This is a genomic window from Streptomyces sp. NPDC005962 (genome assembly GCF_040629205.1).
Classification (GTDB): Bacteria; Actinomycetota; Actinomycetes; order Streptomycetales; family Streptomycetaceae; genus Streptomyces.
On sequence record NZ_JBEXVE010000008.1, the window covers coordinates 228529 to 286199 of the forward strand.

Annotated in this window: 43 protein-coding genes, 1 pseudogene and 1 riboswitch (2 of these 45 only partly in view); of the genes and pseudogenes, 10 read left to right on the plus strand and 34 right to left on the minus strand. The window is 71.9% G+C overall.

Annotated features, from left to right (window positions below; all coding sequences use genetic code 11):
* From ABZ370_RS16390 to ABZ370_RS16400, 3 genes are all read right to left on the minus strand, one after another.
* Positions 1 to 92: the start of a M23 family metallopeptidase gene (locus ABZ370_RS16390; protein WP_358620730.1), read on the minus strand. The gene continues 703 nt to the left of window position 1, outside the view; the window shows 92 of its 795 coding nt (coding positions 1-92); its start codon is at positions 90 to 92; its stop codon lies beyond the left edge, outside the window.
* Between the two features lie 13 nt (positions 93 to 105).
* A riboswitch (cyclic di-AMP (ydaO/yuaA leader) is annotated at positions 106 to 268 on the minus strand.
* Positions 269 to 461: 193 nt separating this feature from the next.
* Positions 462 to 1871, minus strand: coding sequence for a pitrilysin family protein (locus ABZ370_RS16395; RefSeq protein ID WP_358620732.1), 1410 nt, complete (start codon positions 1869 to 1871; stop codon positions 462 to 464).
* Positions 1868 to 3250 carry a pitrilysin family protein gene (locus ABZ370_RS16400; RefSeq protein WP_358620735.1) on the minus strand — a complete coding sequence of 461 codons (1383 nt, stop codon included), beginning with the start codon at positions 3248 to 3250 and terminating at the stop codon, positions 1868 to 1870. Before ABZ370_RS16400 ends, ABZ370_RS16395 begins: the two co-directional genes overlap by 4 nt.
* Before the next feature lie 281 nt (positions 3251 to 3531).
* Between ABZ370_RS16400 and ABZ370_RS16405 the strand changes: the two genes are divergently transcribed.
* Entirely contained in the window at positions 3532 to 5979 is a 2448-nt protein-coding gene (locus ABZ370_RS16405; protein ID WP_358620737.1) for a DNA topoisomerase IV subunit A, read from the plus strand.
* Between the two features lie 95 nt (positions 5980 to 6074).
* On the opposite strand, the gene ABZ370_RS16410 is transcribed toward ABZ370_RS16405, so the two are convergent.
* Positions 6075 to 6479 carry a sel1 repeat family protein gene (locus ABZ370_RS16410; protein ID WP_358620739.1) on the minus strand — a complete coding sequence of 135 codons (405 nt, stop codon included), beginning with the start codon at positions 6477 to 6479 and terminating at the stop codon, positions 6075 to 6077.
* A gap of 158 nt (positions 6480 to 6637) precedes the next feature.
* On the opposite strand from ABZ370_RS16410, the gene ABZ370_RS16415 reads away from it, so the two are divergent.
* The 3 genes from ABZ370_RS16415 (at position 6638) to ABZ370_RS16425 (ending at position 10115) form a co-directional block, all read left to right on the plus strand.
* Positions 6638 to 7630, plus strand: coding sequence for a sucrase ferredoxin (locus ABZ370_RS16415; protein ID WP_358620741.1), 993 nt, complete (start codon positions 6638 to 6640; stop codon positions 7628 to 7630).
* Between the two features lie 92 nt (positions 7631 to 7722).
* The gene (locus tag ABZ370_RS16420) at positions 7723 to 9417 is read left to right on the plus strand and encodes a sensor histidine kinase (RefSeq protein WP_358620744.1); all 1695 of its coding nucleotides are present in this window, start codon (positions 7723 to 7725) and stop codon (positions 9415 to 9417) included.
* A complete protein-coding gene (locus ABZ370_RS16425; protein ID WP_358620746.1) occupies positions 9414 to 10115 on the plus strand; it encodes a response regulator in 702 nt (233 codons plus the stop codon). The genes ABZ370_RS16420 and ABZ370_RS16425 overlap by 4 nt, the downstream gene beginning before the upstream one ends.
* Before the next feature lie 26 nt (positions 10116 to 10141).
* On the opposite strand, the gene ABZ370_RS16430 is transcribed toward ABZ370_RS16425, so the two are convergent.
* The 6 genes from ABZ370_RS16430 to ABZ370_RS16455 form a co-directional block, all read right to left on the minus strand.
* Positions 10142 to 11752, minus strand: a complete 1611-nt coding sequence (locus ABZ370_RS16430; RefSeq protein ID WP_358620749.1) for a cation acetate symporter — start codon at positions 11750 to 11752, stop codon at positions 10142 to 10144.
* A complete protein-coding gene (locus tag ABZ370_RS16435) occupies positions 11749 to 12207 on the minus strand; it encodes a DUF485 domain-containing protein (RefSeq protein WP_358620752.1) in 459 nt (152 codons plus the stop codon). The genes ABZ370_RS16430 and ABZ370_RS16435 overlap by 4 nt, the downstream gene beginning before the upstream one ends.
* Positions 12208 to 12308: 101 nt before the next feature.
* Entirely contained in the window at positions 12309 to 12998 is a 690-nt protein-coding gene (locus tag ABZ370_RS16440; protein ID WP_358620755.1) for a response regulator transcription factor, read from the minus strand.
* Positions 12995 to 14149 (minus strand): histidine kinase, encoded by a 1155-nt coding sequence (locus tag ABZ370_RS16445; RefSeq protein ID WP_358620758.1) that lies wholly within the window; start codon positions 14147 to 14149, stop codon positions 12995 to 12997. Before ABZ370_RS16445 ends, ABZ370_RS16440 begins: the two co-directional genes overlap by 4 nt.
* Before the next feature lie 19 nt (positions 14150 to 14168).
* Positions 14169 to 14672, minus strand: coding sequence for a DUF1453 domain-containing protein (locus ABZ370_RS16450; protein WP_358620760.1), 504 nt, complete (start codon positions 14670 to 14672; stop codon positions 14169 to 14171).
* A 165-nt stretch (positions 14673 to 14837) separates the two neighbouring features.
* Positions 14838 to 16961 carry a DNA topoisomerase IV subunit B gene (locus ABZ370_RS16455; RefSeq protein ID WP_358620763.1) on the minus strand — a complete coding sequence of 708 codons (2124 nt, stop codon included), beginning with the start codon at positions 16959 to 16961 and terminating at the stop codon, positions 14838 to 14840.
* 442 nt (positions 16962 to 17403) lie between these two features.
* Here ABZ370_RS16455 and ABZ370_RS16460 point away from each other — a divergent pair, with 442 nt between their 5' ends.
* Positions 17404 to 17628, plus strand: coding sequence for a hypothetical protein (locus ABZ370_RS16460; protein ID WP_358620766.1), 225 nt, complete (start codon positions 17404 to 17406; stop codon positions 17626 to 17628).
* Between the two features lie 277 nt (positions 17629 to 17905).
* On the opposite strand, the gene ABZ370_RS16465 is transcribed toward ABZ370_RS16460, so the two are convergent.
* From ABZ370_RS16465 to ABZ370_RS16490, 6 genes are all read right to left on the minus strand, one after another.
* A complete protein-coding gene (locus ABZ370_RS16465) occupies positions 17906 to 18748 on the minus strand; it encodes a serine protease (protein ID WP_358620768.1) in 843 nt (280 codons plus the stop codon).
* A gap of 217 nt (positions 18749 to 18965) precedes the next feature.
* Positions 18966 to 20528, minus strand: a complete 1563-nt coding sequence (locus tag ABZ370_RS16470) for an RNA polymerase sigma factor (protein WP_358620771.1) — start codon at positions 20526 to 20528, stop codon at positions 18966 to 18968.
* Between the two features lie 482 nt (positions 20529 to 21010).
* On the minus strand, positions 21011 to 21961 hold the full coding sequence (locus tag ABZ370_RS16475; protein ID WP_358620774.1) for a FadR/GntR family transcriptional regulator: 951 nt from the start codon (positions 21959 to 21961) through the stop codon (positions 21011 to 21013).
* 187 nt (positions 21962 to 22148) lie between these two features.
* Positions 22149 to 24215, minus strand: a complete 2067-nt coding sequence (locus tag ABZ370_RS16480; protein ID WP_358620777.1) for an ABC transporter ATP-binding protein — start codon at positions 24213 to 24215, stop codon at positions 22149 to 22151.
* Between the two features lie 130 nt (positions 24216 to 24345).
* On the minus strand, positions 24346 to 25107 hold the full coding sequence (locus ABZ370_RS16485) for an NUDIX domain-containing protein (protein WP_358620779.1): 762 nt from the start codon (positions 25105 to 25107) through the stop codon (positions 24346 to 24348).
* A 168-nt stretch (positions 25108 to 25275) separates the two neighbouring features.
* Positions 25276 to 26661: a DUF4192 domain-containing protein gene (locus ABZ370_RS16490; RefSeq protein WP_358620781.1), complete on the minus strand. Its 1386-nt coding sequence runs from the start codon at positions 26659 to 26661 to the stop codon at positions 25276 to 25278.
* Between the two features lie 110 nt (positions 26662 to 26771).
* Between ABZ370_RS16490 and ABZ370_RS16495 the strand changes: the two genes are divergently transcribed.
* Together ABZ370_RS16495 and ABZ370_RS16500 are read left to right on the plus strand one after the other, a co-directional pair.
* Entirely contained in the window at positions 26772 to 28961 is a 2190-nt protein-coding gene (locus ABZ370_RS16495) for a DEAD/DEAH box helicase (RefSeq protein ID WP_358620784.1), read from the plus strand.
* 275 nt (positions 28962 to 29236) lie between these two features.
* On the plus strand, positions 29237 to 29800 hold the full coding sequence (locus tag ABZ370_RS16500; protein ID WP_358620936.1) for a hypothetical protein: 564 nt from the start codon (positions 29237 to 29239) through the stop codon (positions 29798 to 29800).
* A gap of 80 nt (positions 29801 to 29880) precedes the next feature.
* Here ABZ370_RS16500 and ABZ370_RS16505 read toward each other — a convergent pair whose 3' ends face one another.
* The 4 genes from ABZ370_RS16505 to ABZ370_RS16520 all read right to left on the minus strand — a co-directional run bounded on the left by ABZ370_RS16505 (position 29881) and on the right by ABZ370_RS16520 (position 33060).
* On the minus strand, positions 29881 to 30537 hold the full coding sequence (locus ABZ370_RS16505; RefSeq protein ID WP_358620786.1) for a hypothetical protein: 657 nt from the start codon (positions 30535 to 30537) through the stop codon (positions 29881 to 29883).
* A gap of 68 nt (positions 30538 to 30605) precedes the next feature.
* Complete coding sequence (locus ABZ370_RS16510) at positions 30606 to 31307, minus strand: ribonuclease HII (protein WP_358620788.1); 702 nt, start codon at positions 31305 to 31307, stop codon at positions 30606 to 30608.
* Between the two features lie 191 nt (positions 31308 to 31498).
* Positions 31499 to 32389, minus strand: coding sequence for an ADP-ribosylglycohydrolase family protein (locus ABZ370_RS16515; RefSeq protein WP_358620790.1), 891 nt, complete (start codon positions 32387 to 32389; stop codon positions 31499 to 31501).
* An 11-nt stretch (positions 32390 to 32400) separates the two neighbouring features.
* Positions 32401 to 33060: a histidine phosphatase family protein gene (locus ABZ370_RS16520; protein ID WP_358620793.1), complete on the minus strand. Its 660-nt coding sequence runs from the start codon at positions 33058 to 33060 to the stop codon at positions 32401 to 32403.
* Between the two features lie 162 nt (positions 33061 to 33222).
* On the opposite strand from ABZ370_RS16520, the gene ABZ370_RS16525 reads away from it, so the two are divergent.
* Positions 33223 to 33843: a TetR/AcrR family transcriptional regulator gene (locus ABZ370_RS16525; RefSeq protein ID WP_358620796.1), complete on the plus strand. Its 621-nt coding sequence runs from the start codon at positions 33223 to 33225 to the stop codon at positions 33841 to 33843.
* Positions 33844 to 33889: 46 nt separating this feature from the next.
* On the opposite strand, the gene ABZ370_RS16530 is transcribed toward ABZ370_RS16525, so the two are convergent.
* The 4 genes and pseudogenes from ABZ370_RS16530 to nrdR form a co-directional block, all read right to left on the minus strand.
* Positions 33890 to 34495: a YdbC family protein gene (locus ABZ370_RS16530; protein ID WP_358620798.1), complete on the minus strand. Its 606-nt coding sequence runs from the start codon at positions 34493 to 34495 to the stop codon at positions 33890 to 33892.
* Between the two features lie 275 nt (positions 34496 to 34770).
* Positions 34771 to 35835: pseudogene (locus ABZ370_RS16535) on the minus strand (histidinol-phosphate transaminase); the annotation flags it as partial.
* Between the two features lie 305 nt (positions 35836 to 36140).
* Positions 36141 to 39017, minus strand: coding sequence for a vitamin B12-dependent ribonucleotide reductase (locus ABZ370_RS16540; RefSeq protein ID WP_358620800.1), 2877 nt, complete (start codon positions 39015 to 39017; stop codon positions 36141 to 36143).
* A 115-nt stretch (positions 39018 to 39132) separates the two neighbouring features.
* Positions 39133 to 39651, minus strand: a complete 519-nt coding sequence (gene nrdR, locus ABZ370_RS16545) for a transcriptional regulator NrdR (protein ID WP_358620803.1) — start codon at positions 39649 to 39651, stop codon at positions 39133 to 39135.
* A 463-nt stretch (positions 39652 to 40114) separates the two neighbouring features.
* Between nrdR and lexA the strand changes: the two genes are divergently transcribed.
* On the plus strand, positions 40115 to 40918 hold the full coding sequence (lexA, locus tag ABZ370_RS16550) for a transcriptional repressor LexA (protein ID WP_358620805.1): 804 nt from the start codon (positions 40115 to 40117) through the stop codon (positions 40916 to 40918).
* 98 nt (positions 40919 to 41016) lie between these two features.
* On the opposite strand, the gene ABZ370_RS16555 is transcribed toward lexA, so the two are convergent.
* From ABZ370_RS16555 to ABZ370_RS16570, 4 genes are all read right to left on the minus strand, one after another.
* Positions 41017 to 43026, minus strand: coding sequence for an ATP-dependent DNA helicase (locus ABZ370_RS16555; protein WP_358620807.1), 2010 nt, complete (start codon positions 43024 to 43026; stop codon positions 41017 to 41019).
* A gap of 167 nt (positions 43027 to 43193) precedes the next feature.
* Positions 43194 to 43880 (minus strand): GNAT family N-acetyltransferase, encoded by a 687-nt coding sequence (locus ABZ370_RS16560; RefSeq protein ID WP_358620810.1) that lies wholly within the window; start codon positions 43878 to 43880, stop codon positions 43194 to 43196.
* Between the two features lie 68 nt (positions 43881 to 43948).
* The gene (locus tag ABZ370_RS16565; RefSeq protein WP_358620813.1) at positions 43949 to 45805 is read right to left on the minus strand and encodes an IucA/IucC family protein; all 1857 of its coding nucleotides are present in this window, start codon (positions 45803 to 45805) and stop codon (positions 43949 to 43951) included.
* A 592-nt stretch (positions 45806 to 46397) separates the two neighbouring features.
* Positions 46398 to 47960 (minus strand): diaminobutyrate--2-oxoglutarate transaminase family protein, encoded by a 1563-nt coding sequence (locus ABZ370_RS16570; protein WP_358620816.1) that lies wholly within the window; start codon positions 47958 to 47960, stop codon positions 46398 to 46400.
* A gap of 250 nt (positions 47961 to 48210) precedes the next feature.
* On the opposite strand from ABZ370_RS16570, the gene ABZ370_RS16575 reads away from it, so the two are divergent.
* Complete coding sequence (locus ABZ370_RS16575) at positions 48211 to 49386, plus strand: hypothetical protein (protein ID WP_358620818.1); 1176 nt, start codon at positions 48211 to 48213, stop codon at positions 49384 to 49386.
* 96 nt (positions 49387 to 49482) lie between these two features.
* Here the strand turns inward: ABZ370_RS16575 and hflX are convergent, their stop codons facing one another.
* The 6 genes from hflX to miaA form a co-directional block, all read right to left on the minus strand.
* Entirely contained in the window at positions 49483 to 50985 is a 1503-nt protein-coding gene (gene hflX / locus ABZ370_RS16580; RefSeq protein WP_358620820.1) for a GTPase HflX, read from the minus strand.
* 116 nt (positions 50986 to 51101) lie between these two features.
* Positions 51102 to 52769, minus strand: a complete 1668-nt coding sequence (locus ABZ370_RS16585) for a M1 family metallopeptidase (RefSeq protein WP_358620823.1) — start codon at positions 52767 to 52769, stop codon at positions 51102 to 51104.
* Positions 52770 to 52835: 66 nt separating this feature from the next.
* Positions 52836 to 55085, minus strand: a complete 2250-nt coding sequence (locus ABZ370_RS16590; protein ID WP_358620825.1) for an HD domain-containing protein — start codon at positions 55083 to 55085, stop codon at positions 52836 to 52838.
* Between the two features lie 136 nt (positions 55086 to 55221).
* Complete coding sequence (dapF, locus tag ABZ370_RS16595) at positions 55222 to 56148, minus strand: diaminopimelate epimerase (RefSeq protein ID WP_358620828.1); 927 nt, start codon at positions 56146 to 56148, stop codon at positions 55222 to 55224.
* A gap of 61 nt (positions 56149 to 56209) precedes the next feature.
* Positions 56210 to 56710, minus strand: coding sequence for a hypothetical protein (locus ABZ370_RS16600; protein ID WP_358620939.1), 501 nt, complete (start codon positions 56708 to 56710; stop codon positions 56210 to 56212).
* A gap of 106 nt (positions 56711 to 56816) precedes the next feature.
* Positions 56817 to 57671 carry the 3' portion of a tRNA (adenosine(37)-N6)-dimethylallyltransferase MiaA gene (gene miaA / locus ABZ370_RS16605; RefSeq protein WP_358620830.1) on the minus strand. Its footprint extends 84 nt past the window's final position, so only the last 855 of its 939 coding nucleotides appear in the window; its start codon lies off the right edge, out of view; its stop codon occupies positions 56817 to 56819.

The window sequence follows — 57671 nt, forward strand, 5'->3', positions numbered from 1 at the left end:
GCGACCGTGGTGATGCCGGCGATGTTCGCGCCGGTACGGACGGCGGTCTGGCTGGGACGTCGGTGCTTCCCGGCGGCACGGGTGAACGCCATGCTGTGGCGCACTCCTTTCCTTCCCTCTCGCCTACCGGGTTAGCTGACGGGTTCGGAGCAGGAAGGTCTCCTACGGGCCCCTCCCCCGGCCGGGGAAGGCGTCCGATTCACCCCAGGGACGTTTGGGTCCCCGGCTCCCCTGGCACTCGCACCATGGGACTCGGCGATGGCTGTCCGTGCCGCGGATGCGGCGGATATCCGGCGAACAGCCGCACTGACGCTAGACGGGCCGCGTTTCGATCACCAAACAGTTACGGGTTTTTGTTGTTCTCGCCACAAACCAAACAGCCCGCAAATCGGTCATACGGGAAGGACCCCGGCGTCTCACACGACGCCAGGGTCCTTTTTCGGGTGGTGCGTTGAGCGGCTTCAGCCGGTGATGACGCTCACCTCTCCGATGCCGAGCGCCTTGACCGGCTCCGCGATCCGGGCGGCGTCACCCACGAGCACCGTCACCAGCCGGTCGGCCGGGAAGGCGCTCACGACCGCCGCGGTCGCCTCCACCGTCCCCGCATCGGCGAGCCGGGCGTACAGCTGCGCCTGGAAGTCGTCCGGCAGGTGCTGCTCGACCTGGTCGGCGAGGGTGCCCGCGACGGCTGCGGCCGTCTCGTACTTGAGCGGGGCGACGCCGACGAGGTTCTGCACGGCGACATCGCGCTCGGCGTCCGTCAGCCCCTCCTCCTTCAGCGTCCGCAGCACCGTCCACAGGTCCTCCAGCGCCGGGCCGGTGACCTCGGTGGCCACCGAGCCGCTGATCGCCAGCAGCGAGGCGCCCGCCGAGCCGCCGCCGGCCGGCGAGGGCGGCGTCGAACGCAGCACCTGGCCGAAGGAGCGCACCCCGTAGGTGTAGCCCTTCTCCTCGCGCAGCACCCGGTCCAGGCGGGAGGTGAGGGTGCCGCCCAGGCAGTAGGTGCCCAGCACCTGGGCGGGCCAGACGCGGTCGTGCCGGTCGGCGCCGATGCGCCCGATGAGCAGCTGGGTCTGGACCGCGCCGGGCCGGTCGACGATCACCACACGGCCGGTGTCGTCGCCGACGATCGGCGGGACCGTCCGCTGCGGCGGCGGGCCGCCGGTCCAGGCGCCCAGGGTGTCGGCGAGTGCCTGGTCGAGGTCGACACCGGCCAGGTCGCCGACGATGACCGCGGTCGCGGTGGACGGCCGGATGTGCGCCTCGTAGAAGGCCCGCACCGCCGCCGCGTCGATGCCCTCGATGGTCTCCTCGGTGCCCTGGCGCGGCCGGGACATCCGCGACTCGGCCGGGAACAGCTCCTTGGCCAGGGTCACCGAGGCGCGGCGGGCCGGGTTGGCCAGCTCGTGCGGGATCTCGTCCAGCCGGTTGGCAACCAGCCGCTCGATCTCCCCGTCGGGGAAGGCGGGGGCGCGCAGGGCGTCGGCGAGCAGGCCGAGCCCCTTGGGCAGCCGGGAGACCGGCACCTCCAGGGAGACCCGGAGGCCGGGGTGGTCCGCGTGGGCGTCCAGGGTGGCGCCGCAGCGCTCCAGCTCGGCGGCGAACTCCTCGGCGGTGTGCTTGTCGGTGCCCTCGGACAGGGCGCGCGCCATGATCGTGGCGACGCCCTCCAGACCGGCCGGCTCGGTGTCCAGCGGGGCGTCCAGGTTGATCTCCACGGCGATGACCTTCTGGCCGGGGCGGTGGCAGCGCAGCACGGTGAGCCCGTTGGACAGCTCACCGCGCTCCGGCGCCGGGAAGGCCCACGGCTTGGGGGCGCCACCCTGCGGCTGCGGGTGGAAGGTCATGGTGGCGGTGACGGCGTCGCTCACTGGGCCGCCTCCCCTTCTGCGTCGGTGTCGGCGGCTTCGGCCTGGTCTGTGTCATCGGCGTCGGCGGCGTCGGCGCCCTGGACGGGCTCGTAGACCAGCACGGCGCGGTTGTCGGGGCGCAGCCGCGCCGCGGCCACGGCCCGCACCTCCTCCGCGGTGATGTCCAGGACCCGGTTCACGGCGGTCAGGGCCAGCTGCGGGTCGCCGAAGAGCACCGAGAACCGGCACAGCTCGTCGGCGCGGCCGCCGACGGTGGCCAGCCGGTCCAGCCACTCGCGCTCGATCTGCGCCTGGGCGCGCTCCATCTCCTGCGGCGTCGGGCCCTCCGCGGCGAAGCGGGCCAGCTCCTCGTCGACGGCGGCCTCGATGCCGGGCACCTCGACCCCGCCGGAGGTCTTCACGTCCAGCCAGCCCAGCGACGGCGCGCCCGCCAGCCGCAGCAGGCCGAACCCGGCGGCGACGGCCGTACGGTCGCGGCGCACCAGGCGGTTGTGCAGCCGGGAGGACTCGCCGCCACCGAGGACGGTCAGCGCCAGGTCGGCGGCGTCGGCCTCACGGGTGCCGTCGTGCGGCAGCCGGTAGGCGGCCATCAGGGCGCGGGCCGGGACCTCCTCCTCCACGACCTCGCGCAGCTGCCCGCCGATGACGTCGGGGAGCGTGCCGTCGCGGGGCGGCCGCTTGCCCTCGTGGGAGGGGATGGTGCCGAAGTACTTCTCGATCCAGGCGAGCGTCTGCTCGGGGTCGATGTCACCGACGATGGACAGCACCGCGTTGTTCGGCGCGTAGTACGTGCGGAAGAACTCCCGGGCGTCCTCCAGGGAGGCGGCGTCCAGGTCGGCCATCGAGCCGATCGGGGTGTGGTGGTACGGATGGCCCTCGGGGTAGGCCATGGCGATGAGCTTCTCGAAGGCCGTGCCGTACGGCACGTTGTCGTAGCGCTGGCGGCGCTCGTTCTTGACGACGTCCCGCTGGTTCTCCAGGCTCTCCTCGTCCAGCGCGGTCAGGAGGGACCCCATCCGGTCCGCCTCCAGCCACAGCGCCAGCTCGACCTGGTGGGCGGGCATCGTCTCGAAGTAGTTGGTGCGCTCGAAGCTGGTCGTGCCGTTGAGCGAGCCGCCGGCGCCCTGGACCAGTTCGAAGTGGCCGTTCCCCGTCACCTGGGACGAGCCCTGGAACATCAGGTGCTCGAAGAGGTGGGCGAGGCCGGTACGCCCCTTGACTTCGTGGCGTGAACCGACGTCGTACCAGAGGCAGAGCGCGGCGACCGGGGTCAGGTGATCCTCGGAGAGCACCACCCGCAGGCCGTTGGCCAGACGGTGCTCGGTCGCTTTCAGGCCGCCGGAGCCGGCCTGTTGCGTGGCCGTGTGACCCATGGGCATGTACGTCCCTTCGATCGCGTGATGGAGCGCGTGTGAACCACGTGATGAGCGCTTCTGTCACTGTATGCAACCGCACGGACATCTGGCGAAGTTCCCGTCACGCAAAGGTCGGGCCAAGGTCATCTCAAGCTCTCCCGGGCCGACCGGAACGGGGCCCGAGGGGGCCGTGCGGGGCCGCTCACGGGGTCGCTACGGGACGGCCCGTTCCACAGTTGTCGGTGGACGGGGCCACAATGGTCCGCGTCAGATCCAGCTCTGCCGTTGAAGGAGCCGCAAGCGCGATGGCCCGCCGCAGCACGAAGAGTCCGCCGCCGGACGACTTCGAGGAGCGCATCCTCGACATCGACGTCGTCGACGAGATGCAGGGCTCCTACCTCGAGTACGCCTACTCGGTCATCTATTCGCGCGCGCTGCCCGACGCCCGCGACGGGCTCAAGCCCGTGCACCGCCGCATCCTCTATCAAATGAACGAGATGGGGCTGCGCCCCGAGCGCGGCTTCGTCAAGTGCGCCCGCGTCGTCGGCGAGGTGATGGGTAAGCTCCACCCGCACGGCGACTCGTCGATCTACGACGCACTGGTACGCATGGCGCAGCCGTTCTCGATGCGCCTCCCGATGGTCGACGGCCACGGGAACTTCGGCTCGCTGGGCAATGACGACCCGCCCGCCGCGATGCGGTACACCGAGTGCCGGATGGCCTCGGCGACCTCGCTGATGACCGAGTCCATCGACGAGGACACGGTCGATTTCTCGCCGAACTACGACGGCAGCGAGCAGGAGCCCGTCACGCTCCCCGCCGCCTATCCCAACCTGCTGGTCAACGGCACGTCGGGGATCGCGGTCGGCATGGCGACGAATATGCCGCCGCACAACCTGGGCGAGGTCGTCGCCGCGGCCCGCCACCTGATCAGGCATCCGAACGCGGATCTTGAGACGCTGATGCGGCATGTCCCGGGCCCCGACCTGCCGACCGGCGGCCAGATCGTCGGGCTCGCCGGCGTGCGGGACGCGTACGAGACGGGGCGCGGCACCTTCAAGATCCGCGCCACGGTGGCCGTGGAGGACGTGACGCCCCGCCGCAAGGGCCTCGTCGTCACAGAGCTTCCCTTCACCGTCGGCCCCGAGAAGGTCATCTCCAAGATCAAGGACCTGGTCGGCGCGAAGAAGCTCCAGGGCATCGCGGACGTCAAGGACCTCACCGACCGTGCGCACGGCCTGCGCCTGGTGATCGAGATCAAGAACGGCTTCAACCCGGAGGCCGTGCTGGAGCAGCTCTACAAGCTCACGCCGATGGAGGAGTCCTTCGGCGTCAACAACGTGGCGCTGGTGGACGGCCAGCCGCTCACGCTCGGGCTCAAGGAACTGCTGGAGGTCTACCTCGACCACCGCTTCGACGTGGTGCGGCGGCGCAGCGAGTTCCGCCGGACCAAGCGGCGCAACCGGCTGCACCTGGTCGAGGGGCTGCTGGTGGCCCTGCTCGACATCGACGAGGTCATCCGGCTCATCCGGTCCAGCGATAACTCGGCGCAGGCCAAGGAAACGCTGATGAACCGCTTCAATCTGTCGGATGTCCAGACGCAGTACATTCTGGACACTCCGCTGCGCCGGCTGACCAAGTTCGACCGGATCGAGCTGGAGTCGGAGCGCGACAGGCTCAACGCGGAGATCGAGGAGCTGACCCGCATCCTCGACTCGGACACCGAGCTGCGCAAGCTGGTCTCCTCCGAACTGGCCACGGTGGGCAAGAAGTTCGGCACCCCGCGGCGCACGGTGCTGCTGGAGTCCGCCGACTCCCCGGTGAGCGCGGTGCCACTGGAGGTCGCGGACGACCCGTGCCGGGTGCTGCTGTCCTCCACCGGGCTGCTGGCCCGTACGGCGAACGGGGAACCGTTCGCGGGCGAGGGGCAGACCAAGCGCAGCAAGCACGACGTGATCGTCTCGGCGGTCCCGGCGACGGCCCGCGCGGAGATCGGGGCGGTTACCTCGACCGGGCGGCTGCTGCGGCTCCAGGTGATCGACCTGCCACAGCTACCGGAGGCCACCCCCAATCTGGCGGGCGGTGCGCCGATCGCCGAGTTCCTGTCGCTGGAGGACGGCGAGGAGCTGATCTGCCTCACCACCCTGGACGAGTCCTCTCCGGGGCTCGCGATCGGCACGGAGCAGGGCGTCGTCAAACGCGTGGTCCCGGACTATCCGGCCCACAAGGACGAGCTTGAGGTCATCGGCCTCAAGGAGGGCGACCGGATCGTGGGCGCGGTCGAGCTGCGCACGGGTGAGGAGGACCTGGTCTTCATCACCGACAACGCACATCTGCTGCGCTATCCGGCCGGCCAGGTGCGGCCGCAGGGGCGTGCCGCGGGCGGCATGGCGGGCGTCAAGCTCGCACCCGACGCGAAGGTGATCTCTTTCACCGCGATCGATCCGGCGGCCGACGCGGTGGTGTTCACCGTCTCGGGTGCGCACGGCACGCTCGACGACTCCGCACAGCAGACGGCCAAGCTCACCCCCTTCGACCAGTACCCGCGCAAGGGGCGGGCCACGGGCGGGGTGCGCTGTCAGCGGTTCCTCAAGGGCGAGGACTGTCTGGTGCTGGCCTGGGCGGGCGCGACCCCGGCCCGCGCGGCGTCGAGCGGTGGCGTCCCGGCGCCCCTGCCGGAGCCCGATCCGCGCCGGGACGGCTCGGGAATGCCGCTCGCCAAGCCGGTGACGGTGGTCGCCGGGCCGGTATAGGCCCGGCTGGGACGGACGGTCAGGGGCGCGGCACCGGATGGGTGCCGCGCCCCCGCGCATGCGGGCCGCCGGATGGGATGACTGCGGCGCGAGGCTCAGTGCCCGGCTCCGTTGCGCCGGGCGCGCAGTTGCCGCAGTGCGACCCGGGCGCCGGGGTGGCCGCGGTCGGCCGCCTTCCGGAAGTGCCGCTCCGCCTCGGCCGGATCGCCGAGGTCCAGGTGCAGGGTGCCGAGCACCACCAGCGCGGTGAGGTCCCCGGCGGCGACCGCCTCGCCGAGCCAGTGCAGGGCTTCCGGGTACGCACCGCGCCTGCCGAGCCCGATCCCGTAGACCGTCATGCCCTCCCGGTCACCGGCGAGCGCCGCCTGCCGGGCGAGTGCCTCGGGGATCGGCCGCCCCTCGTTGTACGCCGCCCGCACCCTCGCCCGCAGCGCCGCGTCCAGCCGCCGCGCCCCGCGCTTCCCCCGGCGCCCTCGCCACCGCGCCCACAGCCCGCGCATCGGAACCCCCTCCGCCCCCGGAGCGTCATTCTCCCGCCGTCCCCGCCCCCGCGGAACAGGGTGCGCTCTGAGGGAACCGGACCGTCTCGCTCCCCTCTCCTCACCCGGATTCCCCGGCCCGTGCGCGAAGTTGATCGACAGAGGTTAGGCTTACCTTCGTGAGCACGTGCACGACCGCTTCCCGGAATCTGTCCGAGCCGCTCGCCGGGACGGCGGCCACCGCCCCCACCTGGCTTCTTCTCGAACAACCGGGCCCCTGGGGTACCGAGGCCCTCACGGCCAGTCGTCTGGACCCGGCCGTGGGGCGCGCCCTGGAGCGCGCCGCCGAGGGCACCGGCGTGCGGGTCGCGCTGATCCGCCGGCCCGGCCGCCACGCCGACCTGCACGCGGGCAGCCGTCACCGGGTGTTCGTGGCGCACACCCGGCCCGGCCGCACCTGGATACGCACGACCGCCCTCGCCGACCCGGCGCGGCTGCTCGGCCTGGACTTCGCCGCGCTGGGCGCGGGCGACCCGGGCGGGCTGGCCGGTGCGGCCGATGGCGCTCCCGACGACCTGGCCGGGGAGTGGGACGAGTACACCGGCGACCCCCTGGTGCTGGTGTGCACCAACGGCAAGCGCGACCGCTGCTGCGCGCTGCTCGGCCGCCCGCTGGCCGCCGAGCTGACCGCCGCCGGGGTGGAGGGCACCTGGGAGATCACCCACATCGGCGGCCACCGCTTCTCGCCGACGCTGGTCGTCCTGCCGCACGGCTACGCCTACGGCCGGGTCACCGCCCAGGACGTCAAGGACACCCTCGCGGCGCTGCGCGAGAACCGGGTGGCCACCGAGGGCTGCCGCGGCCGCTCCGCCTGGGAGCGCCCCGGACAGGCGGCCGAACTGGCGGTCCGCGCGCTGACCGGTGAGGACGGGGCCGACGCGCTGACCGTCGTACGGACGTGGACCGAGAGCGCCGCCCCCGCCTGGTCGGTGACCGTGGCGCACACCGACGGACGGGCGTGGCGGGTGAGCGTGGCGCAGGTGGCCGCCGCCCCGCCGCGCGAGCAGAGCTGCGGTTCGCCGCTGGGCTCCCCGGCCCGTATGGACGTGGTCGGCATCCGGGCGGTGCGGCCCGCGCACCACGGACGGACGGTCACCGTCGGCGGACGCTGAGAGACCGCGCCCTCGGGCCTCCCCCGCACGCCGGGAGCCGCGGGGGTCCTGGCGGCGTCCCCGCGCCCCGCCCTTCGTTACCCTTCGTTGCCATGAGCGCCGCGATACCCCCGGGGCCGCCCCCCACGGCCACAAGGTGGCGCATCGGCTGGCCCCGACGAGTCTTCTCCCAGGTGCTGCTGATGCAGCTGGCCATCGCCACGGGCGTCACCGTGCTCGCGACCGGCCTCTTCCTGCGTCCACTGGGCTCCCAGCTCGACGACCAGGCCATGCGCCGGGCGCTGGCCATCGCCCAGACCACGGCCACCGAACCACGGCTCGTCACGGCGCTGCAGCACACCCGCCCCACCGCGGACGGCCCGGTCCAGGCCGCGGCGGAGCGCATCCGCCGGTCGACCGGCGCCGAATACGTCGTGATCATGGACCGGCGCGGGGTCCGCTGGTCGCACACCTCCCCGGACGAGATCGGCAAGCACGTCTCCACCAGCCCCGACGACGCCCTCGCGGGCCACGAGGTCATGCAGATCGACAACGGCACGCTCGGCCGCTCGGCCCGCGGCAAGGTGCCGCTGCGCGACGAGGGCGGCCACATCGTGGGCGCGGTGTCGGTCGGCATCGCGTACGAGACCGTGCGCGGCCGGCTGCTCGGCGCGCTGCCGGGGATGCTCGCGTACGCGGGCGGCGCGCTCGCCGTCGGCGCCCTGGCGGCCTATCTGGTGTCCCGCAGACTCCAACGGCGCACCCACGACCTCGCCTTCTCCGACATCTCCGCGCTGCTCGCCGAGCGCGAGGCCATGCTGCACGGCATCCGCGAGGGTGTCGTCGCGCTCGACGCGCGCGGCCGCATCCGGCTGATGAACGACGAGGCGCAGCGGCTGCTGGACCTGCGCGCCGAGGACACCGGACAGCCGCTGGAGGCGGTGCTGCCGCCCGGCCGTACGACCGATGTGCTCGCCGGGCGGGTCACCGGCGCCGATCTGCTGACCGTCAGCGGCGGCCGGGTGCTGGTCGCCAACCGGATGCCCACGGACGACGGCGGCGCGGTGGCCACCCTGCGCGACCGCACCGAACTGGAGCGGCTCGGCCGCGAACTGGACGGCACCCGCGGACTGATCGACGCGCTGCGCGCCCAGGACCATGAGCACGCCAACCGGATGCACACTCTCCTCGGTCTGCTCGAACTCGAACTCCACGAGGAGGCGGTCGAGTTCATCACCGAAGCGGTCGGTGTCCACCGCGCCACCGCCGAGCAGGTCACCGAGCGGGTGCACGATCCGCTGCTGGCGGCCCTGCTGGTCGGCAAGGCCACGGTCGCCACCGAGCGCGGGGTGTCCTTGCGCATCGCCGAGGGCACTCTGCTGCCGGACCGGCTGGTGGACCCGCCGGGCCTGGTGACGATCGTCGGCAACCTGATCGACAACGCGCTGGACGCGGCGGTCGGCTCGGCCGGGCCGCGGGTCGAGGTGGAGCTGTGCGCGGACGACCGTACGGTGCTGCTGCGGGTCTCGGACACCGGGCCCGGCGTCCCCGCCGACCGGCGCGATCTGGTCTTCACCGAGGGCTGGTCCACCAAGAAGCCGCCCGCGCACGGACAGCGCGGCATCGGGCTGGCGCTGGTGCGCCGCCTCGCCGAGCGCCAGGGCGGCAGGGCACGGGTGGGTGACCGCGACGGCGGCGGCGCCGAGTTCACCGTCGTCCTCCCCGAGGCGCTGACCGAGCAACCCGCCGGGGAAACAGCCGGGGAACCGGCCGAGGCGCCACTGACCGCGACAGGAGAGCCGCGATGAGATCGGATACCGGGCCGGGCGGCCTCATCGAGGTCCTGGTCGTGGACGACGATGTGCGGGTCGCCCGCGTCAACGCGGCGTACGTCGGGAAGGTGCCGGGCTTCCGGGTCGCCGGGCAGACGCACACGGCCGCCGACGCGCTGGCCTTCCTGGAGCGCGGCCACGCCGATCTCGTCCTGCTCGACCACTATCTGCCCGACGAGACGGGGCTCGCGCTGGTGGGGCGGCTGCGGCAGCGGGGCCACCACACCGACATCATCATGGTGACCGCCGCCCGCGACATCGGCACCGTCCAGGCCGCGATGCGCCACGGCGCGCTGCAGTACCTGGTCAAGCCGTTCACCTTCGCCGGGCTGCGCGCCAAGCTGGAGGGCTACGCGGCGCTGCGCCGCGCCCTGGCGGGCGGCGGCGAGGCCGGGCAGGACCAGGTGGACCGGATCTTCGGCGCCCTGGGCGGCGCCTCGGCGGGTCCCGTCGAGCTGCCCAAGGGCCATTCCGCGCTCACCGCCGACCTCGTACGGGAGGTGCTGCGCGGCGCGGAGGGCCCGCTGTCGGCCCAGGAGGTCGCCGAGCGCGCCTCGCTCAGCAGACAGACCGCCCAGCGCTATCTGAAGCTCCTGGAGCGCACGGGCCGGGTACGGCTCAGCCTCAAATACGGCGAGACCGGCCGCCCGGAACACCGCTACGACTGGGTCTGAGCCCTGGAGACCGGTCGGGGGCATGCTCAGGCCGCGCCCGCCCCGGTGAGGGCCCGTACCTCCGTCTCCGCGTGCCTGGCCGCATGCCCCCGGGCATCCTCCGCACCCTCACTGGAGAGGACGGTGCCGAGCCAGCCCGCGAGGAAGCCCAGGGGGACCGAGACCAGCCCCGGGTTCTGCAGCGGGAAGACATGGAAGTCCACCCCGGAGAAGATCGCCTCGGGGCCGCCGGAGACCACCGGGGACAGCACCACCAGCACCACCGCCGGGACCAGCCCGCCGTAGACCGACCACACCGCTCCCCGCGTGGTGAACCGCCGCCAGAACAGCGAATACAGCAGGACGGGCAGGTTCGCGGACGCGGCGGCCGCGAAGGCGAGCCCCACCAGGAAGGCCACATTGAGGTCGTCGGCGAGCAGCCCGAGGCCGATCGCCGCCGCCCCGATCCCCACCGCCGCGACCCGCGCGACCGCGACCTCGCTGCGCGGCGAGCGGTCCTTGCGGCTGCTCAGCGAGGCGTACAGGTCGTGGGCGACGGAGGCCGAGGAGGCGAGGGTGATCCCGGCGACGACGGCGAGGATGGTGGCGAACGCGACGGCGGCGACGATCGCGAACAGCACCGTCCCGCCTGTCGACCCGGCGCCCCCGCCGAGGTCGAGCGCGAGCAGCGGCACCGCCGTGTTGCCCGCCGCGTTGGAGCTGCGTACGGCGTCGCTGCCCAGCACGGCCGCCGCGCCGAAGCCCAGCACGATGGTCATCAGGTAGAAGCCGCCGATCAGCCCGATCGACCAGATGACGGACCGCCGGGCGGCCGGGGCGGTCGGCACGGTGTAGAAGCGCGAGAGGATGTGCGGCAGCCCGGCGGTGCCCAGTACGAGGGCGATCCCCAGACTCACGAAGTCCAGCCGGGCGGTCCAGCCGTCGCCGTACTTGAGGCCCGGGGCGAGGAAGTCGGCGCCCTGCCCGCTGTGGAGCGCAGCGGTGCTCAGCAGGCTGTCGATGTCGCCGTGGAAGCGGACCAGGACGAGCACGGTGAGCGCCATCGCGCCGCCCATCAGCAGGACGGCCTTCACGATCTGAATCCAGGTCGTGGCCCGCATGCCGCCCAGCGCGACGAAGACCACCATGAGGGTGCCGACGCCGATGACCGTCCAGGACCGGGCCCGGGACCCCGTCTCGTCCAGCAGCAGGGCGACCAGACTGCCCGCGCCGACCATCTGGGCGACCAGGTAGAGCACGCAGACGGTGACCGAGGAGACGCCCGCGGCGATACGGACCGGGCGCTCACTCATCCGCACGGCCAGTACGTCGGCGAGGGTGAACCGGCCGCAGTTGCGGACGAGTTCGGCGACCAGCAGCAGCACCACCAGCCAGGCCACCAGGAAGCCCACGCAGTAGAGCACCCCGTCGTAGCCGAAGAGCGCGATGAGGCCGGAGATACCGAGGAAGGAGGCGGCCGACATGTAGTCGCCCGCGATGGCGAAGCCGTTCTCCATCGGCGAGAACAGCCGCCCGCCCGCGTAGAACTCCTCCGGGGAGCCCTGCCGCCGGCGGCTCGCCCAGGTGGTGATCGCGAGGGTGGCGGCCACGAAGACGCCGAAGAGCAGGAGCGCGAGGCTCTGCTGATTACCGGTCACCGCCCGTGCCCCCGCATCATTTCCTGCGTCACCCAGCGCAGCTCCAGCGCGACCCGGTCCCTGCGCAGCCGTGCGTGGCGGGCGTACGCCCAGGTCAGCAGGAAGGTGGTGGCGAACTGGGCGAGGCCCGCGACCATCGCGACGTTGAGCGCGCCCGCCACCGGGCGGGCCATCATGCCGGGCGCGGTGGTCGCCGCGACCACGTACGCGAAATACCAGAGCAGAAAGGCGGCGGCCGCGGGGAAGACGAAGCGCCGGTAGCGTCTGCGCACCTCCTGGAAGGCGGCGCTGCCGTGCACCTCCGTGTACACCTCCTCGGCGGCGGGCGGGCGGGCGCGCCGGGGCGGCGGTGGGGCGGCCGTCTCGTCCGTCCCGCCCCAGCCGGAGGCGAGCGCGTCGTACCAGGGATCGTCCAGCCGGGCCGCCCCGGCATCGCGCGCGTTGTGCATGTCCACCCGAAAACTCCTTGTTCACTGCCGCGTTGGCGTGCCCAAGGATGGACAGAGGGAGAAGATCCCGGATACTCCAATACCGGACGTTCACCCCATCAGGTGACTCACGTGATGAACAACCCGGAATCGGCGTCGGGTGGAGCGGCGATGCCGTGGCGGTAGGCGTAGCGCACCGCCTGGGCCCGGTCGCGGACCGCGGTCTTGGCGAACAGGTTGTTGATGTGCGTCTTCACGGTGGCGGGCGCGATCCGCAGCCGACGCGCGATCTCCGGGTTGGACAGCCCCTCGGCGACCAGCGCCAGGACCTCCGCCTCGCGGCGGGTGAGCCCGTCCGGCAGCGGCCCGGCGGCGTCCGCCTCCACCGGCTCCTGCCGTGCGTCGAGCCGCTCCAGCAGCCGCCGCTGCACCTTGGGCGACAGCCCGGCGTCCCCCGACATCACGTCCTCCACGGCCCGGACGATCTCGTCGGCGTCGGCGTCCTTGGTCAGATAGCCGCGGGCACCGGCGCGCAGCGCGGGGAAGAGCGAGTCGTCGTCGGCGTAGGTGGTGAGCACCACGACCTGGGTGCCCGGATGCTCGGCGCGCACCCGGCGCGTCGCCTCCACGCCGTCGCAGCGGGGCATCCGCAGATCCATCAGCACGATGTCCGGGGCCAGCTCGGCGACCAGCCGCAGCGCCTCCTCGCCGTCCCCCGCCGACCCGACGACCTCGATACCGGGCAGCAGCCCCAGCAGCATCACGATGCCCTCACGCACCACCGTCTGATCGTCGGCCACCACGATCCGCGCCGTCACAGCGGCACCCGCAGTCGCACCACGAACCCCTCCCCTTCCGGTCCGGCCTCCAGCGTGCCACCGAGGAGTTCGGCGCGCTCGCGCATCCCGAGCAGACCGTACCCGGCGCCACTCGCCGTCAGACCGGCGGCGGCCGGTGCCGCACCGGCGCCGCCGTCGCGGACCTCCAGCGAGACCGTCCGCTCGGCGTAGCTCAGCCGCAGCTCCACCCGGGCGCCCGGCGCGTGCTTACGGACGTTCGTCAGCGCCTCCTGCGCGGCCCGGCGGAGCGTGAGCCCCGCCTCCGCGGTCAGCGTCCGCGGCTCGCCCTCCCGTACGAAGCGGGCGCCCTCCGCCGCGGCCGACTCCCGCAGGAAGTCCTCGACCGGGGCCATCTCGCCGCGCAGCGCGGACAGCGCCTGCCGGGTCTCGGCGAGCCCGTCACGGGCCATCCCCCGGGCGGCGACCACCCGGTCCAGCACCTTCGCGGAGTCCTCGCCGCGCTCGATCAGCAGCCGCGCCGCCTCCAGGTGGACCAGCTGTGCGGACAGGCTGTGCGCCAGTACGTCGTGGATCTCCCGGGCGATCCGGGACCGTTCGGCCAGCGCCGCCGACTCGGCCTCCGCCCGCCGGGCCGCCCGCTCCTGCTCCAGCAACTGGTAGCCGGTTCCGCGGGCCTCCTCGTCCAGCCGGAGCGCATAGCCGCCGAGCACCAGGCTCCCGGCCGTGACCGCCTCGGTGAGCGGGGAGTCGCCGCTGGCGAGCACATACGCCCCCGAGGCCACGGCCGCGCAGCCGAGCGCGATCGCCAGCGGCAGCCGCTCCATGGCGAGGATGGCGCTCACGATCCACACCGCGGCGGCCGGGGTCCGCGCCCCGGCGACGTGCAGCGCGGCGCCCGCGCCGATCAGCACGGTGAGCAGCGCCAAGGCGGGGGCGAGCCGGTGGTCCACGGTGACGCGGCGCAGCGCGTACAGCAGGGCCGCGCACCCCAGAAGGGCGCCGACCAGCGCCACCCGCCGCATCCCGTGGAAGGTGTCGTCCCGGATGACGCCCACCAGCAGCCATCCGGTCCCGGCCACGGCCAGTCCGCCGTTGATCAGCAACCGGGTCCGCGGCACGCCCTGCCGCGAGAGCGCCTGCCGCGAGGGCCACTGCGTCCACCTGGTCATCGAGACCGTGTCCATCTGGTCATCGACCGAGTGTGCCCTGCGCACCGGCCCGTGCGGACACCGGCTCCAGCCCGCGCGCCCGCATCATGACGACGGCGCCGCGCAGCAGCAGGGACGCCGCGAGGGACAGCATCAGCGGACCGCTGCCCTGCGCCACGCCCGCCAGCGCGCCCACACCCGCCAGCGCCGCCCGGCACGCCACGGCGCCCGCCCACACCACCGCCGTGGTCTTCGCGCCCTGGGTCCAGACCGCGCCGGAGGCGTCCGTCCACACCCGGCTGGTCCACCCCCACCCGGCTCCGGTCGCCACCCCGACGAGGACCTCCACCACCAGCAGCGCCGCGGCGGTCACACGGTGGTCGTGATCGATCAGCCCGGGTTCGCGCAGCGCCAGAAAGCCGAGCAGCACCGGCAACGCCCACCAGCGCCGCGCGTCCTCGGTGACCTTCTGCGGCTGGAACTGCCGTACGAGCACGATGACGACGACCGCGGCGATGAGCACGGCCTGGGCGAGTCCCGGCATGACAAGAGCCTCCGTAGGGCGGGAACGAGAACGCTCCCGACGCTACGGACGGACCCGGCCGCGGGGATCGGAGCCAGGGCGGATTCCGGGTGGAAACCGTCTCTCCACCCGGGGGTGGAGAGACGGCCGCCCCGGACGCCGACGCGTCTCAGACTCCGACGCGTCTCAGACGTCGATGCGCGACCGGTCCAGGGTCGCCGCCGAGTTGGTGATGAACTCCTTGCGCGGCGCGACCTCGTTGCCCATGAGCAGGTGGAAGGCGTGCTCGGCGGCCTCCAGATCGCTGATGTTGATACGCCGCAGCGTGCGGTGACGCGGGTCCATCGTGGTCTCCGCCAGCTGGTCGGCGTCCATCTCGCCGAGACCCTTGTAGCGCTGGATGCCGTCCTTGTAGCGGACCTCGCGGCGCTCCAGGTCCAGCAGCGTCTCCCGCAGCTCGTTGTCGGAGTACGTGTAGATGTACTTGTCCTGGCCCCGCTTCGGGTGGGTCAGCTCCACCCGGTGCAGCGGCGGCACGGCCGAGAAGACCCGCCCCTGCTCCACCATCGGGCGCATGTAGCGCTGGAAGAGGGTGAGCAGCAGACAGCGGATATGGGCGCCGTCGACGTCGGCGTCGGCGAGGAAGATCACCTTGCCGTAGCGGGCCTGGTCGATGTCGAACGTACGGCCCGAACCGGCTCCTATGACCTGGATGATCGACCCGCACTCGGCGTTCTTCAGCATGTCCGAGACGGACGACTTCTGAACGTTGAGGATCTTGCCGCGGATCGGCAGCAGCGCCTGGAACTCGGAGTTCCGGGCGAGCTTGGCCGTACCGAGCGCCGAGTCGCCCTCGACGATGAACAGCTCGCTGCGGTCCACGTCGTCGCTGCGGCAGTCGGCCAGCTTCGCGGGCAGCGAAGAGGACTCCAGCGCGGTCTTGCGGCGCTGCGCCTCCTTGTGCTGACGGGCCGCGATCCGGGTACGGGCCGCGGCGACGACCTTCTCCAGGACGGCACGGGCCTGCTGCTTGTCGTCCCGCTTGCCGGACGTCAGGAACGCCTTCAGCTCCTTGGCGACCACGTTGGCCACGATCCGGGAGGCGGCCGAGGTGCCCAGCACCTCCTTGGTCTGGCCCTCGAACTGCGGCTCCGCGAGCCGCACGGTCACGACGGCGGTCAGGCCCTCCATGACGTCGTCCTTGACGACGTCGTCCTCGGCGACGCGCAGCAGCTTGGCGGAGCGCAGCACCTCGTTGACGGTCTTGGTGACCGAGCGCTCGAAGCCGGAGACGTGGGTGCCGCCCTTGGGGGTGGCGATGATGTTCACGAAGGACTTGGTGGTGGCGTCGTAGCCGGTGCCCCACCGGAGCGCGATGTCGACGGCCAGCTCGCGGGTGACCTCGGTCGGCGTCATATGGCCGCGGTCGTCGAGGACCGGCACGGTCTCCTTGAAGGTGCCCTGGCCGGGGAGGCGCAGCACATCGCAGACGGCCTTGTCCTGGGCGAGGTACTCGCAGAACTCGCTGATGCCGCCGTCGTAGCGGAATGTCTCCTCGACGGGCCCTTCCCGGCCCTCGATGGCCCGCTCGTCCCGGACGACCAGCGTCAGGCCAGGCACCAGGAAGGCGGTCTGGCGGGCCCGGGCGTGCAGATTCTCCAGGGAGAGCTTGGCGTCCTTGAGGAAGATCTGCCGGTCCGACCAGTAGCGGATGCGGGTGCCGGTGCGGGTCTTGGGGACCCGCTTGCCCTTGAGGATGCCGCTGGAGGGGTCGAAGGGGGCGTCCGTTCCGGATTCGGTGAAGATCCCGGGAACGCCGCGCCGGAAGCTGATCGAGTGGGTCTTGCCGTCCTTGTCCACCTCGACGTCGAGGCGGCTGGACAGCGCGTTCACCACGGAGGCGCCGACGCCGTGCAGGCCGCCGGAGGCCGCGTATGCTCCGCCGCCGAACTTGCCGCCGGCGTGCAGCTTGGTCATCACGACCTCGACGCCGGACAGTCCGGTCTTGGGCTCGACGTCGACCGGGATGCCCCGGCCGTTGTCCCGCACCTCGACGGAGCCGTCGTCGTGCAGGTTCACCTCGATGCGGTCACAATAGCCGCCCAGGGCCTCGTCGACCGAGTTGTCGATGATCTCCCAGAGACAGTGCATGAGACCGCGACTGTCGGTCGATCCGATGTACATTCCGGGGCGCTTGCGCACTGCCTCGAGCCCCTCGAGGACGAGAAGGTGCCGCGCGGTGTAGTTGGAGCCGCCCCGGTCTGCTCCGGTCAGCAGCGCAGTGGACGGCACGGACGTGTCGGCGGTCACGCGGTTCGCTCCTCGCTGAATTTCTTTTGGCCCAACTGTGGGCACGATGGTGGCACGGGTCGCCCGTCAGAGCGTACCGAGGCCTGATAGAGCCGTTGTGCCGCCACCCATGAAACGTCCATCGTAGTCCAGGCCACCCCGGTTTCGCTCATGCGTTCGATAGCCCGTTTGGCGTGAAGCACACATCACGTTCCCTTGGAGGCATGAACCATTTAGGCTCCGGGCACGTCCTCATGAACAACCGGCAACCCAGCCGGGAGGACAAAATCCGACAAGCGACGTGAATCCGTAAACCATCGCAATACGGCTCATTCGCCGCCAACCGTCACCATCCGGCCCACTCACAAGCAATTTTTGAGAAAAAGCCACGAGCGGGAACGATATCGGGCTGGTTGGATGTTGACCCTGGTACGACAGCTCGTCGAGCTAGAGAAGAGGCGACGTGACTACTGTTCTGACCCCCGCGAGCCCGCTGACGGCCGCTGACCGCTGCGACCGTTGCGGCGCCCAGGCATACCTGCGCGTCGTCCTGATGAGCGGTGGTGAACTGCTCTTCTGCGCCCACCACGGACGCAAGTTCGAGCCGGAACTCAAGAAGATCGCCGCGGAAATACAGGACGAGACCGAGCGGCTGACCGCCGCTCCGGCGTCCGCGTCGGACGACTGACGCCGACGCCTCGCGCCACGACGACGAGCGAAGCCGGCCGAGAGCCGGATGTCGGGCGGCCCGCCCCAGCCAGGGGAGGGCCGCCCGCGCTCGTGTCGCGGCGCCCCTTCACCGTGCGGCCCTACCGGCCCCAGGGACCTTCCGGGAACCGCCGGGCCTTCCGGGGACCTCCGGGCCTTCCGGGGACCTCCGGGCCTTCTGGGGCCCCAGGCCTTCCGGGCCTTCCGGCGGACCTGAGGCGGTCCGCCCGGCCGACACCTCGACCACATCCGACGGCTCAGCCATACGCGGCCACCAGCGACACCACCGCCGAGATCCGCGTGTAGACACCCGGCCGCCCGGCCACCGCACAGCCACTCCCCCAGGACACCAGGCCCACCAGCCGCCCCCCGGCGACCAGCGGACCACCGCTGTCCCCCTGGCAGGCATCCCGGCCACCGCTCGTTACCCCGGCGCAGACCATCGAAGCGGACTGGTAATCGCCCTCCGCGTTGCCGGGGTAGGCGCTCCGGCACGTCGAGTCGGCCAGGATGCGCACCTCCGTGGCCCGCAGCGTCAGCGCATAGCTGCCATCGCCGCCCGTATCGCCCCAGCCGTACACCAGAGCCCGGCCCCCGGCCCGGTACGCCGGATCGCCGGCGCGCGCCATCTTGATGACGTAGGCGGGCGGCAGCGGCCGCCCCAGAGTGAGCACCGCGATGTCACCGGCCCGGTCGTCGGACTGGTACGCCGGATTGACCCACACCTTCGCCGGTGCCATCTCCACCCCGCGGGTCCCCCGCAGGTCGTTGCGGCCGACGATCACGCGCAGGTCCCGCACCTCCTGCCACTTCTTGCCCAGCACCGCCCTGCTCAGGCAGTGTGCCGCCGTGATGACTCGCGTGGGGGCCACCGCCACACCCCCGCAGAACTGCCCCGAGCGCTTCGCACCGAACAGCTCACGACTGGCCAGCGCGACCGCCCAGGGCGCCTCGGCCGTAGAAACCCGGTGACCGCCCACCACGGCGCGGTCGGCCGTCGCCGGAGCGGGCGCGACCAGCAGCAGCGCGAGCGCGGCGGCGAGCGCCGCCGCGAGCAGCACGGCGAGGCGGGCGGGGAGCGGGGGCAGCGACCTACACATGCAGCCTCCTGACCGTACGGAGCGAGTCGCCCACCCAGCGTTACCCCGCCCGGCGCGGTCCGCATCCTGGAGTGGGCCAACCGGGGCGGGCCGTGCTCGGCCAACCGGGTGGATCGCTCTCGGACAGCACGAAGGCCGGGCCCTCCGAGAAGAGGCCCGGCCTTCGTGGCGGCGCCGCGCGGTGCCGACGGCGACCCGTCAGGCCCGTCGGTCCAGGTCAGTCCAGGTAGTCGCGCAGGACCTGGGAACGGGACGGGTGGCGCAGCTTCGACATGGTCTTGGACTCGATCTGGCGGATGCGCTCACGCGTCACGCCATAGACCTTGCCGATCTCGTCGAGCGTCTTCGGCTGACCGTCGGTGAGACCGAAGCGCATGGAGACCACGCCCGCCTCGCGCTCGCTGAGCGTGTCGAGCACCGAGTGCAGCTGCTCCTGGAGCAGGGTGAAGCTCACGGCGTCGGCCGGGACGACGGCCTCGGAGTCCTCGATGAGGTCACCGAACTCGCTGTCGCCGTCCTCGCCCAGCGGGGTGTGCAGGGAGATCGGCTCGCGGCCGTACTTCTGGACCTCGATGACCTTCTCGGGGGTCATGTCCAGTTCCTTGGCCAGCTCCTCCGGGGTGGGCTCACGGCCCAGGTCCTGGAGCATCTGGCGCTGTACCCGCGCGAGCTTGTTGATGACCTCGACCATGTGCACCGGGATACGGATGGTGCGGGCCTGGTCGGCCATGGCGCGGGTGATCGCCTGGCGAATCCACCAGGTGGCGTACGTCGAGAACTTGTAGCCCTTGGTGTAGTCGAACTTCTCGACGGCGCGGATCAGACCCAGGTTGCCCTCCTGGATCAGGTCCAGGAAGAGCATGCCGCGGCCGGTGTAGCGCTTGGCCAGGGAGACCACCAGACGGAGGTTGGCCTCCAGGAGGTGGTTCTTGGCGCGGCGGCCGTCCTCGGCGATGATCTCCAGCTCGCGCTTGAGCTTGGGAGCGAGCTTGTCGGAGTTGGCGAGCTTGTCCTCGGCGAACAGACCGGCCTCGATCCGCTTCGCGAGCTCGACCTCCTGCTCAGCGTTGAGCAGCGGGACCTTGCCGATCTGCTTCAGGTAGTCCTTGACCGGGTCGGCGGTGGCACCGGCCGCGGCGACCTGCTGCGCCGGGGCGTCGTCCTCGTCGTCGTCGGAGAGCACGAAGCCCGCGTTCTCCGGCTCGGGCTCGGCACCCTCGGCAGCGGGCTTGCCCGGCGCCGGGACCTCTTCGATGGCGTCATCGGCCTCGAGGATCTCGTCGGTGACGTCCTTCTTGGCGGTCGTCTTCTTCGCGACCGTCTTCTTGGCGGCCGTGGTCTTCTTCGCCGCCGCCTTCTTGGCGGTGGCCTTCTTGGCGACGGCCTTCTTCGCGGGCGACGCCGCGTCCTCGTCCGGGCCGCCCGTGGCGGTCGCGGGAGCGGCCGGAGCGGCGGGGGCCTTCTTGGCGGCGACCGTCTTGGCCGCGACGGTCTTGGTGGCGGTGCGCTTTGCCGGGCTCTTCGCTGCGACGCTCTTGCGGGTGCGCTTGGGCGCCTCTGCGGCACTGACCATCAGCGTCACACCCTCCTCGTCGAGGATCTGGTTGAGGCTGCGCAGAACGTTCTTCCACTGGGTTGGCGGAATCTGGTCAGCCTCGAAGGCCCGACGCACGTCATCGCCGGCGATCTGCCCCTCAGCCTTTCCCCGCTCGATGAGCGCCATGACAGACTCGGATTCGGCGATCTCCGGCGGGAGCGTACGGGATGTGCTGGCCGACACGAACAACCTCTCGGAACGTTGGAAACGGCTTCCGGCCCCGTCCGCTGTGGACCGGAGCCGACGACCGCCGGCAGGGATGAACCGACGGCGCGCGGGCGGAGTGCGGAGGACTACAGCGTCACGAGCGACATCCGTATTCCCTCCGCGGCAGCCACCTCTTTAATCATCGCGCTGCCCCAAAGAGCGTTACGCCCAATCGCCGTGGCCCGAGTCACACCACATATCGGCCTTAATACCCACCCAACGGGACAGATAACTCCGAGTCGATCACGCACTGACTCCCGGGCGGTGCTCCCGATCCACCCGAACCGCGTCTCATGTCACGTCCCGCGCCTCATGTCTCGTCTCCGCGCCGCGCCGCCGAACCCGCGGGCGGGATTCGGCGGCGCCGCTCCGTACGCCGTACGCCGCTCACCGCCGACGGCCCACCGCCCGCGGCTTGCCATACGCCGTACACCCCGGGCGCCGCACGCGGCGTGTGCTCAGTGCTCGCGCGGCGCGGGTACCCCGACCTCGGCGTGATCGAGGTCCAGGTGGACGGTCAGGAGTTGGCGCATCGCCCCTTCGGCCGCCGCGGCGTCGCCCGACCCGACCGCCTCGACGATCCGGCGGTGGTGTCCGACGCTCGCCTCGGTGAGCCGGTCACAGCCGCTGGCCGGCGACCCGGAGACGTGGAGGGCGGCGGCGACGATGCCCGCCAGGTGCTCCAGCATCCGGTTGCCCCCGACCTGGAGCAGCAGGGCATGGAACTCCGCGTCGGCGCGGGAGAAGGTGAGGGTGTCGCCCTGGGTCAGCGAGTGCCCCATGATCTCGGCCATGTCGGCCAGCCGCTGCTGCACGTCCTCCCGGCCGTGCCCGGCGGCGAGACGCGCCGCGAGCGGCTCGATGGTCCAGCGCAGCTCGCACAGCTCGCGGCGCTGGTCGTCACGCTGCGGCCCGAAGGCGCGCCACTCGATGATGTCCGGATCGAGCAGGTTCCAGTCGCTGACCGGGCGGACCCGGGTGCCGACGTTGGGGCGGGCGCTGACCAGGCCCTTGGCCTCGAGGACGCGCAGCGATTCCCGGACGACGGTGCGGGAGACCTCGAAGCGCTGGCCGATCTCCTCCGGGACCAGCGGGCGGTCGGCACCCAGGTCACCGGAGACGATCATCTGGCCGAGCTGCTGGACGAGTTGGCCGTGCAGCCCGCGGCCCCGGTTGCCGGTCGTGCGACGGCCCACCCGGCCGATCTCCGCGTCGGCGCCGTCCCAGGAGGGGGCGCTGCCGCGGTCGGCGCCGGGGGCGTCGGCGTAGGAGTAGCGGTCAAGCCCGCCCGAGCCGGCGAGGCCGGAGTCGGCGGAACGAGCCGCGGTCATGGTGGTGTGCGCAAGGGTACTCACGCATCCTTTGTCGGCGACGCTCCGGAGGCCCTTGAGGTCTTTGGTGAAAAGCACACGAAAGGGTGATCGCCCATTACCTCACAATTGACGCTGATTCGGACAGAAAGCAGCACCCTTCACCGGAGTTTGCGACCACTTCATGAGCCGCTCCCGCACAACCGCTCCCGAGCCGTTCCCGGGGTGCCACCGCGGGCCACCCGCCGCGGACCGGCCCCCGCGTCCCGGTCCGCGGCGGGGCCGTCTACTGGCGGGCTCGCCTGCTGCGCAGCCCGGTGAGGGCGTAGGCGAAGAGCAGCACCGCCACGGACAGCATCAGGGCCTGTCCCACGGGCTGGCCCGCGAGCCGCAGCGCGGCCGCCACTCCCCGGTTGAGCATGGACGGCGGACGGTCCAGCGCCACGGCGCGCAGCCGGTGCGGCAGCCCGACGAGCAAGTGCAGCGACGGCTCGTCCATCGCGCGCCGGACCACGGGAACCGCCAGGACCGGCACCGCGAGGAGCGTGGCCAGCCCGAGCGCGGTGGACCGGAAGACGCCCGCGGCGAGCAGCCCGGCCCATGAGCAGCCGATGGTGAGGCCGAAAACGCTCGCCATCAGCACCGGCCAGTCGCTCGGGAGCGGCACCGCGTTCCCGCCGACGAGCATCAGGAGCGCCGCGCTGTCGAGGATGATGGCGCCGATCGACAGCAGCGTGGCACCGACCGCGCAGACGACGAACTTGGCGGCCAGCAGACCGACCTGGTGCGGTACGGCGTCCCGGGCGGGGGCCAGCGCCGGGTAGCGGAACTCATCGCCGAAGGCGAGGGCGCCCAGCAGCCCGGCGGCGATCGCGATGGGCGGCAGCGGGAGGTCGGCGGGCCAGCCGGTGAGCCGGTGCAGCTCCCCGGCACCGCCCTCGCGGGCGAGCAGGACGGAGGCGAGGAGCGAGATGGCGAGCGCCACGGCACCGATCAGCCAGCCGCTCCGCACCCCGGTGGCACGGCGCAGTTCGTAGCGCATCGGCCAGGCGGGGCCGGGGACCCGGAGCTTGGGGAGCACCCGGGGCGGTGCGGCCTCGGGATCGCGGGCGTGGGCTCCCGCGGGGGTCGTGGGCCCCAGGTCGGCGGCCTCCTCGACCAGCCGGTGCACCACGATGCCGTGGCGGTAGGCGGCCTCGCCGACGGAGGCGCTGGGGAGGCCGTACACGGAGATGCGGGTTTCGTCGTCCCGCACCACCGAGAACGGATCGGCGACCGCCTCCTCCTCGGCCCCGGGCTCCGCGTCGGCCGCCACGGCACTCGCGGGGGCCTCGGCGCCGGGCGCCGGAACCGGGGCAGTGGCGGGGACGGAGACAGGGACCGGGACGGTGGCGGGTTCGGCATCCGTCCCGGGGACGCTCGCTCCCGGCGGCGCGGTGTCGCCCTCGGCCTTCGCCTTGTCCTTGGCGCGGCCCAGGCCGCCGATACCGATCTTGGTCCTGACCTTGGCCCCGGCCTTGGCCTCGCTCTCGGCCGCGGCCTGTTCCGCCTGCGCGCGAGCCGCCGCTTCGGCCGCCGCCGCGCGCTCCGCCCGCCGCTCGGCCTCCGCCGCCTCCCGGACGGCGTCCGCCTCCTCCTCCAGGACGGCGGCCAGCCGGCCCGCGAGCGGTGAGCGGACGACGACGCGGGGGCGCAGCCGGGTACGGGCGAAGTCGTCGACCGGCTGATCGGCCACCAGGCGGCCCGCCTCCAGGGTGAGGACGCGGTCCGCGACGCGAATGACCCCTTCCGCGTCCTCGGTGGTGATCAGCACGGCGCCGCCCTGGTCGGCGAATCCGCGCAGCAGTCCGTTGAGCCAGTCGGTCTCGCGGGCCGACAGGTCCCGGGCCGGTTCGTCCAGCACCAGCGTGTGCGGATCTCCGAGCAGCGCCGTGGCGATGCCGAGGCGGCGCTCCATCCCGAGGGCCAGATCGCCAAGGCGCTCGTCCGCCAGGTCGGTGAGGCCGACAACATCGAGGACGACATCGGCGCGGGCGGCGGGCACCCCGGCGGCGGCACCGAGCATTCTCAAGTGACCGCGCACGGTGCGCCCCGGATGCCCAGGGGCATCGTCGAGGAGGACGCCGATCTCACGGGCCGGGCGCCGGATGCGGTGCAGGGGGCGACCCCGGAAGAACGCGGAGCCGTGACCCCGGTCGAGTTGCAGCAGCAGCCGCAATGCGCTGGTCTTCCCGGCGCCGGGGCCACCGAGCAGGGCGGTGACACGGCCCGGAGACGCCTCGAAGGTGAGATCGTCGATGGCGGGCGCGTGGTTGCGGCGGCGGGCGCTGGTCAGTCCGGTGGCCTGGATCATGGCTTCTCCCGCGGGGCATGGAACCGCTCGGTGGCACGTGGGGACTGGTGACGTACCGGAGCACGGTAACCCGCTATGTCCTATTTCGTCGGCACATACACCCCCTGTTGAGTCGTCGTGTCACGGGCCGTCATACCTCGGGACGCAGCATGGGCGGATTCAGCAGCGTGGCCCCCCCGGCCCGGAACAGCTGAGCGGGCCGCCCGCCCTGACGGGTCGTCGTGCCCCCGGTGGGCACCAGGAACCCCGGGGTTCCGGTGACCTTGCGGTGGAAGTTGCGCGGGTCCAGGGCCACGCCCCACACCGCCTCGTACACCCGGCGCAGCTCGCCGACCGTGAACTCCTGGGGGCAGAAGGCGGTGGCCAGCGAGGAGTACTCGATCTTGGAGCGGGCGCGCTCGACGCCGTCCGCGAGGATGCGGGCGTGATCGAAGGCGAGCGGGGCGGCCAGGTCCGCGTCCCGACTGAAGGCACCTTCCTGGTCGAGCAGCGACTCGACCGGGGCCCAGCGGACACTGTGGGCGTCACCCCCGGGCCGGGGTGCGGGCAGGTCGGGAGCCAGCGCCAGATGCGCGACGCTGACCACCCGCATCCTGGGATCGCGCTTCGGGTCGCCGTAGGTGGCGAGCTGTTCGAGGTGGGCCGCGTTCGGCGGGACCGGGAGCGCCGGGTCATGTGCGAGCAGCCCGGTCTCCTCGGCCAGCTCCCTGGCCGCGGCGGCGGACAGGTCCTCGTCGGCGCGCACGAAGCCGCCGGGCAGCGCCCATCGCCCCTTGAAGGGCGACTCGCCGCGACGGACGGCCAACGCACACAGTGCGTGCCGCTGCACGGTGAGCACGACCAGATCCACGGTGACGGCGAAAGCCGGGAAGGCCGATGGGTCGTAGGGCATGAGACGATCATAGTCGTCTGCCTGACGATAATCAGGCCGTTGAGCATGATCGGCAATGTTCCCGAAACCGCTCTCCCAGGCGTTTTCCCGTTCGCCATTCGCACCTCCTTCCGCATGAGCCGATCACCCCCGACGTGTACCTGACGGTCCGTCCGGCGTCGTCCGTGGTCAGCGGCGGCTGCGCGTGCCGCGCCCGCCCGCCCTGCGCCGGGTCCGTGCCCTGCCCTCCGTCCGGCGCTTGGCGCCGGACGCTCCCGGTCCGGTGGGGCCGCCCGGTCCAGTGGTGCGGCCGGGCCATCGCCGTCCGGTCCGCTCCGGAAGCCCTCCGCCTTCCGCCACCGGCTCGGCCCCAGCGGGATCAGGGGCCGTCTCGGCGATCGCGCCGTCGAGACGCCGCAGCTCCTCGTGCACCGCGGCGTGCACCGCGTGATCCGCGGCGTCCCGGCGCAGACACTGGCGCAACAGCTCGGGATCGAGCCCCTCGTTGCACGCCTGATGGAGCAACTTGGCGAAGAGGTAGTGCGGATCGACCCGCAGCGCCCGGCCGAGCGCGACCCGGGCCGAGGGCTCGTCGCCGGACGACCAGGCGACCCAGCCGGCGAGGGTGAGCGGGGCCGCGGCGTGTTCCCCGTACGAGCCGACGCAGCGGCGGGCGAGCGCGCGCCACAGCCGCAGTGCCGCCTCGGCGTCCGGCTCCTCCATCCACTGGGCGGCCCGGTCGCGTGCCACCCGGTCCTGCAGCCCGATGATCACTGCGGCGGCTTCCTCCTCGTCCAGCAGGCCGTCGTCGCGGACATCGGCCGCGCTCGGGTCGGCGATCGGCGGCGCACCACGCAGGCGGTCCATCACCCGGCGCACGAGGCTTAATGTCTCCTCCCGCACAGCGGCACACTCCGCTCCCCCCAGGATTTTCGGTACGAGACGGCTTCCCGCGATGTCCAGCGCCCGCTCCTGCCCCTCGGCGCGGGTCCCGCCGAGCGGCGCGAGCCTGGCCTCCATCTCGCGCAGCGAACCGCGCACGTGCACCCCCGCGAAGGTCGCCGCCGCGGCCATCACCGAGGTGCCCGGCAGGGCCAGCGGCACCCCTTCCGGCGGACAGCAGCGCCGGTCGGGACAGACGTAGGACCAGAACCGGCGGTCGGAAACGCACAGCGCCTCGAAGACCGGCACCTCGAAGCCGCCGCACGCCGTGCGAAGGCGCTGGGCGAGGGGCCGCAGCCGCTCCATCACATCCCGCCCGGACTCGCCTTCCGCCGGTTCCTGGCAGAGGAACAGCACGATCCCGTCGGGCCGGTCACCACGCCGCTCGCTGCCCCCGATCAGGCACTCGGCGAGCTGATCGCACACCTCGGGCCACTCCTCGCGGACGCGGGGGATGCCAAGCCTGAGCCTGCCGCCGAACCGGCCGCGCGGCCCGTGCAGCGCGATCATCACGACGCTGTCATCGGGGTGGAAGCCCAGAACGTAGGGCAGGGCGTCGGCGAGCTCGGCGGGGCTGCGGAGGGTGACCTGCTCCTCGCCGGACAGACCGGCCGTGTCGTTGTCTCGAGTCATGACCCGACGGTCCCTCAGCCCGATCGGCTCCGCCAGCCCTGTGGATAACGTTATCCACAGGCAGCGGGCCCCGTTCGCGCATTGTCGGGGGGATCGGGTTGCATGGGGGCATGAGCGACGAAGATCTGCGCCTCTCGGCCGACCGCGTCCTGGCCCGCCTCGTCGGGGACACCACCGGCTCCGCGCGGCTGCGCGAGGATCAATGGCGGGCCATCGAGGCGCTGGTCGCCGACCGCCGCCGGGCGCTGGTCGTGCAGCGTACCGGCTGGGGCAAGTCCGCCGTGTACTTCGTCGCGACCGCGCTGCTGCGCGAGCGCGGCAGCGGCCCGACCGTGATCGTCTCCCCGCTGCTGGCGCTGATGCGCAACCAGGTCGACGCCGCGGCGCGGGCCGGTATCAAGGCCCGCACCATCAACTCGGCGAACGCCGAGGAGTGGGACACCATCCAGGCGGAGGTGGCCGCGGGTGACGTGGATGTGCTGCTGGTGAGCCCGGAGCGGCTCAACAACCCCGATTTCCGCGATCAGGTGCTGCCCCGGCTCGCCGCCGCCACCGGGCTGCTGGTGGTCGACGAGGCACATTGCATCTCCGACTGGGGTCATGACTTCCGGCCCGATTACCGCAGGCTGCGCACCATGCTGGCCGACCTGCCCCAGGGCGTGCCCGTGCTGGCCACGACGGCGACGGCCAACGCCCGGGTGACGGCGGATGTGGCCGAGCAGTTGGGCACGGGCGGGCGCGAGAAGCCGGGCGACGACGAGGGGAGTGCGCGGGCGCTGGTGCTGCGCGGCCCGCTGGACCGGGAGAGCCTGAGCCTGGGCGTGCTCCGGCTGCCGGACGCCGCGCACCGGCTCGCCTGGCTCGCCGACCACCTCCATGAGCTGCCGGGCTCCGGGATCGTCTACACCCTCACCGTCGCCGCGGCCGAGGAGGTGACCGCGTTTCTGCGGCAGCGCGGCCACACCGTCGCCTCCTACACCGGCAAGACGGAGAACGCGGACCGCCAGCAGGCCGAGGAGGACCTCTTGGCGAACCGGGTGAAGGCGCTGGTCGCCACCTCGGCGCTGGGTATGGGCTTCGACAAGCCGGACCTCGGCTTCGTGGTGCACCTCGGTTCGCCCTCCTCCCCCATCGCCTACTACCAGCAGGTCGGCCGTGCCGGGCGCGGTGTGGAGCACGCCGAGGTGCTGCTGCTGCCGGGCCGCGAGGACGAGGCGATCTGGCGCTATTTCGCCTCGCTCGCCTTCCCGCCCGAGGAGCAGGTGCGCCGCACCCTCGACGTCCTGGCGGCGGCGGACCGGCCGGTGTCCCTGCCCGCGCTGGAGCCGCAGGTCGAGCTGCGGCGGTCGCGTCTGGAGACGATGCTCAAGGTGCTCGACGTGGACGGGGCGGTGCGGCGGGTGCGCGGCGGCTGGACGGCCACCGGCCGCCCCTGGACCTACGACGCCGAGCGGTACGCCTGGGTGGCACGGCAGCGTGAGGCGGAGCAGCAGGCGATGCGCGACTACGCCTCGGCGGCCGCGTGCCGGATGGAGTTTCTGCGGCAGCAACTGGATGACGAGAAGGCGGCGCCCTGCGGTCGCTGTGACAACTGCGCGGGGGCCCGCTTCACCACCGAGGTGTCCGACGCCTCTCTCGACGCGGCGCGTGGCGAGCTGGGGCGGCCCGGTGTGGAGGTGGAGCCGCGCCGCATGTGGCCGACCGGGCTGCCCGCGGTCGGCGTCGACCTCAAGGGCCGTATTCCGGCGGGCGAACAGGCCGCGGCTGGCCGGGCGCTCGGCCGCCTCTCCGACATCGGCTGGGGCAACCGGCTGCGGCCGCTGCTCGCCGCGCAGGCGCCGGACACCCCGGTTCCCGACGATGTGGCGAGCGCGGTGGTGACCGTGCTCGCGGACTGGGCCAAGGGCCCCGGCGGATGGTCGTCGGGCGCCCCGGACGCACCGGCCCGCCCGGTGGGTGTGGTCACGGTCGCCTCGCACACCCGGCCCCAGCTCATCCAGAGCCTCGGCGAGCGGATCGCCGCCATCGGCCGGATGCCGCTGCTGGGCACCGTCTCCTACCAGGGCACCGAGGTGGACACCCGCGTGCCGCGCACCAACAGCGCGCAGCGGCTGCGGGCACTGCACGGGGCGCTGACCGTGCCGCCCGCGCTCGCGGCGGCCGTGGCCGAGGCCGGTGGCCCGGTGCTGCTCGTCGATGATCTGGCGGACACCGGCTGGACGTTGGCCGTCGCGGCCCGGCTGCTTCGCCGGGCCGGTGCGGCCGCGGTGTTTCCGCTGGTCCTCGCCGTGCAGGGCTGAGCCGGGCGGCGGCCCGCAGGGGGTGAGGAATATAGGAGGCACATAGCCGCAAACCGGCCAGGTGTGCCAACTGCTCATTGCCGCATGCGAGCGCTTCCCGCGAGAATTGTCAGAAGCTCCCCGCGCCGGCCTCTCGTGGCCCTGACGGGGCCGTGTCGTGGTGTGCGCCCGCGCCCGACCCTCGCACGGACCATGGGCGCGCAGACGAAGGGAGGACCGTGACCTTCGGCTTCGCTCCGCCACCGTCCACCGACCCCGCTGTCCGGCTGGGCCGGATGCTCGAACCCTCTGAATGGGCCGCCGCGGGCATTCCGCTGCTGCGCAGTCCACGCGAGGTCGTCCTCGGGATGCACGGCCGCCATCTGCCGACTCCCTCGACGGCCGTCGTCGCGGTCCTCGATCCGGAGGAACGCCTCACGGCGAGCGCCTCGTTCAGGCGGCACGGCTCCGCCGCACCCGACGGATGGGAGTTCCGCAACGCGCTCCTGGCCCAGCTGCGCCGGGTGATCCCGCATGATCTGCGGCGCCGCTCGCCGGTCCGCACCGCCGTGCTGCTCTACTGCCGCGAAGGGGAGAGCCGGTGGACGGAAGAGGACGGGGCCTGGATGTGGGGTCTGCGGGACGCCTGCACCCTCCACGGGCTGCGCTGTGGTGCGTACATCACCCTGACCCGGGAGGGCTGGCAGGTCCTGGGAGAGGGGCGGGGCGGCCGTCGGCCGCACTCCGCTTCGCTCCGGACCGCAGTGGGCATCGCCCCCGCACCCGATGGCGACGCGGCGCCCCTTCCGCGGCCCCTCGGCGGGGCACACGAGGTGCTGCGCCGCTCAGCGGCCGTCTGACCGCCGACCGTCCGGACGCCGGACAGCTCCTTGACGCGCGTCAGGGGCTGCCGGGCACCGGGCGTACGGGAAGTGCGGAATCAGACGCCCGCGGTCATAAGGCTGTTGATGCGCTGCGGGTCACCGCAGACGATCAGCAGCGCCGAGGCACGGCTCATCGCCTGGGGCAGTGCCTGGGCCACGACATCGTCCGCCCCGCCGTTGACGGCGACGACCACGACCGAACGGCCCTTGGCGCGGTCGGCGTCCGCGGCGGCGTAGAAGACGTCGTCACCGGCATCCTGCTGCGCCCAGTAGGACGCCTCGCCGAAGGACAACTCGTGTGCGGCCCACGGATGCTGATCACCGGTGGTCAGCACCAGGATTTCGCCTGGTGCCCGGCCGGAGTCCAGCAGCAGGTCGACTGCCTCGTCCGCCGCGTCCAGGGCGCCGTCCACCGAGGCGGGGATCAGCTGGATCTGGGGCGCGGCCGTCGAGGCGGGAGCAGTCTGGGCAGCCGGGGCCGCGGGGGCGGTCGGCGCAGGCTTCGCCGCATCGCTCGTAGTGCGCTGCGACGGAGCCGACGAGGTCCCGGCGGAACCACGGTTCGGACCGGGGCTTCCGGGCCGCCGCGGGGCGGGCCGGGGGCCGGGACCAGGGACAGGACGAGGGGTCGGCGCGGTGCGGCCTGCGGCCGGTGTCGCGCGAGGACCCGGGACACTCTCGTGAATCTGAGGCTCCTCGGGGATGAGAGGCATGGGCTGATGTCTATCAAACGTCGGTGCGAGTCGCACCGGCGGGTGGTGGTTCAAACCAGTCGGTCTGCTCAGAAGTCGAAGCCGAGTTGGCCGCGGACCTCCAGCTCGACCGGTTCAGGTGTAGTGCGCACGCGCTTGAGGTGTCGCCAGCGGGGCAGCCCGTCCAGGTAGGCCCAGGACAGCCGGTGGTGGGGCGTGGGCCCCTGTTCCCGCAGGGCGGCGCGGTGCACGGGGGACGGGTATCCGGCGTTGTCCCCGAACCGGAAGTCCGCGTGCGCGTCTCCCAGTTCGGCCATCATCGCGTCCCGCCGCACCTTGGCGATCACGGAAGCGGCAGCGACGGCCACACAGGACTGATCGCCCTTGATGACCGTGCGGACCGTCCATGGAGCGCCGAGGTAGTCGTGCTTGCCATCGAGGATCACCGCGTCCGGACGGACGGGCAGCCCGTCGAGAGCCCGGGTCGCGGCGAGCCGGAGGGCCGCCGTCATCCCCAGATCGTCGATCTCCTCGGGCGAGGAGTGACCCAGGGCGTGCGCGGTGACCCATGACTCCAGCTCGTGCGCCAGCTCCGTGCGCCTCTTGGGGCTCAGCAGTTTGGAGTCCGTGAGCCCCGTCGGCGGGCGCCGCAGACCGGTGACCGCCGCGCAGACCGTCACCGGGCCTGCCCAAGCCCCTCGCCCGACCTCGTCGACACCGACGACGATCTTGGCTCCTGTCGTGGCGCGGAGCGAGCGCTCGACACTGTGGGTGGGCGGTTGGTAGGCCATGGCGAGGACAACATTACGCCGCTCACCCGGGCGCCGTGTACCCGGATCAGGCGCTACGCCCCCGGGCCGCCGGAACGGGTCCGGCCGCGGACGGCTCCGACGGCCCTCCGTACCCAACCCGACGCGGCGCGGGACCGGTTCGGCGTTGCGGTGAACACGGCTGTGATCTGGGACGACGCACATGCCGTTCGTCATTCCGCCGACGGAATCCAGTCCGGGAGCGGCTCGGTGCCCTCCAGCCATCCGCGAGGCGGTGCGCCGGGAGAACCGGACGCGACCACTCCGCCGGCGATCGCGCAGGTGGTGTCCACGTCCCCGCCCGCCTGCGCGGTCGTCCAGAACGCGTCCTCGAAGGAGTCCAGGTGCCGGGCAGCGGCCCACAGCGCGAAGGGCACGGTGTCATGGGCACTGGTGCGGCGGCCGCACCCCAGCACCGCGGCGACGGTACCGGCGTCCGCGTAGTCCAGCATGTCGCGGGCGCGCCGCAGCCCCGCCTGGACGGCGCTGCGCGGGACGGCCTCGACCACCCGGTCCAGCAGGGCTTCCGGACCACCGTGGCCCGCCGGGTCGGCCACCACGGCCGCCGCGGCGGCCACCGCCATCGCTCCCGCCACGGCCTCCCGGTGCTGGTGCGTGGTGTACGCGGAGATCTCCGCCTGATGCGTCGCCTGCTCCACCTCACCGGCGTACCAGGCGCCCAGCGGAGCGATCCGCATGGCGGCGCCATTACCCCATGACCCCTGTCCCTTGAACAGCCCGGCGGCCAGATCGCGCCAGTCGCCGCCCTCTCTGACCAGCCGGAGCATCCGGTTCACGGCGGGGCCGTACCCCCGGTCGAAGTCATGGCGCACGGCGAACGACCGGGCGAGGCCGTCCTGGTCGATCCGGCCGTGCTCGGCCAGGACGGCCAGCACGGAGCAGCCCATCTCGGTGTCGTCGGTCCACTGCCAGGGGGCGGGCGGCAGTTCACGGCGCTTGAGGAAGGGGTAGTTGGCGGGGACGAAGAACTGGGAGCCGAGGGCGTCGCCCACGGACAGCCCGCGCAGGCTCGCCAGAGCCCGGTGGTAACGGTCAGCGGTCATCGCTGCGCACTCTAACCGGTGAGTCCATAGGGCTCGGGAGTACACCAGCGCTCGAAGGGGCGGTCGAGGTGGTAGCGGCCGTCAGAGCCCAGCAGCAGCATCCGCGTCTCGGCGTTGTCGGGGTTGGACAGTGACTCGAATTCGGCGACGCTCCAGTGCAGCCAGCGCATGCAGAACAGCCTCATGGTCAGCCCATGGGTGACCAGCAGGACGTTCGGCGGATGCGCCGGGTCCTCGAAGCTGCGCCACAGGCTCTCCAGGAACGCGTCCACCCGGTCGTAGACATCCGCCCCGGATTCGCCCTGCGCGAAGCGGTAGAAAAAGTGCCCATAGGCGTCGCGGTAGGCCTTCTGCTTCCGCACGTCCTCGCGGTCCTGCCAGTTTCCCCAGTCCTGCTCGCGCAGTCGCGGCTCCTCCCTGACCCGGGTGCGGGACGGGTCCAGGCCGAGCAGCTCCAAGGTCTGGTGGGTGCGCCGGTACGGCGACACATAGACCGAAACACGCTCCTCGGCGAAGGTGGCGCGCATCCGGACACCTGCCTCCTGGGCCTGCCGCCGCCCGGTGTCGGTCAGCTTCAGGGCGTGGTCGGGTACGCGTTCGTACACCGAGTCATCGGCATTCCCCTCCGATTCTCCGTGCCGTATGAGGATGATGCGCCGGGGTCGTGCCATGCCGCCCACCCTAGATCGGGCGCGCGGCGAGCGCTTCGCTCCCCTCTTCCACCACGCGACCCGCATGCGAGCGGGCAGTTGCCAGACAACCTGCAAACACAACCACAGTTGCATTACCCTCGGAGTGGCACAGGAAACCCGCTAAGGCAACAGGAGTCGCAGTTGTCGGAGAGTGCGGCCCACACCCCGGGCACCGTCCGCCCCGGCGGGCGCACCGCGCGCACCCGTGCCGCGGTCCGCGACGCCGTCCTCACCGGCCTCGCCGAGCACGGCTACCCGGGCCTGACAGTCGAGTACGTCGCCGAACACTCCGGCGTCCACAAGACAACGGTCTACCGGCGCTGGGGCAGCGTCGAGGGGCTGGTGGCCGACGCGCTCCAGCTCGCCGGGGAGGACTCCTGGAGGCCCCCCGACACCGGCAGCCTCGACGGTGATCTGCGGGCCCTGGCGCGCGAGGTGACCGGGACCTTCGGCGACGCACCGGCCGAGGCAGCGCCGACCGCCTTCGTCGCCGCCGCGTTTCACTCCCAGCGCGCGGCGGAGGCGCTCCGTGACTTCCATACCGAGCGGTTCGCCCGGTGCGAGTCCGTGGTGACGCGGGCCGTCGGCCGGGGTGAGGCGCCCGTCGGCACCGACGCCGCGGCGGTCGTCCGGGCCGTGTCCGCCCCGCTGTTCTTCCGGGCGCTGATCACCCGTGAACCCATCGATACACCGCTCGCCGACCAGTCGGCGGCAGCCGTCGCAGCCGCCGTCCGGGCCGGGGCCTATCTCCCGGCCGAGTGACGACCAAAGACGTGGCCAAGGCCGCCCGCCGGGCGCGGTCGCGCCTTCAGACCGTCCAGGCGGACTCGACACCCACCACGTCGCCGGCTATCGCGGCCACGTCCGCCTCCGTCTGGGCGCGCAGCCCCAGCCGCTCCACCCGCTCCACCCGGTATTTCCCGTGTTCGGCGGCCGAGTCCCACATCGACAGCACGAGGAACTCGTTCCCCGGCGCCTCGCCGAAAACTCCGCGCAGCATGCCCGGCGAACCGGCCATCGCCGGGTTCCACACCTTCTCCTGCACCAGCGTGAAGTGGTCCACCCGGTCCGCGTGCACCCGGCAGTGCGCGGCCCGCAGCACATCCGCGTCGTTGAACCGGGGCTGGAATCCGACCTTCACATCGAAGCGATGCTCGAAGAGCCGGACTTGCATGTTCCGGTACGTGCCGGTCTGCGCGGCCGCCAACCGGTTGTGCGACCGCGCCATGAAGGAGTCGTAGAACGCCCGGCTCTCCCAGAACGCGAAGATGTGCGCCACGTTCGGCCGTCCCCGGCTCCAGCCACCGCCCTGCCCCCGGAATCCCGGCTCACCGGGCATCCCCGCCCACTTCCGCTGCCCTCGCTCGAACCCCGGGCGGTCCACCACGGTGCAGCGAATCCACTTGACCAGCACCGCGCCATCCTACGGCCCCGACGGTGGCCCGCATCACACCGGAATCCGTCCACTCCGAGCCTCGGAGGTGGACCGGGCATGCCGCGACGGAGAGCGCGGCCTTCCTCCGCCAGGAGCCCAGGTCAGCGGCGCCTGCGCCCGGTCCCAGGTCCTGGCCCCGGAAGCCCCGCACCGGCCCCCGGCATTCCGGCGCCCGGGCCCGGAATCCTCATGCCCGGACCCGGCGCGTACACCGCCTGCAACTGCTGCCCTCCGGCAAGGGGCGCGTACCAGGCGCTTCCGTACAGGACGCTGCTGAGCCCGGACAACAGCCGTTGCACATCGGGTTCCGACCGCACCACCAGCCGCATGAACTGGCTGCTGCTGCCGAGCTTGTTGCCGCACTCTCGCACCAGCACGCCGTGTTCGGACAGCAGCCGGTCCCGCACCTGCACGCCGTTCGCTCCCTCCGGCAGTTTGACGAACACGAAGTTGCCCTGTGAGGGGAAGACGGTCATTCCCGGCAGACACGACAGCTGCGAAATCATCTCCTGCCGGTCGCGGGCGAGCATCCGCAGGCTCATCTCGTAGTCCTGCTGGTGGTCCTTGAGCATGAAGACGATGATCTCGGCGAAGGAATTGAGGTTCCACTTCGGCAGCCTGGAGCGGACCTTTCGGGCGAGCGAGGGGTTCGCCACCAGGTAGCCGAAGCGCACGCCGTGCAGGCCGAAGTTCTTTCCCAGGCTGCGCAGGACGACGACGTTCGGGCGCACCACCGCCTCGTCGACGACGCTCGGCCAGGGACCGGAATCAGGGTCGACGAATTCCAGGAAGGACTCGTCGATGACGACCAGGTCGAGGTCGGCGAGGGAGTCCATGAACGATATGACGGCGTCGCGGGAGAGGAGACCGCCGTCGGGGTTGTTGGGATTGCAGATGACGGCGGTGCGTGATCCCCGCTGCCGTATGAACGACACGAAGGCATCGGGATCGAGGGCGAAGCCGTGCCGCTCCGGCAGCCGGAACATGTCCACCCGCTTGCCGGTCTCATCCGGCTGGTCCGTCCACCGGCCGAAGGTGGGGATCGGCACGGCCAGGCTGTCCTTGACCAGCAAATGGTCGATCCAGGTGATGAGTTCCGTCGAGCCGTTGCCCATCGCCATGGTCTGTGGCTGGAGATCGAGCAGATGCGCCAGTTCGGCTGTGATCGTATCGGCGGAGCTGGGGTAATAGGTGAGAATGTCGCGCAGCATGGCCGACAGTTCGTCGAACATGCCGGGGGTGGGGAAGTAGGGATTGCAGGGGATACAGAAATCCACGATGTCCTGTCCGCCGCCTGACACTCCCGCGCGATTGAGCATGAAGTACGACGGACTGTGGTTGGTGCCCCGGAAAAGCTGTGCGGCATTACCCGTGTTGCCGATGGCGGCGACAGTCACAGCAAGACCTCCTCGGTCACATGGGCCGTGCTGGGCACGACGTTCGGCTCCGCTTGCACAGAGCGTCGCGCACGAGCCACCGCGAGTCGGGGCGTTGCCGAATTTCATGGTGCGTGTGAGAAGTCGAGTGACAGGAGTTACCAGAACCGCTACAGTCCCCCGCACGCAAGCGGGGCGCGGCCCGAAGGCCACGCCCCGCATCGTCGGTCACCCGCCAGGGCGGATGATCAGCTGCAGCCGCTGGTCGAGCCGCAGCCCTCGCACAGGTAGCAGCTGCCCGCGCGGCGCATCTTGGTGCCGCAGGAGAAGCACAGCGGCGCGTCGGCGTTCAGGCCCAGCTGGATCTCGACCAGCTCGGTCGAGCTGTGGGCCTCCTTCGGGGCGGACGTCTCGGACTGAGACGCGGCCGTGGTGGCCTTCGGGGCCTCCAGCCGACGCGGCGCCGACTGGGCCAGGCCCTCGACATCGACGTCGTCCTCGGAGTCCTCGGACGCCTCGTACGAACCGGTCTCCAGGTGACGCTGGCGCTCCTCGGCGGAGTGGATGCCGAGCGCCGACCGGGTCTCGAACGGCAGGAAGTCCAGCGCCAGCCGGCGGAAGATGTAGTCGACGATCGACTGGGCCATCCGCACGTCCGGGTCGTCCGTCATACCGGCCGGTTCGAAGCGCATGTTGGTGAACTTCGAGATGTACGTCTCCAGGGGCACCCCGTACTGGAGGCCGACCGAGACGGCGATGGAGAAGGCGTCCATCATGCCCGCGAGGGTCGAGCCCTGCTTGGACATCTTCAGGAAGACCTCACCGAGACCGTCGTCCGGGTAGGAGTTCGCCGTCATGTAGCCCTCGGCGCCGCCGACCGTGAAGGAGGTGGTGATGCCGGGACGGCCCTTGGGCAGGCGCTTGCGGACCGGGCGGTACTCGACGACCTTCTCGACCTCCGGCGCGGCCTGCTCGACGACCTTCTTCTCCTCCTTCTTCTTGGCGGAGAGCGGCTGGCCGACCTTGCAGTTGTCGCGGTAGATCGCCAGCGCCTTGAGGCCCAGCTTCCAGCCCTCGAAGTAGATCTCCTCGATCTCCTCGATGGTGGCCGTCTCCGACATGTTGACCGTCTTGGAGATCGCGCCGGACAGGAACGGCTGGGCAGCGGCCATCATCCGCACGTGGCCCATCGGCGAGATGGAGCGCTCGCCCATGGCGCAGTCGAAGACCTCGTAGTGCTCGGGCTTCAGCCCGGGCGCGTCGATCACATTGCCGTGCTCGGCGATGTGGGCGACGATCGCCTCGACCTGCTCCGGCTGGTAGCCGAGCCGCTTGAGCGCCTTGGGGACCGTGTTGTTCACGATCTGCATCGAGCCGCCGCCGACCAGCTTCTTGAACTTCACCAGGGCCAGGTCCGGCTCGACGCCCGTGGTGTCGCAGTCCATCATCAGGCCGATGGTGCCGGTGGGGGCGAGCACCGACGCCTGGGCGTTACGGAAGCCGCTCTTCTCGCCGAGGCGCAGCACGTCCTGCCATGCCTCGGTGGCCGCAGCCCAGACCGGGGAGTCCAGGTCGTCCACGCGCTTGGCGATGGCGTTGGCGTCCGAGTGCTGCTTCATGACGCGGTTGTGGGCGTCCGCGTTGCGGGCGTAGCCGTCGTACGGGCCGACGACGCCCGCCAGCTCGGCGGAGCGCTTGTACGAGGTGCCGGTCATCAGGGAGGTGATGGCTCCGGCCAGGGCCCGGCCGCCGTCGCTGTCGTAGGCGTGGCCGGTGGCCATCAGCAGGGCGCCGAGGTTGGCGTAGCCGATGCCCAGCTGGCGGAACGCGCGGGTCGTCTCGCCGATCTTCTCGGTCGGGAAGTCCGCGAAGCAGATGGAGATGTCCATCGCGGTGATGACCAGCTCGACGACCTTGGCGAAGCGCTCGGCGTCGAAGCGCTGGTTACCCGAGTCGTCGTCCTCAAGGAACTTCATGAGGTTGAGCGAGGCCAGGTTGCACGAGGAGTTGTCCAGGTGCATGTACTCGCTGCACGGGTTGGAGGCGGTGATCCGGCCCGACTCCGGCGAGGTGTGCCAGTGGTTGATCGTGTCGTCGTACTGAATGCCCGGGTCGGCGCAGGCCCAGGCCGCCTCGGCCATCTTGCGGAAGAGCGACTTGGCGTCGACCTCCTCGATGGCCTCACCGGTCATGCGGCTGCGCAGGCCGAACTGCGAGCCGGACTCCACGGCCTTCATGAACGTGTCGTTCACACGGACCGAGTTGTTGGCGTTCTGGTACTGGACGGACGTGATGTCGTCGCCGCCCAGATCCATGTCGAAGCCCGCGTCGCGCAGGGCGCGGACCTTCTCCTCTTCCTTGACCTTGGTCTCGATGAACGCCTCGACGTCCGGGTGGTCGACGTCGAGCACGACCATCTTGGCGGCCCGGCGGGTCGCACCGCCCGACTTGATCGTTCCGGCGGAGGCGTCGGCGCCGCGCATGAAGGAGACGGGACCGGAGGCGTTGCCGCCGGAGGAGAGCAGCTCCTTGGAGGAGCGGATGCGGGAGAGGTTCAGGCCGGCGCCGGAGCCGCCCTTGAAGATCATCCCCTCTTCCTTGTACCAGTCCAGGATCGACTCCATGGAGTCGTCCACGGAGAGGATGAAGCAGGCGCTGACCTGCTGCGGCTGCTTGGTGCCGACGTTGAACCACACGGGCGAGTTGAAGCTGAAGACCTGGTGCAGCAACGCGTACGTGAGCTCATGGTCGAAGATCTCGGCATCCGCGGGGGAAGCGAAGTAGCCGTTGACCTCGCCGGACTTGCGGTAGGTGCTCACCACCCGGTCGATGAGCTGCTTCAGGCTCGCCTCGCGTACCGGGGAGCCGACCGCGCCGCGGAAGTACTTGCTCGTGACGATATTGACCGCGTTGACCGACCAGAAGTCGGGGAACTCCACGCCGCGCTGCTCGAAGTTGACCGACCCGTCACGCCAGTTGGTCATGACGACGTCACGACGCTGCCAGACCACCTCGTCGTACGGGTGCACGCCAGGGGTGGTGTGAACGCGCTCGATACGCAGACCCTTGTTCTTGCTTCCCTTGGAGCGGGAGCCTCGTGCGGGGCCGCTCGTCGTCTCTGTCATTCCGCCTCCCTGTACGGGCGAAAACGCCCTGATGTGCCCATTTCTTCCCAGGCACGGTGTCTCTTGTCTTTCACCCGGAGGCGCGATGCGCCCCGGGCAGGTCTTCGGCCGCCGGTCAGTCGGCGACAGTGGGCGCGGGGCCCTCCGCGGCCCCGTCGGCGCCGGGCCCGCGGTCGTGCGCGGGAGGCCGTTGCTGGTCGCGCAGCTCCGCGACCGCGGCCTCGAAATCCTCGAGCGAGTCGAAGGCGCGGTAGACGGAGGCGAAGCGGAGGTAGGCGACGAGGTCGAGCTCCTGGAGCGGACCGAGTATGGCGAGCCCCACGTCATGGGTGGACAGCTCTGCGCTGCCGGTGGCCCGTACGGCCTCCTCCACGCGCTGGCCGAGCTTGGCGAGGGCGTCCTCGGTGACGGGACGGCCCTGACACGCCTTGCGGACCCCGGAGATGACCTTGTCGCGGCTGAAGGGCTCGGTGACCCCGCTCCGCTTGATCACCATCAGTGACGCGGTCTCCACGGTCGTGAAGCGGCGCGCACAGTCGGGGCACTGGCGGCGCCTGCGGATCGCGCAGCCGTCGTCCGCGGTCCGGCTGTCGACGACGCGGCTGTCGGGGTGCCTGCAGAAGGGGCAGTGCATGGCTCCGTACCCTCCCTCACCCTCAAGAACGGCGCATGACTGGCATGACTGATAAGCCCCGACCGACCGCGCAGGCCCGTCGAAGCGACCACAAGCATAGGCGAAGATCTCGGCAACGAATCACCAGGGACCACAAGCTGTGGGTGACTGACATCCATCAAACCACTAGATCTGGTGTCTAGCACCCAACCGCACCGGATGGCGTGTCATGGCTCGGGAGCAGGCACGAGACTACGCGAACCTCAGGGGTCCCGGATTCACGCGACCCGGAGTGCAAGACTGACGCCCGCCGCCGGACAGGGCCGAAGCCCGCCCGTCGGCCCGCTTCGGAACCGCCCTATACACCCAAGCCTGTGATCACGTCAGCTCATCTAGGATATTTCACTCGAACGTGTGTTTGGCGCAACCTTTCGAAAGCAACTACCGTTGTCCAACTAGGGAGAACATCTCGAGAGGGGCCGTCGTGACCACCACCGCAGAGAGCGCCGCTGTTACTGCCCAGGAGCGCTCCCAGAGTCGACTCGAACAGACGCACGCGCTGAATCAGACCCATGCGATCAACAACTCGAGCACGAACCCGGAGGGGGAGAAGGCGACCCGATCACTACCCGGGCGACCTCCAGGAATCCGGGCGGACAGCTCAGGACTGACCGACCGGCAGCGTCGCGTCATCGAGGTCATCCGAGACTCTGTGCAGCGGCGCGGCTACCCCCCGTCCATGCGGGAGATCGGCCAGGCGGTGGGCCTCTCCAGCACCTCGTCCGTCGCCCATCAGCTGATGGCCCTGGAGCGCAAGGGCTTCCTGCGGCGTGACCCCCACCGGCCCCGGGCGTACGAGGTCCGTGGCTCGGACCAGCCCAGCACCCAGCCGACGGACACCACCGGCAAGCCCGCCGCCTCCTACGTGCCGCTGGTCGGCCGGATCGCGGCCGGCGGGCCGATCCTCGCCGAGGAGTCGGTCGAGGACGTCTTCCCTCTCCCCCGCCAGCTGGTCGGCGACGGTGAGCTCTTCGTCCTGAAGGTGGTCGGCGACTCCATGATCGAGGCCGCCATCTGCGACGGGGACTGGGTCACGGTGCGCCGCCAGCCCGTCGCCGAGAACGGTGACATCGTCGCCGCGATGCTCGACGGAGAGGCGACGGTGAAGCGCTTCAAGCGCGAGGACGGCCACGTCTGGCTGCTCCCGCACAACGCCGCGTACCAGCCGATCCCCGGTGATGAGGCGACCATTCTGGGCAAGGTCGTCGCGGTGCTGCGGCGCGTCTGAGCCGACGGACCGAGGCACGCCCCCGGGCGTGCCCAACGACCGGGCCCCGGGACCACTGCGCCGGTTCCGGGGCCCTGCTGTATGCCCGCCCTCGCGCGCTACGCCCCGTCGGCCTTGGCCGCCGCGTCGATCGCGGCCAGGGAACGGCGCACCTGGTTGCGGTCGGTCGTGTACCAGAAGTCCGGCATGGTCTTGCGCAGGAACGAGCCGTAGCGGGCCCGCTCGACCCGCGGGTCCAGAACGGCGACGATGCCACGGTCCCCGGAGGCTCGCACGAGCCGACCCGCGCCCTGCGCCATCAACAGGGCGGCGTGCGTGGCCGCGACCGCCATGAAGCCATTGCCGCCGGCCTCCTCCACGGCCTTCTGCCGAGCGCTCATCAGCGGGTCGTCGGGGCGCGGGAAAGGCACCCGGTCCATGACCACCAACTGGCAGCTCGGGCCCGGCACATCCACGCCCTGCCACAGCGACAGCGTGCCGAACAGACAGGTCCTGGCATCGGCGGCGAAAGCCCGGATCAGCTCTCCGAGAGTCTCCTCGCCCTGGAGGAGGATGGGCACGTCGAGCCGTCCGCGCAGGTCTTCCGCGGCGGCCTGGGCGGCGCGCATGGACGAGAACAGCCCGAGTGTGCGCCCGCCCGCGGCCTCCACCAGCTCGGCCAGCTCATCCAGCATGTCGCTGCGGCTGCCCTCGCGGCCGGGCTGGGCGAGATGCTTGGCGACGTAGAGAATCCCCTGCTTCGCGTAGTCGAACGGCGAGCCGACATCGAGGCCCTGCCAGCGCGGAGCGGAATCCTCGCCGCCCTCGCCACCCTCGGGGTCCTGCGGGCTCTCGGGAGCGAGGCCGAGCGACGCGGCCACGCCGTTGAAGTCCCCGCCGATCTTGAGAGTGGCGGAGGTGAGGATCACCGAACGGTCCTCGAACAGCTTCTCGCGCAGCAGACCGGACACGGACAGCGGGGCGACGCGCAGCGAGGCACCAAAACGGTCGTGCCGCTCGTACCAGACCACGTCGAACTCGGAGCCCTCCACGATCCGCTCCGCCACTTGGTGGATGTTCTCCACCGCGCCCAGGGCCTGCTTGCGGACGGCATCCTCGTCCTGCACCGAGGCATCGCGGGTGGCGCCGAGCGCGGAGATCACCGTACGGGCCGCGTCACGCAACGCCATCAGCGCATATCCCAGGTCCTCGGGGACGGTCTCGAGGCGGCCGGGCAGAGCCAGCTCCATGATCCGCTCGAAAGTCTCCGACGCGGTCTGGAGAGCGTCGGCCGCCTTCTCGTTGACCAGCTTGGCGGCGCGCCGCACGGCCCGGTTGACCTGCCCGGGGGTGAGTTCGCCGCTGGCGACGCCGGTGACGCGGGAGACCAGCTCATGCGCCTCGTCGACGATCAGCACCTCGTGGCCGGGCAGAACCGGGGCGCCCTCGATGGCGTCGATGGCGAGCAGCGCGTGGTTGGTGACGACGACCTCGGCGAGCTTGGCGCGCTCGCGGGCGGCCTCGGCGAAGCACTCCGCGCCATAGGCGCACTTGGACGCGCCGAGGCATTCGCGGGAGGTGACCGACACCTGGGACCAGGCGCGGTCGGAGACGCCGGGCGTCAGGTCGTCGCGGTCGCCCGTCTCGGTCTCGTCGGACCAGTCACGCAGCCGCAGCAGGTCCTTGCCCAGCTTGCTGGTGGGCGCGGCCGCCTCGAAGGGGTCGAACAGCCCGGCCTCGTCGGCGTCCTCCTGCGGCACCCCTTCGTGGAGGCGGTGCAGGCACAGGTAGTTGGACCGCCCCTTGAGCATGGCGAACTCGGGGCGGCGGCGCAGCAGCGGATGCAGAGCGTCGACGGTACGCGGCAGATCGCGCTCGACGAGCTGGCGCTGCAGGGCGAGCGTCGCCGTGGCAACGACGACCCGCTCGCCGTGGGCGAGGGCGGGCACCAGATAGCCGAGCGACTTTCCGGTGCCGGTGCCGGCCTGGACCAGCAGATGGGAGCTGTCGTCGATCGCCTCGGCCACGGCTTCGGCCATGGCTGTCTGGCCAGGGCGTTCGGTGCCGCCGACGGAGGTGACGGCGGCGTGCAGCAGGTCTGCGAGCGGAGGCGAGGACGTGTCAGTCATAGGGCTGCCAGCCTACGCGGCGGCACCGACATCACTCCGGTCGACGGTCACATCACCCTCCGTGGAGGGAACGCGCGCCATCGGCGGAACCCGGACGGGCCGAGCGGTGTATCACAGGAAACGGCGGCGTTCGGAGGCCGTCGCGGATCACAGGGGGTCACGATGGCTCACAACAGGTGGCGCAGGGAGCGGTCGCGCAGCATCAGTGCCGCGCGTTTGCCGGGGAGGTCCACCTCGGCGGAGAAGCGGAAACCGGCGCCGAGGAAGGCCGCGACGGAGGGGGTGTTGCGCAGGTCGGGTTCGGCCACGACACGCGCGCAGGACGGGCGGTGTTGCAGCACGAGATCGGCCGCAGCGCGGAGCAGGGTCGTGCCGAGGCCTTGGCCACGGTCGCTGACGCGGCCGATGAGCAGGTGGATGCCGGTGTCGTGCGGCCGTGCCGGGTAGTGCCGGGCGAGCGGGTCGAGATCGGCGCGGTAGACCTCCCAGTAGCTCATCGGGACGCCGTCCAGCACCCCCAGGCAGGGCACGCTGCGGCCATCGCCGTCGAGCTGGCCGCCCAGGTGGCTCGCCGTGATGTCGTCCGGGCCGTCGAGTTCCCAGAAGGCGGCCACGGCCGGGTCGTTCATCCATCGGGCGATGAGCCGCAGATCGCGCCCGATGCGGACCGGGACGAGTTGGAAGGCACCCGCCGGGGTGCTGGTGGGGCCCCATTCGGCGATGCGGTCGAGCAGGTCGGGGCGAGTGTCGAACTCCGGGCCGGCCAGCTGGTTCCCGGAGATTCGGGCGGTGTCTTCTTCCCGGCGCATCCGCATGTCGATGGTGTCGTCGGTGCTGGAGTCGGAGTGCGGCACGGCGGCGCTCTCCTCTCATGGATCTCAAGACGCGCCGTGAGGGGCGTGCTCGGCGGGGTGGACGGACGTCATGCCGTGGAAGCGGCCGAAGTGACAAGGGGGTTGGCGATGGTGACATAGACGGACTGGGTGTCGACCGGACCCACGAGTTCGTCCAGGCCGCGCAGGCGGGTGAGCAGGTTGGCCTTGCAGCGCAGGGTGGGGGTCTCCAGGAGGCGGGCGGGCAGCCGTGAGCGGAGCTTGCCGGGGCCGGACGCGGCGTCGGCGAGGAAGCGGCGGAACGCGGCCAGCAGCACGCGCTCGTCGGCGAGCCGCTGTGCCCCGAACGCTCCGATCACGCCGAGGACGTTGTTGACGCCGAGGTAGTAGGCGAAGCGCTCATCGGTGACCTCGTCGGACACGAAGGTGTCGCTGTGCCCGCCGATCCCTGGCAACCGCCGCTGGAGATCGTCGTACCGGGACTCGCGGAAGTAGTAGCCCTGGTTGTCCCGGTAACGGCCCCCGACCGGCCAGCCGTCCGGGTCCAGCAGCACCAGGGTGTTCTGCTGGTGTGCCTCCAGGGCGATGCCCGCCTCTCCGTCCAGCCAGAGCACGGGGCGTACGACCGTGCGCAGGTAGCGCAGGAACCACTCGGCGCTGACGGCCGCCGAGGAGCGGCCGGTGCGGGCGGCGAGCCGGGCGATGAGGTGGGCCAGGCGTGAGCGCATGGCGGTCTGCCCCGGCCAGGGCCGGAGCGAGAGGAGCCCGGCGACGCAGACGGCGTCGTCGCCCGGGCCGAACGGGTTGTGCCGGATGACGACGTCGAGCCCGGTCAGGGCCTCGCCGTCCGGCCCGTCCACCGCGAGCCAGGCCGGGTCACGGACGATGTCGAAGCCGGGGAATCCGGGGAAGGCGGCCCGCCACTGCTCGGCCAGCCCGCTGCGCAGCAGCCGGTGCACCTCGACGCCACGGCGAAGCTCCTTGCGGAGGTTCTCACGACGGGAGTTGGTGATGCGCAGCCCGAGGGAGAGTTTGAGCATCGCGGGTGCGCCGGGCCGGTAGACGGTGCGGACCGAGGAGGTGGGGTGCCAGTGACCACCGGCCGGGCCGAGGTCGTGCAGCAGGCCCTCGTCGAACAGCGCGGCGGCGGCCGGGCGGTGCCGGATCTCGTGGGCCTGCCAGGGATGGAGTGGCAAGGGCACGGAGTCGGGGGGCAGTTGCAGACCACTGCCCGCGAGGGAGAGGGCCAGCCTCTCGGCCGGCACGGTTCTGCCGCGTTCGGTCCAGGCCGACTCGCAGGCGAGCACGGACCGGTCGACCGCGATCCAGTGCAGAGGAAAGGAGCCACGCGATTCCGGTGAGCAGACAGGTGACGCGGCGTCGGAGAGACCTTCGCGGCTCTTCGGCGTGGGATGAAGGGGGTGGCCGAGGAGGAGGGACTGTTCCGCGCTGAGGAAGGGGGTCCCCGCGCCGGGGTCGGCGGGCGCGGCCCGGCGGTGGGCGAGGAATTGGGCGGTGCGCCGTACGGAGTCCGCGACCCGGCCGATGAGTGCGGAGGCCTCCGCGTCGGCTTCGTCCTGCCGGGCCGCGTATGCCGCCTCCCGGGTGAGCAACGCCGCGAGGGCCACCGCGCCGACGTCGGGGGCGTCCCAGGGGCCGTGTTCCAGCACCGGCGCGCCGAAGCGGTGCCAGCCGGTGGCCGACCAGTAGTGCACGGGCACCTGGAGGGAGGTGCCGCTTGCGGCGAGGGGGATGCGCAGGATGTCCCTGTCCGGGGGCCCTGCGGCGGTCTCCCGTACCCAGCAGCGCAGCAGATTCTCGACCCCCGCGGCGTCGGCGGCGAGCTGCGGGTCGGGATGGTCGAGCGGGTCCTGCCCGGCGGTGGGAGCAGGGTCCTGTGGTGCGTCATGGCCACTGTGGTCCTGCCGCGGCACCGGGGTCGTCACGACGAGGCACGGCTCCGCAGGGGCTGCCGACGGTGCGAGTGCCGTGGGCCGGGGCGGCATGGCCGGGAACGGCGCGGGCTGGGGCGGTGCGGGCTGGGGCTGCGAGGGCGGGAGTCCGGGGGCCTCCCCTATGGCCAGGGCCGTGGGTGGCTGGGGCGCGGGCGACTCGGCGGCGGGGGCCTCGGCGGGCGGAGGCCCGGCCGGGGGGGCTGCCGACTCGGGCGGCAAGGCTGGGGGCAGAGGCGCTGCCGCCAGGTGCGGCATCGGCCGCCGTGGTTCCGTCAGTGCGGTCACGGGCGGGAACCCCGTCGCTTTCACCCCCGCCCCGGCGGCCCCTGGCGGGGCGGGGGGCACGGCGGGCATGGCGGGCGGTACCTCACCGCCGGTTCGGGGGTGCCCGGCGGCGGGGGTACGGGCCGTACGGTCGCTCATGGCACCGTCCTCCGGGTCCGGCTGGGGATACAGGGGGGCTCGCCCAGGGGGGTGCGGCATGGTGGGTGCGGCGCTCGCGTCACGGCCTTCACGCCGGAAGCCTGGCGCCTGCCTCCTTCGATGGTGCGGTGGTGGTGCGGTCTTACGGCCGTGGGGCGCGTCACCGGTGGCCTCCGGTGAAGGGCGGGACGCTGGGCGGGAGTTCACGGGCGGGGCGGTCGCCGAGAGCGTGGATCGCGGCGTCCAGGGCATCGGCGAGCCGGTCCAGCACGGCTTCGGCCTGCTCGTCGGTGATGATCAGCGGCGGAAGGAGGCGGATCACGGCGGAGTGGCGGCCGCCGAGTTCGACGATCAGGCCGCGGTGGAGGCACTCCCGCTGTACGGCGGCCGCCAGCGTCGGGGCGGCGGGCAGGGCGGCGGTGCCGGTGTCCGTCGAGTCGGCAGCACGGTAGGCAGCAGAGCCGTCCGCACCGGGGAGGGCACCGGAAACGGCACCGGTCGTCACGGCGGTATCGGCCGTAGTGGCAGGGCGCCCGAGGCCGGAGTCCGGGTCCGCCGGGTCGACCAGTTCGAGGCCGATCATGAGGCCGCGGCCGCGGACGTCCCCGATGTGGGGCCACCGCGCGGCGAGGGCGCGCAGCCTCGTCAGCATCCGCTCGCCGAGGACCGCTGCCCGCTGCGCGAGGTCGTTCTCGCGGACGTACGCGAGAGTGGCCGCGCCTGCCGCCATCGCCAGCTGGTTGCCCCGGAAGGTGCCCGCGTGGGCGCCGGGCCGCCAGACGTCCAGCTCCTCCCGGTAGACCACGACGGCCAGCGGCAAGCTGCCGCCGATGGCTTTCGACAGCACCATCACATCGGGCACCACGCCGCTGTGTCCGACCGCCCAGAAGGAACCGGTGCGCCCCACGCCGGTCTGCACTTCGTCCGCGATGAGCGGGATGCCGCGGGCCGCGGTGATCTCCCGCATCCGGCGCAGCCAGCCGTCCGGCGCGGGGATCACCCCGCCCTCGCCCTGTACCGGTTCGAGGATCATCCCGGCGGGGGCGCCCGCCCCGCTCTTCGGATCGTCGAGCAGTCGCTCGGTCCAGCGCGCCCCGAGTTCCGCGCCGTGCTCACCGCCCACCCCGAACGGGCAGCGGTAGTCGTAGGGGAAGGGCAACCGGGTCACGCTCACCGCGGGAGCACCGCCCGAGACGGCCAGCGCCCCGGCCGTCATCCCGTGGTAGGCCCCGGAGAAGGCCAGCACGCCGTCTCGCCCGGTGGCGGTCCGTACCAGCTTGAGTGCGGCTTCGACGGCGTCCGTGCCCGCGGGCCCGCAGAACTGCACCCGTGCGTGCGCGGCGAGTTCGGGCGGCAGCGTGGCGAACAGCTCGTCCGTGAAGGCGTCCTTGACCGGTGTGGCCAGGTCCAGGATCTGGAGCGGGGCTCCCGAGTCCAGGACGGCGCGGATCGCCTCCAGCACCACCGGATGGTTGTGCCCGAGCGCCAGCGCCCCGGCTCCGGAGAGGCAGTCGAGGTAGCGGCGGCCGTCGGCTCCCTCGATCGTCAGCCCGCGGGCGCGCACCGGGACGATGGGCAGCGCCCGGGCGTAGGTGCGGGCGGCCGACTCCCGCAGCGACTGGCGCCGCAGGATGGCCGGGGCGTCCTCGCCGGACCCGTCGCCGTCCGGCACGACCGGCGGCGAAGGGTCCGGCATCATCGGCGGGAGCTGGGTCATGGCCACGGCTCGCGGTCCTCTCGCTGCTGAACACCCTCCGGCTGTCCCCCGTACGTACCAACGACGGGTCAGGCCGGGGATCACGGGCTGGCCGAAGATCCTTGCCGCCGGGAACCAAGGACCCGCCTATAGCCGTCGTAGGCGACACCGGCATAGTGGGGGATCGCCCCGCCGTCGGGGGGAGCATGACAAATCCAGACAGGCCGTGAGCAGTCAGGCCATGAAGCAGTTCAGAACATCAGGGGGAGTTCCGCCCATGCCTTTCAAACGCCGGCCCGCGCTCGCCACCGCGGCCGTCGCCGCCGTGCTGGCGCTCACCGCCACCGCGTGCGGATCGTCGGACGAACCGGCCGACGCCAAAGCGTCCGCATCGTCGGCCCAGCAAGGCGCGGAGGACATCAAGCTGCCCGACAATCTCAACGACAAGCTGAAGAACCTCGGCGTCGATCTGGACGAGTGGAAGAACGGCGCCTGGAACAAGTGGGACCGGGACGACTGGCTCCGCGAGGCGGGCGACTTCATCAACCCGATCATCAAGGGGCTGTGGAAGCCGGACCGGATGCGGGACGCCCAGGAGCCGGACGAGCAGGTCGACGACAGTGACATCGCGGACGACCAAGGCGTGACCGATCCCGATCCGCAGCCGGTGAAGGCCAACGAGGTCGACAGCCCGTACAGCTCCCGCGTCCCCTACGCGGGCAAGGTCTTCTTCGACGGCCCCGAGGGGTCGATGGTCTGCTCCGCGACCGTGGTCGAGGACCCCGCCCACCCCGGCAAGTCCAACATGGTCTGGACTGCGGGCCACTGCGTCCACGCGGGCAAGGGCGGCGGCTGGTACAAGAACCTGATGTTCGTCCCCTCGTACAACGACTCCGGCAAGTCGGCGGCCGAGCTGGAGAACGCCACCCGGGAAGAGCTCGCCCCCAAGGGTGTCTGGTGGGCCGACTGGGCGCAGACCTCCTCCCAGTGGATCGACAGCGGCGCGGCCACCGGCGGCAAGGGCGCACCGTACGACTTCGCGGTCATGCATGTGAAGCCTGAGGTCAGCGGCGGCAAGTCGCTGGAGGAGACGGTCGGCGGCGCGCTGCCGGTCGACTTCAACGCACCGGCCGTGAAGTCCATCGACGAGATCACGGCCACCGGCTACCCTGCGGCCCCGCCGTTCGACGGCCAGAAGATGAACCAGTGCGCCGACCAGCCGGGCAGGCTGTCGCTGGACGCCAAGCAGCCGACCATGTACCGCATCGGCTGCACGATGACCGCCGGTTCGTCCGGCGGCGGCTGGGTCGCGAACAGTGCGGACGGCAAGCCCGCGCTGGTGTCGAACACCTCGATAGGCCCGTCCGACGCCTCCTGGCTGGCGGGCCCGCACTTGGGTCCCGAGGCCAAGGGCGTCTACAACGCGGTCAGCAAGAAGTTCACGGGGCAGTAGTCCCGCGGTCAGTTACGGCGAAGGCCCGCCCCCGATTCCGGGGGCGGGCCTTCGCCGTAACCGTGAGCCGTGAGCGTGAGCCGTTTCGGCCGGGTTCTACTGGTTCGTGGCTGCCGCGGCCGGTACGAACCGCCGCAGCTCGGCTGCCAGCTCCTCGTGCACCCGCGCCTTGAGCAGCGTGCCCTCCGGGGTGTGCTCCTCGGAGATCACCTCACCGTCGGCGTGCGCACGCGAGACCAGCTTGCCCTCGGTGTACGGCACCAGTGCCTCGATCTCGACCTGCGGCCGGGGCAGTTCGTCATCGATCACCGCGAGCAGTTCCTCGATGCCCTGCCCGGAGCGCGCCGAGACGGCCATCGCGCGCCGCTCCATGCGCAGCAGCCGCTGCAGCACGAGCGGATCGGCCTTGTCCGCCTTGTTGATGATCACGATCTCGGGCACGTCGACCGCGCCCACGTCACGGATCACCTCGCGCACCGCGGCCAGCTGCTCCTCCGGCGCCGGATGCGAGCCGTCCACCACATGGAGGATCAGATCGGCGTCGCCGACCTCCTCCATGGTGGAACGGAACGCCTCGACCAGGTGGTGCGGCAGATGGCGGACGAAACCGACCGTGTCCGCCAGCGTGTACAGCCGCCCGCTGGGGGTCTCGGCCCGGCGCACGGTCGGGTCCAGGGTGGCGAACAGCGCGTTCTCCACCAGCACGCCCGCCCCGGTGAGCCGGTTGAGCAGCGAGGACTTACCCGCGTTGGTGTACCCGGCGATGGCGACCGAGGGGACCTTGTGGCGCTTGCGCTCCTGCCGCTTGATGTCGCGGCCGGTCTTCATCTCGGCGATCTCGCGGCGCATCTTCGCCATCTTCTCGCGGATGCGGCGCCGGTCCGTCTCGATCTTGGTCTCACCGGGACCACGGGTGGCCATACCGCCGCCCGACGATCCGGAACCACCGCCACCCATCTGCCGGGACAGCGACTGACCCCAGCCACGCAGCCGCGGCAGCATGTACTGCATCTGGGCGAGCGAGACCTGCGCCTTACCTTCGCGGGACTTGGCGTGCTGGGCGAAGATGTCGAGGATCAGGGCGGTGCGGTCGACCACCTTGACCTTGACGACGTCCTCCAGATGGATCAGCTGGCCGGGGCTCAGCTCACCGTCGCACACCACGGTGTCGGCACCGGACTCGATCACGATGTCGCGCAGTTCCTCGGCCTTGCCGGAGCCGATGTACGTCGCCGGGTCGGGCTTGGTGCGGCGCTGGATGAGGCCGTCGAGCACCAAGGCGCCCGCGGTCTCGGCGAGTGCGGCCAGCTCCGCCAGGGAGTTGTCCGCCTCCTGCGCCGTACCCGACGTCCAGACGCCGACCAGCACCACGCGCTCCAGGCGCAGCTGCCGGTACTCGACCTCGGTGACATCCTCGAGCTCGGTGGAGAGCCCCGCCACACGCCGCAGCGCGGCACGCTCGGAGCGGTCGTACTGGTCGCCGTCACGCTCCCCGTCGATCTCGTGACTCCAGGCGACGTCCTCTTCCATCAGGGCGTCGGCCCGAAGGCTCTCGGCGAGGCGCTGCCGGTCCTGCGGAAGGGAAGAGGAGTGGGTCAAAGGAATCCTTACGTCGAGGGACATCGTCACTGTCGTCAACGCACGACGGGCCCGGGGGATTCCCCACCGTTCCGGCGGCGCCGACCCCTCGATGGTCGCACGCGGCGGCGGGGCCGTCACCCGGGTTTCACGGTACGGCGCGCCGCCGGACCGTGCGGGGCGGAGCGGGCCACGGGCTTGGCACCCTTCTTCACATCCGGCTTCGCTCCCGGCTCGGCACCGGGCTTCGCGACCGGCTTCACGCCCTGCTTCGTGCCCTGCTTCGCGCCGGGCTTCGCGTCCGGCTTCGGGGCGGGCTTCCAGTCGGGGTGCCCGGGCATCTTCGGCGTCTTCTCCCCGTACAGCCAGGGGTGCAGGAACCCGTTCAGGTCCCGGCCCGCCACCTCCGAGGCGAGCCGGACGAAGTCGGCGGTCGAGGCCACGCCGTCACGGTGGCGGACCACCCACTCCCGCTCCAGCCGCTCGAAGTCCGCCCGGCCGATCCGCTGCCGCAGCGCGTACAGGATCAGAGCGCTGCCGTCGTAGACGATCGGCCGGAACAGCCCGATCTGCTTGCCCGGTTCGGCGGGCCTGGGTGCGGCCGGTGGCCCTCCGGCGGCGCGCCAGGCGTCGGACTGCTCGTAGGCCAGCCGCATCCGGCGCTCCAGGCTCGCCTTGCCGTACTGCTCCGCGTAGAGGGCCTCGTACCAGGTGGCGTGGCCTTCGTTGAGCCACAGATCGGACCAGCGGCGCGGGCTGACGCTGTCGCCGAACCACTGGTGCGCCAGTTCGTGCAGCATGATCGACTCCACGTACCACCGCGGGAAGTCGTCGTCGGTGAAGAGACCGCGTTCGAAGAGCGAGAGCGTCTGGGTCTCCAGCTCGAAGCCCGTGGTGGCCCGGGAGATCAGCACGCCGTAGTCCTCGAACGGGTACGGTCCGACCCTCTTCTCCATCCAGGTCAGCTGCCCCGGAGTGCGTGCGAGCCACTTCGCGAGCTTCTTACGGTCCGCGGCGGGCACCACGTCGCGCACCGGCAGCCCGTGCGGACCGGTGCGGCGGAGCACGGCGGAACGGCCGATGGAGACCTGCGCCAGCTCGGTGGCCATGGGGTGGGCGAGGCGGTACGTCCAGGTGGTGCGCGCCCCCTGGTGCACGCGCCCGGCCCGAAGGCCGCCCGCGACGACCGTGAGGTTCTTCGGCGCGGTGATCCGGAAGGTGAAGCGCGCCTTGTCGGACGGATGATCGTTGCACGGAAAGACCCGGTGGGCGGCGTCGGCCTGGTTGGCCATGGCCAGCCCGTCCCGGGTGCGGACCCAGCCACCGCCCGTGCCGTCCCCCGGGTCACTGGTGTGCCGGACGGTGACCCGGAACCCGGCGCCCCGCTCGATCCTGGTGTGCGGGGTGATGACCAGGTCCTCGCCCGCGGTGACGAACGCGGCGGGCGCGCCGTCGACCCGGACGGAGCGCACGGTGCCCTGGGTGAAGTCCAGGTTGAGGGTGCGCAATCCGGTGGTGGCACGGGCGTCGATGGTGGTCACGGCAGACAGCGGCCGGTCCGCGCGGCGGTAGTCCAGGGCGATGTCGTACGCCGTGACGTCGTAGCCGGGGTTGCCGAGCCGCGGGTAGAGCGGGTCGCCGATGCCGAGCGGCCGCGGGCCCGTGGCGCCCACCGGCACGGCGGCGGAGGACGGGCCGACCGAGGCGAGAACGGCGGCCAGGGCGACGGCCACGAGGGCGGTCCTGCGGCGCCCCGTCCGCACCAGCGGAAGGGGGCCGGGGCGGGGGACCGGAGAATGCGTCATGCCTTACGGCTACCAGCGCCCGGGCGGAGACGCAGTCCCACCCGGGCCCGATCCACCCGAAGGAGTTCAGGAACGGGCGGTCGCCACCCTGCGGCCCTCCCGGGTCACGTCGTAGACGCCGGGAACGTCACGCATGGCCCGCATCAGCGTCGGCAGCCGGCCCGCGTCGGACAGCTGGAGCGTGTACGTATGGCGGACCCGCTGCTCCCGCGGCGGTTCGACCGCGGCGGCGACCACCTCGGCGCCCTCCGCGGCGATGGCCTCGGTGAGGTCCGCGAGCAGATGGGGCCTGCTGAACGCCTCCGCGAAGAGGGTGACCCGGTAGTCGCCCCCGTCCCCGTCGTCCTCCTCCGACCAGCGCACCCCGACCCGCTCCCGCCCGGCGGCGGTCATCCGCGTCACGGCGGGGCACCGCTCGCGGTGGACGGTGACGGCGCCGCCGCGCACCGCGAAACCGGTGATCGCGTCCGGCGGTACGGGGGTGCAGCACCGGGCCAGCCGTACGATCACACCGGGCAGGTCGACGACGATGCCCGTCTCCGGGCGGCCCACGGGGGTCACCGACAGCGCGGCGGGGCCCTCGCCCTCGCCCCGTTCGTCTCCGGCCACTTCGTCCGTGGTGTCTTCCGGCCCGTCTTCCACCATCTCGGCGTCTTCCGGGTCGGCGTCTTCCGGGTCGACGGGGCCGTGCAGGTGCTCGGCGCCGGGCGCCTGGCCCTGCGGCGGCTCGTGCGCCGGGTCGGCCGGATGGGCGGCCAGCCAGCGGTTGATGGCGATGCGCGCGGCCGGGGTACGGGCGTGGTCGAGCCATTCCGGCGAGGGCCCGGACGAGGCGGCGTCCCCCGTCATCAGCAGCTGGAGCGTGTCGCCGTCGCACAGCACGGTGCTGAGCGTCGCGATCCGCCCGTTGACCCTGGCCCCGATACAGGAGTGGGCGTCCTCGCCGTACTGGGCGTACGCGGCGTCCACGCAGCTCGCGCCCGCGGGCAGGCCCAGGGTGCCGCCGTCGGAGCGGAAGACCGTGATCTCCCGGTCCTGGGCGAGGTCGTCGCGCAGCGCGGTCCAGAAGATGTCGGGATCGGGGGTGGCGCTCTGCCAGTCGAGCAGCCGGGACAGCCAGCCGGGGCGGGTGGGGTCGGCCCGCTCGCCCTCGGGCGCGGCGGCCGCCTCGGTCGGGGCGTACGGATTGCCGAGGGCGATCACCCCGGCTTCGGCGACCTGGTGCATCTGGTGCGTGCGGATGAGGACTTCGGCGACCTCGCCGGTGCGCCCGGCCACGGCCGTGTGCAGCGACTGGTAGAGGTTGAACTTGGGAACGGCGATGAAGTCCTTGAACTCCGAGATCACCGGGGTGAAACAGGTGTGCAGCTCGCCGAGGACCGCGTAACAGTCCGCGTCCTCGGCGACGAGGACCAGAAGCCGTCCGAGGTCCGATCCGGTCAGCTCGCCGCGTTTGATCCCGGCGCGGTGGACGGAGACGAAGTGCCGGGGGCGCACCAGGACTTCGGCGGTGATGCCCGCCTCCTGGAGCACGGCCCGTACCTCCCCGGCGGCGCGGGCGAGCGGGTCGGGGCGGTCCGCGTGGGACTGGAGCAGTTCCCGGGTGTGGGCGTACTCCTCGGGGTGGAGGATCGCGAAGACCAGGTCCTCCAGCTCGGTCTTGAGCGCCTGCACGCCGAGCCGTTCGGCCAGCGGGATCAGCACATCGCGGGTCACCTTGGCGATGCGGGCCTGTTTCTCGGGGCGCATCACACCGAGGGTGCGCATGTTGTGCAGCCGGTCGGCGAGCTTGATCGACATCACCCGGACGTCGTTGCCGGTGGCGACGAGCATCTTGCGGAACGTCTCGGGCTCGGCCGCCGCCCCGTAGTCGACCTTCTCCAACTTGGTGACGCCGTCGACGAGATAGCGCACCTCCTCGCCGAACTGCTCCCCCACCTGGTCGAGCGTCACCTCGGTGTCCTCGACCGTGTCGTGGAGCAGGGACGCCGTCAACGTGGTCGTCTCGGCGCCCAGTTCGGCGAGGATGAGCGTGACGGCCAGCGGATGGGTGATGTACGGCTCACCGCTTTTGCGCATCTGGCCGCGGTGGGAGGACTCGGCCAGGACGTACGCCTGGCGCAGCACATCCAGATCGGCACCGGGGTGGTACGCCCGGTGCACCTTGGCGACGTGTTCGATCGCGTCCGGCAGCCGGTCCCTGGATGCCGGTCCCTGCAGCGCGGCCCGGCCGAATCTGCGGATATTGCGCAGATCGATGCGGGGGAGGCCGCGCCTGCGGCCGAGAGCGGCTTGATCTGGGGCCTCTGCGCTCATGGGCACCTCCGGCGGCGTCGAGCGTCAACCGGCGTGGGCACTCCCCCGGGGCCGGTGCTTGATGCTATCGACCCCACCACGCACGGCCGACCGCCTCTCGCCCAGAGTGAAACGGATCACCCATGAGAGGGACGATTCAGTCGAGGGCCGCGGCCAGCCATACAGGGTCCAGCTCTCCCTCGGCGACGATCACGGCGGGGCCCGTCATCTCCACCGTACCGTCCGGCCGCTCACTGATCACAAGTCGCCCGCCGGGAACGTCCACCGTGTACGTGACGGGGTGGCCGGTGACCCCCGGATCGGCCCCGTCGCGGCGCGCGGCGGCCACCATGACGGCGCAGGCACCGGTGCCGCAGGAACGGGTCTCGCCGGAGCCGCGCTCATGCACCCGCATCGCGACGTGCCGCGGGCCGCGGTCGACGACGAACTCGACGTTGGTGCCGTCCGGGTACGCCGAGGCGGGGTGCACGGCAGGGGCCGTGAACAGGTCCCCGGCCTGGCCGAGGTCGTCGACGAAGGCGACCGCGTGCGGGTTGCCCATGTTGACGTTGCGGGCGGACCAGGTCCGGTCGCCGACCGCGACGGTGATGGCGCCGTCGGGACCGGGCTCGGGCAGTACGGCCCGGCCCATGCCGACGGTGATCGCGCCGCCGTCCGGGGCGCCCCCGGGCTCCCCGGCGCCCCCGGCGGCCTTGGCGATGTGGACGTGCCGCAGCCCGGCCCGGGTCGCGATCGTCAGATCGCCCTCCTCCACGAGCCCCGCCCGCCGCAGGTACCGGGCGAACACGCGGACGCCGTTCCCGCACATTTCGGCGATGCTTCCGTCGCCGTTGCGGTAGTCCATGAACCACTCGGCCTCGGCAGCCATGGCCCGCGCCTCGGGGTGCGCCGACGACCGTACGACGCGGATCAGCCCGTCGCCGCCGACACCGGCGCGGCGGTCGCAGATCCGGGCGACGGCGGCCGCGGACAGCTCCAGGTGACCGTCCGGGTCGGGGACGATGACGAAGTCGTTCTCAGTGCCGTGGCCCTTCAGGAACCGCGGCCGGGGCGCGTTGCTCATCCCTCGATCCTACGGGGACGCCGCACGGCCCGTCGCTCCGAGCCGGGCGGGGTCGGGGGCGTCAGCGCAGGCGGGCCACGCGCCAGATGGTGAGGGCCGCGAGCAGCACCACGATCACCACGTAGAGGACCACGAAGCGCCAGTCCGGGCGGCGGCCGGAGCCCCGCGGCGGCAGGCCGGGCCAGGTGTAGCCCACCCGGCGGGCGGCCATCAGGCCCCAGCCCGCCGCGCAGCAGCTGAGCAGCAGGCCCAGCATGGCCACGACCGCGCCTCCGTCGCCGAACTCGAAGGCGAGCGGGAAGGCGAACATCAGCGAGCCCAGGATGGCGAGGCCGACGATCGGCGCGATCTGCCAGATCCGCATCCGGCGCGGCGGGCGCAGCTCGCGGAAGGACTCCCCGGAGCCCTGCTCGCCCGGCTCCCCCGCCTCGTCGAGAGCCGGGTCCCCCAGCTCGGGAAGCGCGGGGGCGTCGTCGGGGCCGTCCGGGGTCAGCGGCCCGGGATCGCCGTGCGGCGAGTCCCGTGCTGCCTGCTGCGATGCGTTACGAGGGCCGGCCTCCATCGCCACACGCCCTCCCCACTCCAGACACACGCACGATCGGAGCTTGATGATGGCATGCTCGCGGGGGCCTCGATGACGAGCGGAGCGTCCCGATGCCATCACGTGATCAGGCTGTGACCGCCCGTTCAACCAACGCGAGCGCGTTCGCCAGAAGTTCTTCCCGGTCCGCGGCCGCTCCGCTGAGCCAGTGGACCCTCGGATCGCGGCGGAACCAGGAGTCCTGGCGGCGCGCGAACCGCTTGGTGGCGCGCACGGTCTCGGCCCGTGCCTCGTCCTCCGTGCACTCCCCGGCGAGGGCGGCGAGCACCTGCTGATAGCCGAGGGCCCGGGAGGCGGTACGCCCCTCCCGCAGCCCGGCCGCTTCGAGCCGGCCGACCTCGTCCACCAGCCCCGCGTCCCACATCCGGTCCACGCGCACGGTGATCCGCTCGTCCAGCTCGGGCCGCTCGACGTCCACACCGATCTGGAGGGTGTCGTAGACGGCCTCGTGACCGGGGAGGTTGGCGGTGAAGGGGCGGCCGGTGATCTCGATGACCTCCAGCGCCCGCACCACCCGCCGGCCGTTGCTGGGCAGGATCGCCCGGCCAGCCTCGGGGTCGGCGGCCGCCAGCCGGGAGTGCAGGGCTCCCGGGCCCAGCTCCGCCAGCTCGGCCTCCAGCCTGGCGCGCACGGCGGGGTCGGTGCCCGGGAAGTCGAGCGCGTCGATGGCGCCGCGGATGTAGAGGCCCGAGCCGCCGACCAGGACCGGCGTACGGCCCTCGGCGAGCAGCCGGTCCATCTCGGCGCGGGCCAGCCGCTGGTATTCGGCGACGCTGGCCGTCTGGGTGACGTCCCAGATGCCGAGCAGACGGTGCGGCACGCCCTGCCGCTCCCCTTCCGTCAGTTTGGCGGTGCCGATGTCCATGCCCCGGTAGAGCTGCATGGAGTCGGCGTTGATGACCTCGCCGTCGAGGTGCCGGGC

Excerpts from the sequence above, each read along its gene's own strand:
- ABZ370_RS16445 (WP_358620758.1), bottom strand. The coding sequence starts at position 14,149 with ATGACCAGGTGGACGCAGTGGCCCTCGCGGCAGGCGCTCTCGCGGCAG.
- ABZ370_RS16490 (WP_358620781.1), bottom strand. The coding sequence starts at position 26,661 with ATGACTCGAGACAACGACACGGCCGGTCTGTCCGGCGAGGAGCAGGTC.
- ABZ370_RS16485 (WP_358620779.1), bottom strand. The coding sequence starts at position 25,107 with ATGCCCTACGACCCATCGGCCTTCCCGGCTTTCGCCGTCACCGTGGAT.
- ABZ370_RS16555 (WP_358620807.1), bottom strand. The coding sequence starts at position 43,026 with ATGACTGACACGTCCTCGCCTCCGCTCGCAGACCTGCTGCACGCCGCC.
- ABZ370_RS16425 (WP_358620746.1), top strand. The coding sequence starts at position 9,414 with ATGAGATCGGATACCGGGCCGGGCGGCCTCATCGAGGTCCTGGTCGTG.
- ABZ370_RS16585 (WP_358620823.1), bottom strand. The coding sequence starts at position 52,769 with ATGACGCATTCTCCGGTCCCCCGCCCCGGCCCCCTTCCGCTGGTGCGG.
- ABZ370_RS16590 (WP_358620825.1), bottom strand. The coding sequence starts at position 55,085 with ATGAGCGCAGAGGCCCCAGATCAAGCCGCTCTCGGCCGCAGGCGCGGC.
- ABZ370_RS16405 (WP_358620737.1), top strand. The coding sequence starts at position 3,532 with ATGGCCCGCCGCAGCACGAAGAGTCCGCCGCCGGACGACTTCGAGGAG.
- ABZ370_RS16515 (WP_358620790.1), bottom strand. The coding sequence starts at position 32,389 with ATGACCGCTGACCGTTACCACCGGGCTCTGGCGAGCCTGCGCGGGCTG.
- ABZ370_RS16495 (WP_358620784.1), top strand. The coding sequence starts at position 26,772 with ATGAGCGACGAAGATCTGCGCCTCTCGGCCGACCGCGTCCTGGCCCGC.
- dapF (WP_358620828.1), bottom strand. The coding sequence starts at position 56,148 with ATGAGCAACGCGCCCCGGCCGCGGTTCCTGAAGGGCCACGGCACTGAG.
- ABZ370_RS16420 (WP_358620744.1), top strand. The coding sequence starts at position 7,723 with ATGAGCGCCGCGATACCCCCGGGGCCGCCCCCCACGGCCACAAGGTGG.
- ABZ370_RS16480 (WP_358620777.1), bottom strand. The coding sequence starts at position 24,215 with ATGATCCAGGCCACCGGACTGACCAGCGCCCGCCGCCGCAACCACGCG.
- ABZ370_RS16500 (WP_358620936.1), top strand. The coding sequence starts at position 29,237 with ATGCTCGAACCCTCTGAATGGGCCGCCGCGGGCATTCCGCTGCTGCGC.
- ABZ370_RS16600 (WP_358620939.1), bottom strand. The coding sequence starts at position 56,710 with ATGGAGGCCGGCCCTCGTAACGCATCGCAGCAGGCAGCACGGGACTCG.
- ABZ370_RS16575 (WP_358620818.1), top strand. The coding sequence starts at position 48,211 with ATGCCTTTCAAACGCCGGCCCGCGCTCGCCACCGCGGCCGTCGCCGCC.
- ABZ370_RS16520 (WP_358620793.1), bottom strand. The coding sequence starts at position 33,060 with ATGGCACGACCCCGGCGCATCATCCTCATACGGCACGGAGAATCGGAG.
- nrdR (WP_358620803.1), bottom strand. The coding sequence starts at position 39,651 with ATGCACTGCCCCTTCTGCAGGCACCCCGACAGCCGCGTCGTCGACAGC.
- ABZ370_RS16410 (WP_358620739.1), bottom strand. The coding sequence starts at position 6,479 with ATGCGCGGGCTGTGGGCGCGGTGGCGAGGGCGCCGGGGGAAGCGCGGG.
- ABZ370_RS16465 (WP_358620768.1), bottom strand. The coding sequence starts at position 18,748 with ATGTGTAGGTCGCTGCCCCCGCTCCCCGCCCGCCTCGCCGTGCTGCTC.
- ABZ370_RS16400 (WP_358620735.1), bottom strand. The coding sequence starts at position 3,250 with ATGCCCATGGGTCACACGGCCACGCAACAGGCCGGCTCCGGCGGCCTG.
- ABZ370_RS16510 (WP_358620788.1), bottom strand. The coding sequence starts at position 31,307 with ATGGCCTACCAACCGCCCACCCACAGTGTCGAGCGCTCGCTCCGCGCC.
- ABZ370_RS16450 (WP_358620760.1), bottom strand. The coding sequence starts at position 14,672 with ATGCCGGGACTCGCCCAGGCCGTGCTCATCGCCGCGGTCGTCGTCATC.
- ABZ370_RS16540 (WP_358620800.1), bottom strand. The coding sequence starts at position 39,017 with ATGACAGAGACGACGAGCGGCCCCGCACGAGGCTCCCGCTCCAAGGGA.
- ABZ370_RS16505 (WP_358620786.1), bottom strand. The coding sequence starts at position 30,537 with ATGCCTCTCATCCCCGAGGAGCCTCAGATTCACGAGAGTGTCCCGGGT.